The organism is Pseudarthrobacter sp. NPDC092424 (assembly GCF_044754925.1).
Lineage (GTDB): Bacteria > Actinomycetota > Actinomycetes > Actinomycetales > Micrococcaceae > Arthrobacter.
On sequence record NZ_JBIVQC010000011.1, the window covers coordinates 1 to 56,660 of the forward strand.

General features: G+C 67.0%; 48 protein-coding genes, 3 tRNA genes and 1 pseudogene (1 of these 52 running past the window's edge). 27 read left to right on the plus strand and 25 right to left on the minus strand.

The window, feature by feature from the left end:
• Positions 1-215 (plus strand): rhodanese-like domain-containing protein (locus ACIQCN_RS13770; protein WP_400611380.1); only part of this gene is annotated, 215 nt, incomplete at its 5' end.
• A 122-nt stretch (positions 216-337) separates the two neighbouring features.
• Positions 338-1,606, plus strand: a complete 1,269-nt coding sequence (locus ACIQCN_RS13775; protein ID WP_400611381.1) for an MFS transporter — start codon at positions 338-340, stop codon at positions 1,604-1,606.
• Positions 1,607-1,699: 93 nt separating this feature from the next.
• Here the strand turns inward: ACIQCN_RS13775 and ACIQCN_RS13780 are convergent.
• The 8 genes from ACIQCN_RS13780 to ACIQCN_RS13815 form a co-directional block, all read right to left on the minus strand.
• Positions 1,700-1,773: transfer RNA gene (locus ACIQCN_RS13780), tRNA-Met, on the minus strand.
• Positions 1,774-1,834: 61 nt separating this feature from the next.
• Positions 1,835-1,906, minus strand: a tRNA-Thr gene (locus ACIQCN_RS13785).
• A 299-nt stretch (positions 1,907-2,205) separates the two neighbouring features.
• A complete protein-coding gene (locus tag ACIQCN_RS13790; RefSeq protein WP_400611382.1) occupies positions 2,206-4,275 on the minus strand; it encodes a DEAD/DEAH box helicase in 2,070 nt (689 codons plus the stop codon).
• A 407-nt stretch (positions 4,276-4,682) separates the two neighbouring features.
• On the minus strand, positions 4,683-5,336 hold the full coding sequence (locus ACIQCN_RS13795; protein ID WP_400611383.1) for an MOSC domain-containing protein: 654 nt from the start codon (positions 5,334-5,336) through the stop codon (positions 4,683-4,685).
• Positions 5,337-5,376: 40 nt separating this feature from the next.
• Positions 5,377-6,147 carry an SDR family oxidoreductase gene (locus ACIQCN_RS13800; protein ID WP_400611384.1) on the minus strand — a complete coding sequence of 257 codons (771 nt, stop codon included), beginning with the start codon at positions 6,145-6,147 and terminating at the stop codon, positions 5,377-5,379.
• Between the two features lie 160 nt (positions 6,148-6,307).
• Positions 6,308-7,654 carry an MFS transporter gene (locus ACIQCN_RS13805; RefSeq protein ID WP_400611385.1) on the minus strand — a complete coding sequence of 449 codons (1,347 nt, stop codon included), beginning with the start codon at positions 7,652-7,654 and terminating at the stop codon, positions 6,308-6,310.
• 95 nt (positions 7,655-7,749) lie between these two features.
• Positions 7,750-8,913: a cystathionine gamma-synthase gene (locus ACIQCN_RS13810; RefSeq protein ID WP_400611386.1), complete on the minus strand. Its 1,164-nt coding sequence runs from the start codon at positions 8,911-8,913 to the stop codon at positions 7,750-7,752.
• A 26-nt stretch (positions 8,914-8,939) separates the two neighbouring features.
• On the minus strand, positions 8,940-10,325 hold the full coding sequence (locus tag ACIQCN_RS13815; RefSeq protein WP_400604503.1) for a cystathionine beta-synthase: 1,386 nt from the start codon (positions 10,323-10,325) through the stop codon (positions 8,940-8,942).
• Between the two features lie 89 nt (positions 10,326-10,414).
• Between ACIQCN_RS13815 and ACIQCN_RS13820 the strand changes: the two genes are divergently transcribed.
• Positions 10,415-11,383, plus strand: a complete 969-nt coding sequence (locus ACIQCN_RS13820; RefSeq protein WP_400604505.1) for a DNA-3-methyladenine glycosylase family protein — start codon at positions 10,415-10,417, stop codon at positions 11,381-11,383.
• Between the two features lie 3 nt (positions 11,384-11,386).
• On the opposite strand, the gene ACIQCN_RS13825 is transcribed toward ACIQCN_RS13820, so the two are convergent.
• Positions 11,387-13,078: an AMP-binding protein gene (locus ACIQCN_RS13825; RefSeq protein ID WP_400611387.1), complete on the minus strand. Its 1,692-nt coding sequence runs from the start codon at positions 13,076-13,078 to the stop codon at positions 11,387-11,389.
• A 49-nt stretch (positions 13,079-13,127) separates the two neighbouring features.
• Between ACIQCN_RS13825 and ACIQCN_RS13830 the strand changes: the two genes are divergently transcribed.
• The gene (locus ACIQCN_RS13830; protein ID WP_400604509.1) at positions 13,128-13,406 is read left to right on the plus strand and encodes a putative quinol monooxygenase; all 279 of its coding nucleotides are present in this window, start codon (positions 13,128-13,130) and stop codon (positions 13,404-13,406) included.
• A gap of 58 nt (positions 13,407-13,464) precedes the next feature.
• On the opposite strand, the gene trxA is transcribed toward ACIQCN_RS13830, so the two are convergent.
• On the minus strand, positions 13,465-13,890 hold the full coding sequence (gene trxA / locus ACIQCN_RS13835; RefSeq protein ID WP_400604511.1) for a thioredoxin: 426 nt from the start codon (positions 13,888-13,890) through the stop codon (positions 13,465-13,467).
• A gap of 144 nt (positions 13,891-14,034) precedes the next feature.
• On the opposite strand from trxA, the gene ACIQCN_RS13840 reads away from it, so the two are divergent.
• Together ACIQCN_RS13840 and ACIQCN_RS13845 are read left to right on the plus strand one after the other, a co-directional pair.
• Complete coding sequence (locus ACIQCN_RS13840) at positions 14,035-14,958, plus strand: ABC transporter ATP-binding protein (protein ID WP_400611388.1); 924 nt, start codon at positions 14,035-14,037, stop codon at positions 14,956-14,958.
• Complete coding sequence (locus tag ACIQCN_RS13845) at positions 14,955-15,755, plus strand: ABC transporter permease subunit (protein WP_400604515.1); 801 nt, start codon at positions 14,955-14,957, stop codon at positions 15,753-15,755. The genes ACIQCN_RS13840 and ACIQCN_RS13845 overlap by 4 nt, the downstream gene beginning before the upstream one ends.
• Before the next feature lie 17 nt (positions 15,756-15,772).
• On the opposite strand, the gene ACIQCN_RS13850 is transcribed toward ACIQCN_RS13845, so the two are convergent.
• Entirely contained in the window at positions 15,773-16,321 is a 549-nt protein-coding gene (locus ACIQCN_RS13850) for an acyl-CoA thioesterase (RefSeq protein WP_400604517.1), read from the minus strand.
• A 517-nt stretch (positions 16,322-16,838) separates the two neighbouring features.
• Between ACIQCN_RS13850 and ACIQCN_RS13855 the strand changes: the two genes are divergently transcribed.
• Positions 16,839-18,743: a N,N-dimethylformamidase beta subunit family domain-containing protein gene (locus ACIQCN_RS13855; RefSeq protein WP_400611389.1), complete on the plus strand. Its 1,905-nt coding sequence runs from the start codon at positions 16,839-16,841 to the stop codon at positions 18,741-18,743.
• Between the two features lie 369 nt (positions 18,744-19,112).
• Entirely contained in the window at positions 19,113-19,880 is a 768-nt protein-coding gene (locus tag ACIQCN_RS13860; protein ID WP_400611390.1) for a peptidoglycan-binding protein, read from the plus strand.
• 118 nt (positions 19,881-19,998) lie between these two features.
• On the opposite strand, the gene ACIQCN_RS13865 is transcribed toward ACIQCN_RS13860, so the two are convergent.
• Together ACIQCN_RS13865 and ACIQCN_RS13870 are read right to left on the minus strand one after the other, a co-directional pair.
• On the minus strand, positions 19,999-20,424 hold the full coding sequence (locus ACIQCN_RS13865; protein ID WP_400604520.1) for a CBS domain-containing protein: 426 nt from the start codon (positions 20,422-20,424) through the stop codon (positions 19,999-20,001).
• Between the two features lie 241 nt (positions 20,425-20,665).
• Positions 20,666-20,747, minus strand: a tRNA-Tyr gene (locus tag ACIQCN_RS13870).
• A 321-nt stretch (positions 20,748-21,068) separates the two neighbouring features.
• Here ACIQCN_RS13870 and ACIQCN_RS13875 point away from each other — a divergent pair.
• Positions 21,069-21,560, plus strand: a complete 492-nt coding sequence (locus tag ACIQCN_RS13875; protein WP_079596566.1) for a YajQ family cyclic di-GMP-binding protein — start codon at positions 21,069-21,071, stop codon at positions 21,558-21,560.
• On the opposite strand, the gene htpX is transcribed toward ACIQCN_RS13875, so the two are convergent.
• Both htpX and ACIQCN_RS13885 read right to left on the minus strand, forming a co-directional pair.
• Positions 21,557-22,426 (minus strand): zinc metalloprotease HtpX, encoded by an 870-nt coding sequence (gene htpX / locus ACIQCN_RS13880; RefSeq protein WP_400611391.1) that lies wholly within the window; start codon positions 22,424-22,426, stop codon positions 21,557-21,559. The two genes, ACIQCN_RS13875 and htpX, sit on opposite strands and share 4 nt — an antisense overlap.
• A 33-nt stretch (positions 22,427-22,459) precedes the next feature.
• A pseudogene (locus ACIQCN_RS13885) lies at positions 22,460-23,732 on the minus strand (MFS transporter).
• A gap of 90 nt (positions 23,733-23,822) precedes the next feature.
• Between ACIQCN_RS13885 and ACIQCN_RS13890 the strand changes: the two are divergent.
• The 15 genes from ACIQCN_RS13890 to ACIQCN_RS13960 all read left to right on the plus strand — a co-directional run bounded on the left by ACIQCN_RS13890 (position 23,823) and on the right by ACIQCN_RS13960 (position 40,618).
• On the plus strand, positions 23,823-24,308 hold the full coding sequence (locus ACIQCN_RS13890; protein ID WP_400611392.1) for a Fur family transcriptional regulator: 486 nt from the start codon (positions 23,823-23,825) through the stop codon (positions 24,306-24,308).
• Positions 24,309-24,315: 7 nt separating this feature from the next.
• Positions 24,316-25,797, plus strand: coding sequence for a catalase (locus tag ACIQCN_RS13895; RefSeq protein ID WP_400611393.1), 1,482 nt, complete (start codon positions 24,316-24,318; stop codon positions 25,795-25,797).
• A gap of 114 nt (positions 25,798-25,911) precedes the next feature.
• Entirely contained in the window at positions 25,912-26,547 is a 636-nt protein-coding gene (locus ACIQCN_RS13900) for a DUF2461 domain-containing protein (protein WP_400611394.1), read from the plus strand.
• Positions 26,548-26,578: 31 nt separating this feature from the next.
• Positions 26,579-27,859, plus strand: coding sequence for a polysaccharide pyruvyl transferase family protein (locus tag ACIQCN_RS13905; RefSeq protein ID WP_400611395.1), 1,281 nt, complete (start codon positions 26,579-26,581; stop codon positions 27,857-27,859).
• A gap of 5 nt (positions 27,860-27,864) precedes the next feature.
• Positions 27,865-29,913 carry a DUF6541 family protein gene (locus ACIQCN_RS13910; protein WP_400611396.1) on the plus strand — a complete coding sequence of 683 codons (2,049 nt, stop codon included), beginning with the start codon at positions 27,865-27,867 and terminating at the stop codon, positions 29,911-29,913.
• A gap of 176 nt (positions 29,914-30,089) precedes the next feature.
• On the plus strand, positions 30,090-31,133 hold the full coding sequence (locus tag ACIQCN_RS13915) for an Ldh family oxidoreductase (protein WP_400611397.1): 1,044 nt from the start codon (positions 30,090-30,092) through the stop codon (positions 31,131-31,133).
• A 72-nt stretch (positions 31,134-31,205) separates the two neighbouring features.
• A complete protein-coding gene (locus tag ACIQCN_RS13920) occupies positions 31,206-32,243 on the plus strand; it encodes a sialic acid TRAP transporter substrate-binding protein SiaP (protein WP_400604569.1) in 1,038 nt (345 codons plus the stop codon).
• Positions 32,240-32,851 (plus strand): TRAP transporter small permease, encoded by a 612-nt coding sequence (locus tag ACIQCN_RS13925; RefSeq protein ID WP_400604571.1) that lies wholly within the window; start codon positions 32,240-32,242, stop codon positions 32,849-32,851. Before ACIQCN_RS13920 ends, ACIQCN_RS13925 begins: the two co-directional genes overlap by 4 nt.
• Before the next feature lie 8 nt (positions 32,852-32,859).
• Positions 32,860-34,140 (plus strand): TRAP transporter large permease, encoded by a 1,281-nt coding sequence (locus ACIQCN_RS13930; protein WP_400604573.1) that lies wholly within the window; start codon positions 32,860-32,862, stop codon positions 34,138-34,140.
• A 39-nt stretch (positions 34,141-34,179) separates the two neighbouring features.
• Positions 34,180-35,484, plus strand: a complete 1,305-nt coding sequence (locus ACIQCN_RS13935) for an enolase C-terminal domain-like protein (RefSeq protein ID WP_400604575.1) — start codon at positions 34,180-34,182, stop codon at positions 35,482-35,484.
• A gap of 26 nt (positions 35,485-35,510) precedes the next feature.
• On the plus strand, positions 35,511-37,010 hold the full coding sequence (locus ACIQCN_RS13940) for an aldehyde dehydrogenase (NADP(+)) (RefSeq protein ID WP_400611398.1): 1,500 nt from the start codon (positions 35,511-35,513) through the stop codon (positions 37,008-37,010).
• Positions 37,007-38,209 (plus strand): fumarylacetoacetate hydrolase family protein, encoded by a 1,203-nt coding sequence (locus ACIQCN_RS13945; protein WP_400611399.1) that lies wholly within the window; start codon positions 37,007-37,009, stop codon positions 38,207-38,209. Before ACIQCN_RS13940 ends, ACIQCN_RS13945 begins: the two co-directional genes overlap by 4 nt.
• Complete coding sequence (locus tag ACIQCN_RS13950; RefSeq protein WP_400604581.1) at positions 38,209-38,922, plus strand: GntR family transcriptional regulator; 714 nt, start codon at positions 38,209-38,211, stop codon at positions 38,920-38,922. The genes ACIQCN_RS13945 and ACIQCN_RS13950 overlap by 1 nt, the downstream gene beginning before the upstream one ends.
• Before the next feature lie 30 nt (positions 38,923-38,952).
• On the plus strand, positions 38,953-39,705 hold the full coding sequence (locus ACIQCN_RS13955) for an SDR family NAD(P)-dependent oxidoreductase (RefSeq protein WP_400611400.1): 753 nt from the start codon (positions 38,953-38,955) through the stop codon (positions 39,703-39,705).
• A gap of 37 nt (positions 39,706-39,742) precedes the next feature.
• The gene (locus ACIQCN_RS13960) at positions 39,743-40,618 is read left to right on the plus strand and encodes a fumarylacetoacetate hydrolase family protein (RefSeq protein ID WP_400611401.1); all 876 of its coding nucleotides are present in this window, start codon (positions 39,743-39,745) and stop codon (positions 40,616-40,618) included.
• 31 nt (positions 40,619-40,649) lie between these two features.
• On the opposite strand, the gene ACIQCN_RS13965 is transcribed toward ACIQCN_RS13960, so the two are convergent.
• The 7 genes from ACIQCN_RS13965 to ACIQCN_RS13995 all read right to left on the minus strand — a co-directional run bounded on the left by ACIQCN_RS13965 (position 40,650) and on the right by ACIQCN_RS13995 (position 48,671).
• Complete coding sequence (locus ACIQCN_RS13965; protein WP_400611402.1) at positions 40,650-41,090, minus strand: DUF779 domain-containing protein; 441 nt, start codon at positions 41,088-41,090, stop codon at positions 40,650-40,652.
• 3 nt (positions 41,091-41,093) lie between these two features.
• The gene (locus ACIQCN_RS13970) at positions 41,094-42,617 is read right to left on the minus strand and encodes an aldehyde dehydrogenase family protein (RefSeq protein ID WP_400611403.1); all 1,524 of its coding nucleotides are present in this window, start codon (positions 42,615-42,617) and stop codon (positions 41,094-41,096) included.
• Between the two features lie 134 nt (positions 42,618-42,751).
• Complete coding sequence (locus ACIQCN_RS13975) at positions 42,752-44,092, minus strand: GAF domain-containing protein (protein ID WP_400611404.1); 1,341 nt, start codon at positions 44,090-44,092, stop codon at positions 42,752-42,754.
• Positions 44,093-44,252: 160 nt separating this feature from the next.
• Complete coding sequence (locus ACIQCN_RS13980) at positions 44,253-45,506, minus strand: glycosyltransferase (RefSeq protein ID WP_400611406.1); 1,254 nt, start codon at positions 45,504-45,506, stop codon at positions 44,253-44,255.
• Positions 45,506-46,117, minus strand: a complete 612-nt coding sequence (locus tag ACIQCN_RS13985) for a TetR/AcrR family transcriptional regulator (RefSeq protein ID WP_400604594.1) — start codon at positions 46,115-46,117, stop codon at positions 45,506-45,508. The genes ACIQCN_RS13980 and ACIQCN_RS13985 overlap by 1 nt, the downstream gene beginning before the upstream one ends.
• A gap of 46 nt (positions 46,118-46,163) precedes the next feature.
• Positions 46,164-47,606 carry an FAD-dependent oxidoreductase gene (locus tag ACIQCN_RS13990; RefSeq protein WP_400604595.1) on the minus strand — a complete coding sequence of 481 codons (1,443 nt, stop codon included), beginning with the start codon at positions 47,604-47,606 and terminating at the stop codon, positions 46,164-46,166.
• Between the two features lie 69 nt (positions 47,607-47,675).
• On the minus strand, positions 47,676-48,671 hold the full coding sequence (locus ACIQCN_RS13995; protein ID WP_400604597.1) for a DNA topoisomerase IB: 996 nt from the start codon (positions 48,669-48,671) through the stop codon (positions 47,676-47,678).
• A 105-nt stretch (positions 48,672-48,776) separates the two neighbouring features.
• On the opposite strand from ACIQCN_RS13995, the gene rarD reads away from it, so the two are divergent.
• Positions 48,777-49,820, plus strand: a complete 1,044-nt coding sequence (rarD, locus tag ACIQCN_RS14000; protein ID WP_400611408.1) for an EamA family transporter RarD — start codon at positions 48,777-48,779, stop codon at positions 49,818-49,820.
• Here rarD and gabT read toward each other — a convergent pair.
• Both gabT and ACIQCN_RS14010 read right to left on the minus strand, forming a co-directional pair.
• Positions 49,804-51,174, minus strand: a complete 1,371-nt coding sequence (gene gabT / locus ACIQCN_RS14005; protein WP_400604601.1) for a 4-aminobutyrate--2-oxoglutarate transaminase — start codon at positions 51,172-51,174, stop codon at positions 49,804-49,806. The two genes, rarD and gabT, sit on opposite strands and share 17 nt — an antisense overlap.
• A gap of 12 nt (positions 51,175-51,186) precedes the next feature.
• Positions 51,187-52,617, minus strand: a complete 1,431-nt coding sequence (locus tag ACIQCN_RS14010; protein ID WP_400604602.1) for an aminobutyraldehyde dehydrogenase — start codon at positions 52,615-52,617, stop codon at positions 51,187-51,189.
• A gap of 170 nt (positions 52,618-52,787) precedes the next feature.
• On the opposite strand from ACIQCN_RS14010, the gene ACIQCN_RS14015 reads away from it, so the two are divergent.
• Positions 52,788-54,275, plus strand: coding sequence for a PucR family transcriptional regulator (locus tag ACIQCN_RS14015; protein ID WP_400611410.1), 1,488 nt, complete (start codon positions 52,788-52,790; stop codon positions 54,273-54,275).
• Positions 54,276-54,282: 7 nt separating this feature from the next.
• On the opposite strand, the gene ACIQCN_RS14020 is transcribed toward ACIQCN_RS14015, so the two are convergent.
• Complete coding sequence (locus ACIQCN_RS14020; protein WP_400611412.1) at positions 54,283-55,860, minus strand: CHAD domain-containing protein; 1,578 nt, start codon at positions 55,858-55,860, stop codon at positions 54,283-54,285.
• Between the two features lie 113 nt (positions 55,861-55,973).
• Between ACIQCN_RS14020 and ACIQCN_RS14025 the strand changes: the two genes are divergently transcribed.
• Positions 55,974-56,660, plus strand: the 5' portion of a protein-coding gene (locus tag ACIQCN_RS14025; protein WP_400611414.1) for an MFS transporter. Its footprint extends 567 nt past the window's final position; 687 of the gene's 1,254 nt are visible here — the first part of the coding sequence; the start codon lies at positions 55,974-55,976; its stop codon lies off the right edge, out of view.

Here is a 56,660-nt window from a genome sequence, read left to right on the forward strand (position 1 = left end):
GGCATATCCCCGGCTCTGCCCAGCTAGGCGCCGGCCGCATCATGTGGCACCTGGACAAGCTCCCGGGCGAAGGGACCATCGTGACGTACTGCCAGTCCGGCGTCCGCAACTCCGTAGCGGCCAGCGCCCTGCGCCGGGCAGGATACGACGTGGTCGAGCTCGACGGCAGCTACGCCGCCTGGGAGGCCTGGCACAACAGCGTCCCTGCAGCCTAACCAGGCCCCACTACCCCTCCATCAGCCCGGGCAGGCCACTCCAGCCCGGGCTCCGGGCCGGGGCGCGTTCCTTCAACGCGCCCCGGCCACCCTTCTGCCACACCACCAGGACGGACAAAGCAATGCCGGGCAAAACACTATTCGACGCCTCCGGTTCAGCCGGCCCGGCGCTGGGTCTGCGCCAGAACCTGGCGCAGTTCATGCTGCTGGTGGCCGTCAACGCCCTGGTGGGCGGAACCCTGGGCCAGGAGCGCACGGTCCTGCCCCTGCTGGCCTCCCAGGAATTTCACCTGGACCTGTACACCGGCGCACTGACCTACATTCTGGCGTTCGGCCTCTCCAAGGCCGCGATGAACTACTTCGCCGGCACGCTTTCGGACAAATACGGCCGCAAACCGGTCCTCATCGCCGGCTGGCTGGCGGCTGTACCGGTCCCGCTCATGCTCATCTTCGGCCCGTCCTGGGCCTGGATCGTGGCGGCCAACATACTGTTGGGCATCAGCCAAGGCCTTACCTGGTCCACCGCCGTCATTATGAAAATGGACCTCGTGGGCCCGAGACAGCGCGGCCTGGCCATGGGGTTCAACGAGGCGGCGGGCTACCTGGGCGTGGCTGTCACAGCACTGGCCACCGGCTACCTGGCCACCTCCTTCGGACTCCGTCCGGCCCCTTTCCTGCTCGGAGCCGCCTACATCGCCCTGGGCCTGGGATTGACGGTTCTTGCCGTCAGGGAAACCCGACACCACGCCAAGGCCGAGGCCGCCCAGCATGCCGCTGTCCACAGCAGCGCCCACGCAGGACTCACCACTGGCCAGGTGTTCACCCTCACCAGCTTCAAAGACCGCTCCCTCTCCGCCGCAAGCCAGGCCGGCCTGGTGAACAACCTCAATGACGGGCTGGCCTGGGGCCTCTTCCCCGTCCTTTTCGCCAGCGCCGGGCTGAGCCTTGGCCAGGTCGGCATCCTGGCCGCCGCCTACCCCGCTGCCTGGGGCGCCGCCCAACTGGTCACTGGCGCCGCCTCGGACCGGTGGGGCCGCAAATGGTTCATCACGGCCGGCATGCTGGTCCAGGCCGCAGGCCTGGTCATCACCGCCTCAGCCCACAGCTTCGCGCCCTGGCTCGCCGCTGCCATCGTCCTGGGACTCGGCACGGCCATGGTCTACCCAACCCTGCTGGCCGCCATCGGGGACGTTGCCCACCCTGCCTGGCGGGCGCGGTCCGTGGGAGTCTATCGATTGTGGCGCGACGGCGGATTCGCCGTCGGTGCGCTTCTGTCCGGCATCCTCGCCGACCTCTATGGCATTCCCACCGCCACCGCCGCCATTGCCGCGCTCACCGCAGCCTCCGGCGTCGTCGTAGCCGTCCGCATGCGCGGCGACGACCACGCGTAGGGCCCAAACGGCAACGGAAACGCTCTGCACGTGGGACCTGCCCATCCAACGGAAAAGCCCCCGGAATCTCTGAGATTCCGGGGGCTTTATATGTAGCGGTGGGGAGGCTCGATCTCCCGACCTCACGATTATGAGTCGTGCGCTCTAACCAACTGAGCTACACCGCCACGAATGAGAAAAACCTGTGTCAAGCCGGTCAAAACCGCCTTGACACAGGCCCTCATTCAGAGCCCCCCACCGGAATCGATCCGGTGACCTCGTTCTTACCAAGAACGCGCTCTACCACTGAGCTAGGGGGGCAACGAGTAAATACTCTACCGGAAGATTTTCCCACCAACAAATCGGCGGTCCGGGCAGTTCCGGGGCCGTGCGGCGTGCGTACCCGGAGCGTCCCGGAGCCCCGTTCTTCCGCGGAATTCCGGGGATCCACGGACCACTATGTCCCTGGCCTCCGACGTCGGAAAAGCACCGCCGGGGCTGCCCCGCCACCGCGGCCGGGAACGAATGTGGCAAGACCCACATCATGGACATTAAATGCCGATGGGCCGGCTCGAAAGCCGGCCCATCGCCGTTGTCAATCAGTAACCTTCGCGGAAGGCCTACCACTTGCCCTTGCGGTTGAAGTCGCGGTGGCCGCTGTCATTGCCGCGGGGCTTGCGGGAGCCGTCACCGTGCCCGCCGAAGCGGGAGTCGCCGGAACGCTCGCTGTACGAACGTCCACCGCGGTCGGCAGAGGACCGCTCGCCGTCGTTCTTGCGGAACTCGCGCTTGAAGCCGCCGCTGCCCTTGAAGTTGCCGCCACGGTCGCCGCCACGGCTGCCCTGGTAGCTGGGGCGGTCGCCGGAGGGACGGCGGCCGTTGTCCAGCTCGAGGTGGATCAGCTCGCCGCCGATCCGGGTGCGGGACAGGGCGCGCAGCTGCTCGGCGCTCAGGTCCGCGGGCAGCTCCACCAGGGAGTGGTCCGAACGGATGTCGATGCCGCCGATCTGCGAGGACGAGATGCCGCCCTCGTTGGCGATGGCGCCCACGATGGAGCCGGGCATGACGCGCTGGCGGCGGCCCACGGCGATCCGGTAGGTGGCGTTGCCCTCGGTGAGCTGGCGGGTCGGGCCCCGGGAGCCGAAGCCGTCCTTGGACCGTTCGCGCTTCTGGAACTCGGGAGCTGCCGGCAGTTCCTTGACCAGGAGCGGCTGGCCGCCCTGGGCCATCACAGCAAGGGCCGCAGCGATTTCGGCTGCCGGCACCTTGTGCTCTTCCTCGTAGGAGGCGATCAGGTCACGGAACATGGAGACGTCCTCGGAGGCGAGGGTCTCGGTGATGCGCTCGGCGAACTTGCCCAGGCGCAGCGTGTTCACGGTCTCGGCGGTGGGCAGGTGCATCTGCTCAACCGGCTGGCGGGTGGCCTTCTCGATGGCGCGCAGCAGGTACTTCTCACGCGGCGTCATGAAGAGGATCGCATCACCGTTGCGGCCGGCGCGGCCCGTGCGGCCGATGCGGTGCACGTAGGACTCAGTGTCGTGCGGGATGTCGTAGTTGACCACGTGGCTGATGCGTTCCACGTCCAGGCCGCGGGCGGCGACGTCGGTGGCCACCAGAATGTCGATGCGGCCTTCCTTCAGCGCGTCAACCGTGCGTTCACGCTGCTGCTGCGGGATGTCGCCGTTGATGGCGGCAGCCTGGAAACCGCGGGACTTCAGCTTGTCAGCCAGGTCCTCGGTGGCCATCTTGGTGCGCACGAAGGCGATGACGCCGTCGAACTCTTCCACCTCGAGGATGCGGGTCAGCGCGTCCAGCTTGTGCGGACCCATGACCTGCAGGTAGCGCTGGCGGATGTTGGTGCCCGTGGAGGTCTTGGTCTTGACCGAGATCTCTGCGGGATCGTTCAGGTACTGCTTGGACATGCGGCGGATCTGGCTGGGCATGGTTGCCGAGAACAGCGCCACCTGGCGGTCCGACGGGGTCTGCTGGAAGATCTGCTCCACGTCTTCGGCGAAGCCCATCCGCAGCATTTCGTCGGCCTCGTCCAGCACCAGGTACTGGAGTTCGGACAGGTCCAGGGAACCCTTGGAGATGTGGTCGATCACGCGGCCGGGGGTACCGACGACGACCTGGGCACCGCGGCGCAGGCCGGCCAGCTGGGGGCCGTAGGCGGACCCGCCGTAGACGGGGAGGACGGTGAAGTCGTCGATGTGCTTGGCGTAGGAGGTGAAGGCCTCTGCAACCTGGAGCGCCAGCTCACGGGTCGGGGCGAGGACCAGGGCCTGCGTCTTGCGGGACGGGCCGTTGAGGTCGTGCAGTTCGGCCAGGCGGGACAGTGCCGGCACTGCGAATGCTGCAGTCTTGCCGGTACCGGTCTGCGCCAGGCCCACGACGTCGCGGCCTTCGAGCAGCAGCGGGATGGTGGCTGCCTGGATGGGGGACGGCTTTTCGTAGCCGACATCCTGCAGCGCGGCGAGGACGCGGCCGTCAATGCCGAGGTCGGCGAACTTGACGGTGTTGTCCTCGGCGTCCGCCTCGGGGCGGGCGGCCGGAGTTTCAGCGGCCGTCGTTTCAGCGACCGGTGTTTCGGCAGCGGGAGCTGCGGGGGCTTCGGCGGCGACCGCGGAAGCTGCTGCGGCGTCGTTCACGGTGGTGTCGGCGTCGTAATTTTCGTTCTGATTTTCGGGCATAGGGAAAGATTCCTCATCCATAGGGGGCCAGGCGGCACTACCCGAGGTGAGCGGAGCCGCAGTACGTGTGCCGTGGGTGCCGGGCAAACATTGACCGGCCGGTCACAGAAGTCCGGCGCTTTCGCAATCCCGTGGCAGGACTTCGCGCTGCATCTCTTGGCTGCTATCCCAGCAGTCTGTACAGCGTTTTCTTTAGCCGGCTCTCCCTATGAAAATGCCCGCATCGCTTGCGCGGGCCCCAACACTTGCCAGTCCTGCCTCAAAAATTGGGCAGGAATAAGGGATTTCCGGAGTGGGGGATGTTTCAAGTGTAGGACACCGGTGCGCCCTTCCGGAAATTCAGCGGACGACGGCGGCGGTGAGCTTGCGCACATGGCCGGCCGGGCGACGGCGGGCTTCGCCGGGTGTCACCTGCCGAAGCGGCGGAGAACGGCGTCAAACTTGGCGTGGTACTCGTCCTGGAGGCGGATCTCGCCGTCGGCCTCGGCATCGCGCAGGGCGTCGACAAGATCCGGTGTGGGCTCGCTGAACCACTGCCCCACGGTGATGCCGTGGCGGGGAACGAAGGTGCGGTGGATGTGGTCTCCGGCCTGGATGGCGCCGGTGTGGACGACCCGCAGGTAGGTGCCCACGCGGCCTTCTTCGGTGAAGCGCTTGACCCACTGCGGCTGGTCCATGCGCCGCTGGAACGTGGCGCATGGGACGCGCGGTGAGGTAACTTCCAGCTCGACGTCCAGCCCGATCTTCCAGCGCTCCCCGATCACCGCGCCGGTGGCGTCGATGCCGGCCACGCGAAGGTTCTCGCCGAAGATGCCCGGCGGCAGTTCACGGCCCAGCTCCTGCGCCCAGAAGTCGGCGTCCGCCTGGGAGTAGGCGTACACCGCCTGGTCCTCACCGCCGTGGTTGAACCTGTCCGCCTGGATGTCGCCGCGCAGCCCCAGTCTATGGACTTTGACCTGTCCGTCCGCGGGTCGCTTGTCAATAGCCGTGACCCCTACCCCGCCGGCGTCTTCGAGGAGCTGGTGGACGCGGCACACGGCAAGGACGGAGGCGGTTTCCATGGCACCAGTGTAGGGCTCGGGCCCGCAGCACCGGTCCTGCTCAGGCCGAGAACCCGCCATCGGCCTTGATCAGCTGGCCCGACACCCAGCGCCCGGCCGGCGAGAGCAGGAACGCCACCGTGGCGGCGACATCCGCCGGCGTGCCCAGGCGTCCGGTCGGCTGGCGTTCGGCGAGCGCATCCCTCAGTTCCGGGGTCATCCAGCCCGTGTCGACCGGCCCTGGGTTCAGCGCGTTGGCCGAGATGCCCTGCGGTCCCAGCTCCCGCGCTGCGGCAATGACGATCCGGTCCAGTGCCCCCTTCGAGGCCCCATACGGAAGGTTGAACGCTGTGTGGTCACTGGTCAGCGCAACGATGGCGCCGCCGTCGTCCGTTGCCTGCCGCGCGAACGCTGCGATCAGCTGCCAGCTGGCGCGGGTATTGACAGCGAAGTGGCGCTCAAACGATTCGAGTGTGGTGTCCAGGATGCCCGAATCGACCGATTCCGCGTGGCTGAGCACCAGGCCCCGCAGCGGACCGGCCAGCTCTACCGCGTCCGCCACCAGCTTCTCCGCCGCGGCGGGATCCGCCAGGTCCGCGGGCAACAGGTGGACGCGGGCGCCGATGACTTCCAGCTCGGCAATCAGGCGTACGACGTCGTCCGGCTGGCTTCCCCACGGCATGCGGGCATCGTAGGGGTGCCAGTACGCCAGGGCCAGGTCCCAGCCGTCCGCGGCCAGGTGCCGGGCAATTCCGGCGCCGATGCCGGCCAGCCGCCCAGCCCCCGTAACGAGCGCAACCGGACGGGCAGGTACTTCGACGGGAGGTTCCATGGCACCAGCGTAACGGCGCGGCCGGCGGCAGTCCGCGAGACGGGCCCACGCCCGCAGGGCTCCCTGGCAGAGCTTGCGAGGCGAGGGAGCGGCTGGGGAGCAGTCCGCAGCAATGTTTCCCGCCGGGACTGCTGCGAAATGCCATCTCGATGGCGGGCGCTTACGCCGTAGGGGCAGGGAGGGATTCCCGGGGCTTGCTGTCCTTGCGGATGGTGGCACTGACCACGGCGGCCACGGTGCACATCGCCGCGGCACCCAGCCAGGCATAGGTGTAGTGCCCGGTGGAGTCCCGGATGGCGCCTGCCGCCAGGGCAGCTGCCGCGGCCCCCAGCTGGTGCGCGGCGAACACCCAGCCGAACACCACACTGCCGTCCGCGCCGAAGGTCTCCCGGCAGATCGCGGCCGTGGGCGGCACGGTGGCCACCCAGTCCAGGCCATAAATCACCACGAACACGATCATGCTGGGCTGGACCTCCGTGCTGAGCAGCATTGGCAGCACCAGCAGGCCGATCCCGCGGAACTGGTAGTAAACCGCCAGCAGGATGCGCGGGTTGAAGCGGTCGGTCAGCCAGCCGGACGCGATGGTTCCCAGGATGTCGAAAATTCCGACGACGGCCAGCAGTCCCGCCGCGGTGGTTTCGGGCATCCCGTGGTCATGGGCACTCGGGATGAAGTGGGTGCCGATCAGCCCGTTGGTGGTGGCGCCGCAGATCGCGAACCCGGCCGCCAGCGCCCAGAACGTCCGCACCCGGCTTGCCCGGCGCAGCACCTGAAGGGCACGGACCGCCGCGTTGCCGCTGTCCCCGGGGTGCCGCGCCGGAGGGACTGGAGCGGCGCCGGACGGGTCCGCCCCGTAAGGCAGCACACCTGCGTCCTGCGGGGAGTTCTTCAGGAACTTCAACACCAGCGGAACCACTGCCAGGGCGCCCGCAGCGATCAGCAGGGAAGCCTGCCGCCAGCCCGGGTCCTGGGCAAGCATGGCGATAAACGGCAGGAAGACCAACTGCCCGGCCGCACTGCCCGCGGTGAGCATGCCAATTACCAGCCCCCTGCTCTTCACGAACCACGTATTGGCGATGGTCGCGGCGAACACCAGCGCCATGGACCCCGTCCCCAGGCCGATCAGCAGGCCCCACGTCAGCAGGATCTGCCAGGACTGGTTCACCAGGACAGTGAGCGCGCTGCCCATGCCGATCAGCACCAGCGCAGTGGCGGTAACCGCCCTGATTCCGAAGCGCTCCATCAACGCCGCGGCAAACGGGGCGGTGAGGCCGAACAGCACCAGGTTGATGCTCACTGCGGCGGACAGCACCGTGGTGGACCAGCCGAACTCCTCCCGTAGTGGAACCATGAGCACGCCGGGGGCAGCACGGAAGCCGGCAGCACCCACCAGGGCAAGGAACGCCACCGCCGCCACCACCCAGGCCGGGTGGAGGCGGCGGCGCGGACCGGGCTGCGGAGACACCTGGTTGCCGGCCTGTTCCGTTGCACCAGGCATTGTGCTCATGCGGCTGCTATCTTTCGTCGTTCCGCGAGATGGCACTTCGCGGCAGTGTTGGGGGTCAACATTGCCGTTAAATGCCATCTCGCGGGGCGGGAGGGCTAGGGGATGGAGCGGAACGCCTGTTCGAGGTCCGAGATCAGGTCCTCCACGTCCTCGATGCCGCAGGAGAGCCGGAGCAGGTTGACCGGGACGGCCAGCTCGGTGCCCTTCACGGACGCGTGGGTCATCTCGGACGGGTAGTTCATCAGCGACTCGATGCCACCAAGGGATTCGGCCAGCGTGAACACGGACGTGTTTTCCGCAACTGCCCGCGCCGCCGCCTCGCCGCCCTTGAACTGCACGGACACCATGCCGCCGAACTTCTTCATCTGCTGCTTCGCCAGTTCATGGCCCGGGTGCGAGGGCAGGCCCGGGTACAGCACAGCCTCCACCTCGGGACGCTCCAGCAGCCACTCGGCCACCGCCTGGCCGTTCTCGCTGTGCCGGTCCATCCGCACGCCCAGGGTCTTCAGGCCGCGGGTGGTCAGAAAGGCATCCATCGGACCGGATACGGCGCCGACGGCGAACTGCACGAAGCCGATCTTCTCCGCCAGCTCCGCGTCCTTGACCACCACGGCGCCGCCGACGACGTCGGAGTGCCCGCCGATGTACTTCGTCGTGGAGTGGACCACGACGTCGGCACCCAGGGCAAGCGGGTTCTGCAAGTAGGGGGACGCGAAGGTGTTGTCCACGACAAGGAGGGCCCCGGCGTCGTGCGCTACCTTGGCGAGCGCAGCGATATCGGTGATCTTCATCAGCGGGTTGGAGGGGGTCTCCACCCAGACAATGCGGGTCTGCTGCGCGGCCACCGCCTTGGCCACGGCATCCAGGTCCGCCATGTCCACCGGGGTGTTCCCGATGCCCCACTCCCCCAGCACGCGGCTGATCAGCCGGTACGTGCCGCCGTACGCGTCATTGCCCAGCACGATGTGGTCCCCCGGGCGGGTGAGCGCGCGGATCAGGGCGTCCTCCGCGGCCAGGCCGGAGCTGAAGCTGAAGGCGTCGGTGCCCAGCTCCAGAGCAGCCAGCTGCTCCTGCAGGGCGTCACGGGTGGGGTTGCCCCCGCGGCCGTACTCGTACCCGTCGCGGAGCCCGCCGATGCCGTCCTGGGCATACGTGGAGCTGAAGTGCAGCGGCGGGACCACCGCGCCGGTGCGCGGTTCGAAAGCCTGGCCGGCGTGCACGGCCCTGGTATTGAAGCCGTGGTTCTCAGAGGCAGTCATAATGCTCCTTTTCGGGTTGGCGCGGATCAGTTGCTGAGGTAGGCCAGGAGGTCGTGGCGGGTGATGATTCCCACCGGCGCCCCCACGAACGTCACCATCAGGGTGTCCACATCTGAGAGCATTTCGCGGGCCGCCGAGATGGTCTCCAGCGACCCGATCACGGGCAGCTTGGGGCCCATGTGCTCGGAAATCTTGTCCGTCAGCTTCGCCTCGCCGCGGAAGAGCTTGGCCGTGAGGGACCGCTCATCCACGGCGCCCAGGACCTCACCCATCACCACGGGCGGTTCCTGCGAGAGGACCGGGATGTGGCTGACGCCGAATTCGTTCATGATGTTGATGACATCGCGGACGGACTCGTTGGGGTGGATGTGCACCAGGTCCGGCAGTTCGCCGTTCTTGGACTTGATCACCTCGCCGACGGACGTTTCCTCGCCGCCGGAGAGGAAGCCGTAGGAGCGCATCCACTGGTCGTTGAAGATTTTCGCCAGGTAGCCGCGGCCGGAGTCGGGCAGGATCACGACGACGACAGCCTCCTCGGGCAGATCCTTTGCCGCCTCGAGCGCAGCCACCACCGCCATGCCGGAGGAGCCGCCCACCAGCAGCCCTTCCTCGCGGGCCAGCCGGCGCGTCATGGCGAACGAGTCGCCGTCGTTGACCGCGATCACCCGGTCCGGGACGGACTTGTCGTAGTTGCCCGGCCACATGTCCTCGCCGACGCCCTCGACGAAGTAGGGACGGCCGGTGCCGCCGGAGTAGACCGAACCTTCGGGGTCCGCGCCGATGATCTTGACCACGCCGCCGTCGGACTCCGGACGGTCCGCCGACACCTCCTTGAGGTAGCGGCCCGTGCCCGTGATGGTGCCGCCGGTGCCGGCGCCGATCACGCAGTGGGTGACCTTGCCGTCGGTGTCGCGCCAGATCTCCGGACCGGTGGTCTCGTAATGGCTGCCGGGCGCCGCGGGGTTGGAGAACTGGTCCGGCTTATACGCGCCGGGGGTCTCCCGAACCAGCCGGTCAGAGACTCCGTAATAGCTCTGCGGGCTGTCCGGCGGGACGGACGTGGGGGTCACAACGACCTCCGCGCCGTACGCCTGGAGCACCGCGCGCTTATCCTCGCCCACCTTGTCCGGGACCACGAAGATGCACTTGTAGCCCTTCTGCTGGGCCACGAGCGCCAGGCCAACACCGGTGTTGCCCGAGGTGGGTTCGATAATGGTCCCGCCCGGCTGGAGCTTGCCGTCGCGCTCGGCGTCCTCGATCATCTTCACCGCGATGCGGTCCTTGATGGATCCGCCTGGGTTCACGTACTCAAGTTTGACCAGGACAGTGGCTTTAATGCCGTCCGTGACGTGGTTCAGCTTGATGAGCGGGGTATTGCCAATGAGGTCCAAAACGGACTGGGCGTACTTCATGGATACTAAGCTACCGCTTCCGGTTTGCCGCTGCCCGCCGCCGGCCTGCGGCGCGGCCGATGTCGGGGCGGCGTGGGACGATGGGAGGCATGACCATCGCAGCAGCACCCGCCCGGCTCGCCGCCGCGGCGGACGCTTCGCTGCGCTGGCATTCGGGCGGCGAGTTCGATCTCCTCCGCACTATCGGCCCCCTCCTCCGCGGTGCCAGCGACCCCTCCTTCAGCGTGCAGGAAGGCGCGGCTTGGAACGCGTTTACGACGCCGGACGGCCCGGTGACGCTGCGCCTCGCCCCGGCGAACGCCGGCGCGGTTGATGCCCAGGCGTGGGGCCCGGGTTCGGAAGCGGCGGTGGCCGCCGTGCCCCGGCTCCTGGGTTCCGGGGACGACTGGTCTGCCTTCGACGAACCCGTCTTCCATGCCACGCTTCCCCGGATGGTGCGCGAGGCCAGGCGGCAGAGCCGTGCCTTGCGGCTTCCCGCCAGCGGGCGCATGGTGGACCAGCTGGTGCCGATCATCCTGGAGCAGAAGGTCACGGTCATCGAGGCACGGCGGGCCTACCGGTACCTGGTGCACAAATTCGGATCACCACCGCCCGGCGCCCCCCTTGCTCCCGCCGGACTCAAGCTGCCGCCCACCCCGGCGCAATGGCTCCAGGTCCCCAGCTGGGAGTGGCACCGGGCCGGCGTAGGACCCCAGCGTTCAGCCACCGTGATGCGGGCGCTGCGGTCCGCCCCCGCGCTTGAACGCCTGGCAGCGCTGCCCGCGGCGGAGGCAGCTGCCAAGCTGCAGACCATCCCCGGCATCGGCATCTGGACCGCGGCGGAGGTGGTGCAGCGCACGCACGGCTGCCCCGACTCGATCTCCGTGGGCGACTACCACCTGGCCGCCTATGTGGGTGCTGCGCTGACCGGCCGCCGCACGGACGACGCCGGCATGCTCCGGCTGCTGGAGCCCTGGACCGGCCACCGCCAGCGCGTGGTGCGGATGATCCAGGCCAGCGGCTTCCGCAAGCCCACGTTCGGCCCGCGGATGACTATCCAGGACCACCGCCGCCACTGACAGTCAGAGGCGGAGGCGGGCCACGGCTTCCTCACGCATCTCCACCTTGCGCACCTTGCCGGACACCGTCATGGGGAAGCTTTCGCGGACCTCCACGTAACGGGGAATCTTGTAATGCGCCAGCTTCCCGCGGCAGAACTCTGCCAGCGCGTGCGCGTCCAAGGTTTCAGCACCGGGCTTGAGGATGACGCAGGCCATCAGTTCTTCCCCGTACTTGGCGTCCGGCACCCCGATCACCTGCACGTCCTGGATGTCCGGGTGGGCGTAGAGGAACTCCTCGATCTCGCGCGGGTAGATGTTCTCGCCGCCGCGGATCACCATGTCCTTCATCCGGCCCTCGATCACCAGGTACCCGTCATCATCCATGCGGGCCAGGTCCCCGGTGTGCATCCAGCCGTCGGCGTCAATGGCCTCCGCAGTCTTCTCCGGCTGGTTCCAGTACCCCGCCATCACGGCGTAGCCGCGCGTGCACAGCTCGCCGATCTGCCCACGTTCCAGGACCCCGCCCGACGCCGGGTCCACAATTTGCGACTCAAGCTGAGGCATGGTCCGGCCCACCGTTTCCGTGCGCTGCCGGAGCGTGTCCCCCTGCCGGGTCATGGTGGAGACCGGAGAGGTCTCGGTCATGCCGTAGCAGATGGCCACATCCTTCATGTGCATATCCGAGATGACCCGTTTCATCACCTCCACCGGGCACGGCGAACCGGCCATGACGCCGGTACGCAGCGTGGAAATATCGTAGGAAGCGAAGTCCTCCAGCGCCAGTTCGGCGATGAACATTGTGGGGACCCCGTACAGGGACGTCCCGCCGAAGTCCTGCACCGCCTCCAGGGCTGCGGCGGGTGAGAATCCGCGCCCGGGGATGATGGTGGCAGCACCGTGGCTCAGCGCGTTCAGGTTGCCGATCACCATGCCGAAGCAGTGGTAGAACGGCACCGGGATTACCACGCGGTCGTTCTCCGTGTAGCCCAGCAGCTCCCCGATGGCGTAGCCGTTGTTCAGGATGTTGTGGTGCGTCAGCGTGGCGCCCTTGGGGAAACCGGTGGTTCCGGAGGTGTACTGCAGGTTGATCGGGTCGTGCGGGTCAAGGTCCGCCATGCGCTCCTTCAGCACGGAATGCCCGACGGCGTCAGCCCGCCGAAGCAGCTCGGCGTACGTCAGCTCTGCCTCGCTGAGGGGGACGCCGGCGTCGTAGGCCTCCCCGCCGGGCCCTTCCCCGCCCGGCGCCGGCAGGAAGACGAGCTCGCGCAGCTCCGGGCAGGTGGTGAGCGCGCCACGGGCCATGCCCACGTAGTCGCTGTTGCGGTCCGTGGGCGCGGCGACCAGCATCCGCATGCCGTTCTGCTTGACCACGAACTCAAGCTCGTGGCTTCGGTAGGCCGGGTTGACGTTGACCAGGATGGCGCCCACCTTGGCGGTGGCGTACTGCAGGAGGGTCCATTCGGCGCAGTTGGGGCTCCAGATGCCCACGCGCTCCCCCTTGGCAACGCCCAACGCGAGCAGGGCGCGCGCCAGGCGGTCGACGTCGTCGTTCATCTTGGTGTAGCTCCATCGCCGGGCATCCGCACCCGGGACCGGGGCCGCCTCGATCAGCGCGTCATGCAGCGGGAACTGTGCTGCGATCCGTTCAAAGTTGTGGCCGATGGTCTCTTCAAGCAGGGGGACGTCGGTGTCGCCGGCTGTGTAAGCACGCATGAAGGCACGCTACCGCACCTGGCCGGCGCCGGCCGGTATTCTGAAACGCATGAGTGCACCCATCGACCTGCAGGCAACGTTCATCCCCAATGAAGGCGAATTCTTCCGCGTGAAGCTCGCGCTGGAAATCGCCATTGACGAAGTGGTGAACGAACCCGGCTGCATCCGCTACGAACTGACGGAAGCCACCGAGAAGAAGCTGGTCCTGACCGAACAGTGGGCCTCGGAGGAAGACCTGGAGAAGCACTCCAAGGGCATCGCGGTGCAGGACCTGAACGAATCCCTGAGCGCGCTGCTGGCCGAGCCCGTGAAGGTGGAGCGGATCTAACACTTAACAGCGAAGCGGGACCCGTCCGGACGGGTCCCGCTTCGCTGTTTAAGAGGACTTAGAGGTCGGGGATCTGGGAACCGTCCTGGGGGCCGGCCGGCTTGCTGGCGGCGGCCGCGGCCTCTTCGCGCTGGCGGGCCACGTGGGCATGGACTTCCTCCATGTCCAGGGCCTTCACCGCATCCACAACCTGTTCCAGTTGCTGGGCGTTCAGCGCACCGGGCTGGGAGAATACCAGCACCTTTTCACGGAACGCCATCAGGGTGGGGATGGAGGAAATGCCGGCCTCGGCGGCGAGCTGCTGCTCAGCCTCCGTGTCCACCTTGGCGAACACTACGTCCGGGTGCTTCTCGGAAACTGCGGAGTACGTGGGTCCGAACTGCTTGCAGGGACCGCACCATTCCGCCCAGAAATCCACCAGGACAATGTCGTTTCCTTCAATGGTCGATGCGAACTGTTCACCAGTGATGTCGAGGGTAGCCATGTATCTACGCTACGCGGAACGGATCCAGAACCGGGCGGTGTTCGCTCCCCGCGTCATCGGGAATAAGGGCCGTTCGGCCGTATACAGCACGCCTTCCGGCGCTTAGCCTAAGGGCAGGCGAGGCGTACATCATCAGGAGGGCTTATGACGGCCGCGATTTCGGCCCGGTCGCTGACCAAGAGCTTTGGCCGGCGCGAAGTTCTGCACGGCGTCGATTTCACTGTCGAGCCCGGCTCGGTGTTTGGCGTCATTGGCCCTAACGGCGCCGGTAAAACCACCACCATGCGCTGTCTGCTGGACATCATCCGGCCCAGCGGCGGCGAAGTGCGCGTCCTTGGCACCGACCCGCGGGCGGGGGGCCCGGAACTGCGCCGTCGCATCGGCTACCTGCCGGGCGAACTGTTTCTGGAAGGGCGGGTCACGGGCCGGAAGCTCCTCAGCCACTACCAGGCCATCAGCGGACCAGTTCCGCAGGGCCGGATCAACGAGCTCGCCGAACGCCTGGGGCTGGACCTCGACAGCCACACGCGCAAACTGTCCAAAGGCAACAAGCAGAAACTCGGTTTGGTCCAGGCGTTCATGCACGAACCCGAGCTGCTGGTTTTGGACGAGCCCACCAGCGGACTGGACCCCTTGATGCAGCAGGAGTTCCATGCGATGGTCCGTGAAGCCCGGCACCGCGGACAGACCATTTTTCTCAGCTCGCACGTCCTGAGCGAGGTGCAGCAGACCGCGGACACGGTGGCGATCCTGCGGGACGGGCGCATCATCGCCGTCGAATCCGTCAGCGGCCTGCGCGAGGGTGCCCAGCGGCGGGTCCGGTTCACGGCGCACGGAATTTCAGCGGACGACGCCGTTGCGCTGCTCACTGAGGTGCCCGGTGCCGGAAACGTCGAGGTGCTTGAGTCCGACGGCTCGGTGACGCTTTCGGCGTCCCTCTCCGGCCCCATCCAGCCGCTGGTCCGAATGCTGGGCTGGCTGGAGCTCGCGGACCTGGTGCTGGAGGAACCGGACCTGGAGGACGCCGTCCTGAAGATGTACTCGGTTCCGCAGGAGGACGGACGATGAAGACCGCGCTCCCGCTGTTTCGCCGCTCCTTCGTTGACTCCTGGCGTTCCACCCTGGCGTGGGCCGCCGGGCTGGCGGGCGCGTGCTTCCTGTACCTTCCGCTGTACCCGTCCATCGGCGGCAGCGCGCAGATGCAGGGCATGATCGACGCCCTCCCGGCGGAGATGACCAAGGCGCTGAACTACGACCAGATCGCCACTGGCCCCGGCTATACGCAGGCCACGCTGTACGGGTTGTTGGGATTCTTGCTGATGACCATCGCCTCCGTCGCGTGGGGTGCGTCGGCAGTGGGCGGCGACGAAGAGTCGGGGCAGCTGGAGCTGACCCTGGCCCACGGAGTGCGGCGGGTGCAGGTGGTGCTGGAGCGGGCGCTGGCCCTTGCTTTGCGGGTCGTGCTGCTTGCTGCCTGGGTGTTCCTGCTGGTGTCATTCCTCAACGGCCCCTCGCAGCTGGGGATCAAACTGGAGAACCTGTTCGGCGCGGCTGTCCTGTTCGCCGGGCTGGCGCTCCTGAGCGGTACCGCAGCCCTCTGTGCCGGGGCAGTGACCGGGCGCCGGACCGCCGGCATGGCAGCCGGGGCGGCGGTGGGTGTGCTCGGGTACGTGTTCAACGCCGTCGGCCGCCAGAGCGAGGACGTGGAGTGGCTGCTGAACCTGAGCCCTTACCACTGGGCTTACGGAAACTCGCCTGTGTCCAACGGCGCGGACTGGGCTGCCGCGGGCTGGCTGTATGCACTTTCCGCAGCGCTCGTGGTGCTGGCGGCCGCCGCACTCGAACAGCGTGATGTGGGGGCCTGACCCGTTCAGGACGGGCGTCAGGCGTTCCAGGCGTGCGGGGCGGGCGTCCGGGCACCGGGAAGCCCGTTGGCAATCCGCCACTCGTGGATCCACTCGGGCAGCACCAGGTCGGCCGGCGGCTGCCCGAACTCTTCCAGGATCTCATCCTGGCTCACCGGCCGCCCCCTGCCGACCAGCCGGGTGGCAATGTACGCGCGCGCGTAAATTTCGCCGTCGGACACCATGCGCTGCTCGAAGTAGACAGCTTTGGCGTCCAGCCCGATGATGCGCGTCTCTATGGTGTAACGCTGCCATAGCTGGAGGGACTTCCGGAACGCGATGGTCTCCCCCGCCGCGACCGGAGACCAGCCCCGCCGGCGCATGCGCTTCCAGACGCCGCTGCGGACCATGAGGTCGAACCGGCCAAGGTCCATCAGCGAGAAATACATGCCGTTGTTGACGTGTACGGCGATATCCACATCGGTGGGCAGGACGCGCATCGGCAGCGACGACGTGTCCCAGATGGTGAGCGGAGTCCGCCGGGCAGAGCGGAAAAGCATCAGGATGGTTCGCAGAATCAGGTGCATGCCGCCTATGTTACCCGCTGGTAACAAGAGTCGACGGCGGGCGCGGGCAGTCCGCCCGCCAGGCAAGTAGCCCGGTTCCCCAGGCGAGTACACCCGTGCACGAGTTCCGGCGAATCTCCCTGATTTCCGGGTACAGCGTACTCGTGCCGGGCGCGGGGTCCGTTCCTAGACTCGGGATTCCTAGGACCACGCAGGGCGGGCCTCCCGGGTTGGCTGCCGGGATCCGCCCCCGTTCAAGCCTCCGCACCTTGGTCTAGCGGAGTCTTCCGGCTCCAGGGCACCGGCGTGATACCGGGGCCACCGGAGCTCCCTGATCATCCCGTCCTACACCGGTCGCCGCTTCATCCATTTGCGATGCTGCGTGCCCCCGGCCGGAAGACCGTAGCTGGAACGGCCTACCCATGAACCCGCAACAAGACAGTCTCAACGCCCCTGCCCCCCTGATTTCCCGCAGCACGCGGCCGCGCGCCGCCGCACACGGCCGCGCCGTAGACGTTCGCCAGGCGGGGGAACTGAAATGAAGTGGAAGACCTTCCTCGCATCCCTGGTGGTCGTGTTGGGAACCGGCGTCACCCCGGCGCAGGCCGGTGCGGGCAACGTCCCGGTCCCGGCCGGCGTCTCCGTGACACCCAATGTCTCAGTCACGGCGTCCAACCCCACGGCATACGCCACCACCACGCTCGCGTACCGGGCGACGATCACCAGCGCAGGAACCCTGACCGCCGTCCAGTTCGCCGTCCCGCCGGGCAGCGGTGGAAAGGTGACCTCGGTTAACGGCACCCTCAGCACCTACGCGCCCGGTTATCTGCGGTGGACGCCGACCAGGCCCATCCCGGTCAGCGTCGGGTCGAGGCTGTCGATCCCGGTCTACAACCTTCGGCTGCCAAAAGCGGCGACCTATCGCCTGGGCATGAACGCGGTGGAGAGGACCCGCTACCTTACGGCCGGGTACGGGTCGCTGACCGTCAACCCGGTGCCCCCGGCACCGATGGAAGCACTGCCGGCCAAGCCATGGCCCGAACCGGGCCCGGGATGCCCTTCTGTTTGGGCTCCGATCGCCCGGGAGAACGCACTGGCCGGAACCAGCGCATGGGCGATCACGGCGCAGTCGACGTCGATGAGCATGTGGGCGGACAAGCAGAGTGCCGCCTGCGGTGAGAGCGTCGGGCTGCACATCCAATCCTCGCGCCCGGTGACAGTGACAGCGTACCGGATGGGCTTCTACGCGGGCCTGGGTGGGCGGAAGGTATGGACCTCCGAAATCATCCCCGCCAGCAGCCAGCCGGGCCCCGCCGTGCTCGATAACAACGTCTCGGCATCGTCGTGGACCGAAACCCTGAGCGTCCCGATTACGACGGAGTTCCGTCCGGGAGTCTACCTTCTGCGCGCGGAAGACGCGGCCGGCGAAGCGACATACGCCCCGCTGACGGTGAGGGACGACACCCCGGTCCGTCACGACCTGCTGATCCAGCAGGCGACCTCGACATGGCAGGCGTACAACAGGTGGGGTGGGTACTCGTTCTATACCTCCAACGCGGGGAGTTCGACGCTGTCCTATGACCGGCCCTACGACGAGGGCTTTGGAGCCGGGCAGTATCTCGGGCTGGAGCGTGGTTTGACCTACTGGGCCGAGTCCAAGGGGATCGACGTCACCTACTGGACCGACGAGGACATGGATACCTATGGGGTCCAGCTTCCGCAGCGAACCAGTGCGCTCTGGCTGCCCGCCCACGATGAGTACTACTCCTACCCGATGAGGGCCGCCCTGGTTCAGGCAATGAACGCCGGCGTGCATGTCGCGAACCTCGGGGCGAACACCGTTTACCGTGAAATCGACTACTCCGACGACCACCGGACATGGTCCATCGACAGGTCGGCCTTGGACGCTTCGACCCGCTGGCGCTACCGCGGCGAGGGCTGGCACGAGCAGACGCTCCTTGGCGCGCAGTACGGCTGTGCACCGCGTGGAGCGCTGACCACGAACTCGTCGTGGCTGTGGGCCGGTGTCCCTGCCGGCACGGTGCTCGACGGTTTCGTCAACGGCGAGAACGATTACGTCCAGGCCGGTATCTTCACTCCTCCGGGGCAGCAGGTGCTATCCACCACCCCGGCCCGGTGCTACAAGAACGGCACGCTGCAGCGCGTGGACGTGGTCAGCCATGTCCGGGCCTCAGGCGCCAGGGTGATCAATGGCTCGACATTCACCTACGGGTGCTTCGTGGTGCAGCAGTGCCCGAGCCAGTGGCTGAACTCGACGGACAGGCCCCTGGTGGTAACGGACGCTCAGGCGGCGGCGGTGTCCAAAGCGCTGGGCAACATCGCGGCGTGGCAGGGCATCGAAGCAACGGTCTCCCTCGATATCGCCGTCGCGGAGCCGAAGGACAACCTGACGTCCACACGCATAGAGACGAACGAGAAGTGACAGCGGTTTCGAGTCGCTGCCGCGGCCGAGCCGAGTGGTCCGCGTGCTCACATGAGTACGCGCCCAAGGCGGATGACTGCACCGGCGGGAAATTCGCGTACCTCCTACTCGTGCCGCCCCTCCGGGGCCGTTCCTAGACTCGGAACTCCTAGGACCACGCAAGGGCGGGCCTCCCGGGTTGGCTGCCGGGATCCGCCCCCGTTCAAGCTTCCGTATTTTCTGGGTATGCGGTCGCTTCCGGCGTAGGTGGCCCGGCGTGATGCCGGGGCCACCTACGCACCGTGATCAACTGTCCGACTCCAGGGTGCCGGATATCCGCCCTCGATGCGGCGTGCCCCGTCCGGAGGACCGTAGCTGGACGGCCTGCCCATGAACCCGCAACAGGATCCCTTCAACACCCTTCCCTTCCATGACTTCACCACCGACGCACCACGCAGCTGGCCCGCTCGGGGCCCGGTCCCGGGTTTCAGGTTCAACGCCGGAATGGCCGGAGCCGCCCTTGCCGCAGCGATAACCATCGGGGCCCTGAGCCTGAGCACCCATCCTGGCGCGCCGGACGCAGTTCCCGGCGCTGAAACGGCCACGGCGGGCACGACGACGGCCGGTGCGGCTGCGTCCGGAGGCCCTGCTATGGCGGACTACACAGCCCGGCAGACCGCGGTGGCACCGGCGCCCGCTAAGGCTCCCGCCGCCGTCGTACCTCCTCCGGCTCCAGCGGTTGCTGGGGCTCCCGATCCGGCCCCCGCCCCTGTACCCGCGTCTGCCCCTGCTCCACCGCCCCCGGCCCCTGCACCGGCGCCCGCGCCCGCAGTGCGGACCATCTATGTCGCAGGGTCCGGCGGGCAAGAGCTGATCGACGCGTGCATCGGGCCCATCCACTTCACTCCAAACGACGGCTACTCGCTGTTCATCACGGAGCACGACTTCTGCGGCGGGTGGGCACGCTTTTCCGGCATCGCGGTAGGTGAAACGGTGAGCCTGCCGGGGTACGGGACGTATACGGTAACGGGCCGTGGCCAGGTTCCCAATCCCGGGACCACCAACGACGTGGTGGCCGTGTTCGGCAGCTTCCCGCGGGCCATCCTGCAGACCTGCATTCCCGGGACGAGCCAGATGCTGCTGATTGCGCTGAACTGAATGTAGCCGGGCTGGCTGCATTAACAGGTTGTCCGCGGGTCCGGTCCTGTGAAAGGACCCGATCCGCGGACAGGCCAGGCGTTACTTTGGCATCTGCTGCCTCAGCGGGCGTTTTGCTCTAGGCGGGATGGCGCTCTGAAATGTGTTCCACCAACTCGCCAACCCGCTGTTCGGTGTAGTTCCGGGCAATGTCGCCCTGGCTGATGATGCCCACCAGTTTGTGGTCGGCAATGACCGGCAGCCGCCTGATCTGGTGCCTTTCCATCAGCTCAATCGCGGCGTCCACATTGGCATCGGCGTCAATCCAGTGCGGCCGGCCGGTTGCGAGGTCGCGTGCCAGCATGTCGGCCGGATTGCGGCCGGTGGCAACGCACTTGAGGACGATGTCCCGGTCGGTGATCATGCCCGTCAGCTTGCCGTCGTCACCGCAGATGGGCAACGATCCGCAATCCAGGTCCATCATCATCCGGGCAGCGTCCACGAGGGACTGGCTTTCCTTGATACAGCGCGCGTCAGTGGTCATAAACTCACGCACAGCACTCATTGGGTCCTCCTTCATCGATGGAAGTATCGACGCAGGGCATCGGGGCACATGCGCCGATGCTGCCAGCCTACGCCGGTGCGCCGGGCAGTGTCGACGGCTGGTTTTCCACCCGGCCGGGCCCCGTCAGAGGCTTGTCCGCGGACCCGAAACGAGAAGGTTCCGGTCCGCGAACAAGCTTAGGAACCACGAACTCCGTGCAAAGAAAAACACCCCGGTTCGAAAACCGGGGTGTTCATTTTTGTGGCAGATGAGGGATTCGAACCCCCGTAGGCGTTGCCAGCTGATTTACAGTCAGCCCCCTTTGGCCGCTCGGGTAATCTGCCGAACTTCAAAAGAAGATCACCCCCGGCTGCAGTCTGCAGAGCGTCTGTTTCCAGGCCGTTCCGCTTCCGGTAACCGCGGGCAAGACAACTTTACAGAACTTCCGCCGAAGAATCGAATCGGACTCCCCGACAGCACGGAAGCCGCGGAACTGCGCGGAATTCATGGCGGATCAGGCGCGGCTCCGTCCCCGTTTCCGCTGAGAGGGAACTGTGAAGTCCGGAACCCTAGGGAACGGGTATCCGTATTAGGCTTGACGGCAGTGATCCCCGGCCCCGTCCGCGCACAGGGCCCAACCCCGGCACCACCGCAAAAGGAGAGTCATGGCAGGCGAGTCAACGTTCGACGTCGTAAGCAAAGTGGATAAGCAGGAAGTGGCCAACGCCCTGAACCAGGCGCAGAAGGAACTGGCCCAGCGGTACGACTTCAAGGGCGTCGGCGCTGAAGTGGACTTCAGCGGCGAAAAGATCCTCATGAAGGCCAACTCCGAAGAACGCGTCCTTGCCGTGCTGGACGTCCTCCAGTCAAAGCTGATCCGGCGGGGCATCTCGCTCAAGTCGCTGGACACCGGCGAGCCGTACGCCTCCGGCAAGGAGTTCCGCCTGGAAGCCTCCATCAAGGAAGGCATCGCCCAGGACCTGGCCAAGAAGATCAACAAGCTCATCAGGGACGAGGCCCCCAAATCGGTCAAGTCCCAGATCCAGGGCGATGAACTGCGCGTCACATCCAAATCCCGCGACGACCTCCAGGCCACCATGGCACTGCTGAAGGACTTTGAAGAAGCGGACCTGCAGTTCGTGAACTTCCGCAGCTAAACCAGCGGCCTGCCGGCCATCCGCTCAAGCCGGGCAATCCGGTCCCGCATGGGCGGATGGGTGGCGAAAAGCTTGGTCATCGCCCCGCCGCGGAACGGGTTGGCGATCATCAGGTGCGAGGCGTTCACCAGCCGCTGGTCCTGCGGCAGCGGCGCAATGGTGACGCCGCGCTCGATCTTGGCGAGGGCTGAGGCCAGCGCCAAAGGGTCGCCGGTAAGCTGCGCACCGTCCTCGTCGGCGTCGTACTCCCTGGTGCGGGAGATAGCCAGCTGGATCAGCGAGGCCGCGAACGGTGCCAGGAGCGCCATGGCAATCATGGCCAGCGGATTGGCGCCCCTCCGGTCCCCGCCTCCGAAGAAGAGGAGCATCTGGCCCACAGACGTGATCACGCCTGCGACGGCGGCCGCCACGGACGAGGTGAGGATGTCCCGGTTGTAGACGTGCATGAGTTCGTGGCCCAGGACTCCGCGGAGTTCGCGCGCGTCGAGCAGCTGGAGGATTCCCTCGGTGCAGCAGACCGCCGCGTTCTTCGGACTGCGGCCGGTGGCGAAGGCGTTGGGGTTCATGGTGGGCGAGAGGTAGATGCGCGGCATGGGCTGGTTGGCGCGGACGGAGAGCTCACTGACGATCTGGTGCAGCTGCGGGGCCTGGGCCTCGGTCACGGGATAGGCCTGCATGGAGCGGATGGCGATCTTGTCGCTGTTCCAGTAACCGTAGGCGGTGGTGGCCACCCCGACCAGGGCCATGATCCAGATGGGCGTTGAGCTACGGGTATTCAGCCCGATCAACCCGCCCAGTCCCAGCAGCACCGCCCATAGAACGCCGAAGAGCGCCACGGTCTTGAGTCCGTTGTAGTGCTTGTGCATTTCCACTCCCGTCTGCCACGCGAACAGTTGCCGCTAGGGGGCCGGGTGGCGGGCGTCGTACGCGGTGAAGCCCGGCTGCAGCCTGGCCGCCAGCCACGCAACGCCGATGCACAGCGCGCCGCCGAGCAGCAGCACCCAGCCCTCACTCAAAATCTTAGTCGCGCCGCCGGCCAGCAGGTCCCCCACCCGCGGCCCGCCGGCCACCACCACAATGAAGACACCCTGCAGCCGGCCGCGGAGGTGGTCAGGGGTTGCTGACTGCAGAATGGTGTTCCGGAACACGGCACTGATGGAATCGGCGATGCCTGCCAGGATGCAACAGAGCGTCGCCGGGACCAGCCAGGCCGTAACCGCACCATCCGGGGAACGTCCGGCCAGCAGCACCACCAGGCCAAAACCGCCAATGGACGCGCCCCAGCCCATGACCGAGACCACCACTGCGGTTCCTTGCCTGCGGATGCCGCCCAGCGGCCCGGAGAACAGCCCGGCCAGGAACGCGCCGACAGCTGTAGCCGCAAGGAGGATGCCCACGGTGGCCTCCCCGCCGCCGATCATTACCGCCCCGATCGCGGGAATCAGCGCCCGGGGCTGGGCGAGGATCATGGCGATGAGGTCGATGATGAACGTCATCCGCACGTTCGGCCGGGTGCCCAGGAAACGGAAGCCTTCGACCACGGACCGGATCCCTGCCTTGCTCCGCGTCCCGTCCGGCGGCAGGGGAGGCAGCCGGAACACCGCCCAGAGGACAAACGCGAAGCTGGCGAAGTCCCAAGGTATAGGTCCAGGCGAAGCCCACCCAGGCAACGAGGAGCCCCGCCAGCAGCGGGCCGGCGGTCATGGACAGGCCCATGGACAGCATGTTCAGGGCGTTGGCGGCCGGGAGCAGTTCGCGCCGGACCAGGCTGGGAATGATGGCGCTCCGGGCGGGCTGGTTGATGGCCTGGGCTCCGCTCTGCAGTGCCACCAACGCATAAAGGATCCACACGTTTCCCAGCGACAGCCAAGCCTGCAGCGCAATGAGCCCGGTGGTTAACCAGAGGACCGCAGTGGCAGCGAGCGCCACGCTCCGGCGGTCGTGCGAGTCCGCGATCGAGCCGCCCATCAGCCCGCCGAACACCAGCGGCACCAGCGCGAAAATGCCCAGAAGTCCCACATAGAAACTGTCCTGGGTCAGCCGGTACACCTCCAGGCTGACGGCCACCAGGGTGAGCTGGCTTCCGACGGCGGACACCGCGGATCCGAGCCACAGCCGGCGGAACGCCGGGCTCTCCCTGAGCGGCGTCACATCGGCCAGAAGTCTTCCCACCCTGACACCCTAATAGGCAAAACGCGGGGGAATCGGCAGCTTAGCCAACCCTTATTGTGAAGTACTCATAATAAGTGCTTGAATGGTCCCATGACGGAACTCCTGGACGGCCACGACTCATGGGCTGCCGCCCTGCGTGCCCACGGCCGGAGGGTGACCAAGCAGCGCCTCGCCGTGCTGGCCGCCGTCGAACGCCATCCGCATTCCCCGGCAGAAAGCATCCTGGCCGCCGCCCGCGCCGAGCTCCCGGAGCTGACGGCGCAGTCCGTCTACGTGGTACTGGGAGACCTCACCGACCTGCACATGCTGCGCCGGTTCGAGCCGCCCCACTCCCCCGCGCTGTATGAAACACGCGTAGGCGACAACCACCACCACGCCGTCTGCGTCAGCTGCGGCCGCGTGGAGGACGTCGACTGCGCCGTCGGGCACGCCCCCTGCCTCACCCCGCACTGGAACCCGGATGCCAAGCCGATGACCATCCAGATCGCGGACGTTCTGTACCAGGGCATCTGCCAGGAATGCCAGCAGGCCCAACAGCTTCCTCCCCACAATCCCTCGCAAGAATCAGAGAAATAGGAGAACAATGACTGCCGTTTCCACAACCCAGTCGGGTGCCCCCGTCACATCCGACGCGCACTCCAGGTCCGTCGGCGCCGACGGCGCCATCATTCTGACCGACCACTACCTGGTGGAAAAGCTGGCCCAGTTCAACCGCGAGCGCGTCCCGGAGCGCGTAGTGCACGCCAAGGGCGGCGGCGCATTCGGTACGTTCAAGGCCACCGAGGACGTCTCCGCATACACTAAGGCTGCCTTCCTGCAGCCCGGCGTCGAGACCGAAATGCTGATCCGCTTCTCCTCCGTCGCCGGCGAGAACGGTTCCCCGGACACCTGGCGCGACCCCCGCGGTTTCGCCGTAAAGTTCTACACGTCCGAGGGCAACTACGACCTCGTGGGCAACAACACCCCCGTCTTCTTCATCCGCGACGGCATCAAGTTCCCGGACTTCATCCACTCCCAGAAGCGCCTGCCGGGCACGCACCTGCGCGACGCCGACATGCAGTGGGACTTCTGGACCCTCTCCCCCGAGTCCGCCCACCAGGTCACCTGGCTCATGGGCGACCGCGGCCTGCCGGCTTCCTGGCGCGAGATGCAGGGCTACGGCTCGCACACCTACCAGTGGATCAATGCCGCCGGCGAGCGGTTCTGGGTCAAGTACCACTTCAGGTCCAACCAGGGTGTGAACTCCATGACCTCCGAGCAGGCCGAGGCACTGGCCGGCTCCGACGCCGACTTCTACATCCGCGACCTTTCCGAGAACATCGAAGCCGGCAACTTCCCCTCCTGGGACCTGCACGTCCAGGTCATGCCGTACGAGGACGCCAAGACCTACCGCTTCAACCCGTTCGACCTGACCAAGGTGTGGCCGCATGGCGACTACCCGCTGATCAAGGTGGGCACCATGGAGCTGAACCGCAACCCGGAGAACTACTTCGCGCAGATTGAGCAGGCCACCTTCGCGCCGTCGAACTTCGTGCCCGGCATCGCCGCTTCCCCGGACAAGATGCTGCAGGCACGCATCTTCTCTTACGCGGACGCGCACCGCTACCGCGTGGGCACCAACCACGCCCAGATCCCGGTGAACCAGCCCAAGAACCAGGTCAACAACTACAGCCAGGACGGCGCCGGGCGCTACCACTTCAACGCCCCCTCTGTTCCGGTGTACGCACCGAACTCCGTGGGCGGGCCTGCTGCGGTCGAGCCGCAGAACCCCGCCGGCGGCTGGGAGAACGACGGCGAACTGACCCTCGCTGCCCACTCCCTCCACGCCGAGGACAGCGACTTCGTCCAGGCCGGCACGCTGTACCGCGAGGTTTACGACGACGCCGCCAAGGCCCGCTTCCTGGACACCATTACCGGTGCCGTGGGCGGCGTAAAGAGCCCGGGCATCAAGGAACGCGCCATCCAGTACTGGACCAACGTCGACGCCGAACTCGGCGCCAAGCTGCGCGCGAACCTGGGTGCCGCTCAGCTGTCCGAGGCTGAGGCAGCCAACAAGATCGGCTAGATCCCTCACTCGAGACTCTCCGCCCCGCTACGGTTTCCGTGGCGGGGCGGAGTGTTTTCCACATACGACGGCGGCGCCATGGCGTCCGGGGCAGGCCTTCCTTAGTCTCGGTACATGACTGATTTCCAGGGGATCCCTGCCGAAGCCTTCAGCTTTTATGCCGAACTGGAGGAAAACAACAACCGGCAGTGGTGGCTGGAGCACAAGGACAACTACACCGGCCTTGTCCGGGATCCCGTCACGGCTCTCCTGGCGCAACTGACGCCCCGGTTCGGTCCCGGCAAGCTCTTCCGGCCCAACCGGGACATCAGGTTTGCCGAGGACAAATCACCCTATAAGACAGCGCAGGGCGCCTTCGCTTCCACCCTGGAAGGCGTGGGGTACTACCTTCGGATCAGCGCGGACGGGCTGCTGGTAGGGGGCGGGTATCATTCCCACACCCCTGCCCAACTGGCCCGCTACCGCAATTCCGTGGATGCGTCCGGGACAGGGGAAGCCTTGCGGCACATCGTTGACGGTGTTGCGGCGGCGGGGTTTACCCTGAACGGCGAGAGACTCAAGACCGTGCCGCGCGGCTTTGACCGGGACCACCCCCGCTCGGAACTTCTGAAGCATAAGACGCTGTCTGCGGGCCTGGAACTGGGCAAACCGGACTGGCTGGCCACGCCTGCGGCAGCGCAGGAGATTTCGGCACGCTGGGAACAGCTGCGCCCGCTGGTCGACTGGGTGGGCAGATATGCGGCGCCGTGACGGGCCGCCGGGGAACGATATAGTCGACTGCATGCAGCCGGGCCCCATTTATCTGATCGGCCCTTCGGGCAATCCCAACTTCGGTGATGAATTCATTGCCGCCGCGTGGCTGAAATACCTGGCCAAAGTCCGTCCGGGCACCGACGTCTGGCTCGACTGCCCCCAGCCAGGGCTGGCGCAGGTCCTGTTCGAAGGGATGCACCCCCGGCTGCGCGTCACGAACACCCTTTGGCGGCTGGTGCACGGGACCTCAGAGCTTGCACCCGATGCCGCGGCAGAGACGATCCGCGCCCGCGTGACCGGTTTGGGCTCGCCCCTCTATGACCTCGGACTGCTCAAGCTGCGCGAAGCCGAAACGCTCCACCTCATCGGCGGCGGCTTCGTCAACGGCACCTGGCCGGCCCACGCCGGACTGGTGGTAGCCATGCAGGCCGTACACGAGGTCACCGGCGCACGCCTGGTGGCCACCGGCCAGGGCCTGATGCCCGCGCTTTCCGAGCCTCCGGTGGAGTCCCTCTTCCAGGGCTTCACCCATGCCGCATCCCGGGACGAGGCCGGGGCACTCGCCTATGGCATCCCGCACGAACTCGATGACGCCTTCCTGGGCGTCACCGCTGAAATAGGCCGTGCTCCGGCGGAGCCGGGACTGTATGTCTGCATCCAAAGCGACACCGTCGACGCTGACCGGTTCGACAAAGCTGTGGAACTTGCCCGTTCAGCGGTGCAGGAAGCAGCCGCCCGGGGAACCACCGCCTATTACCTCGAAGCCATTCCCGGCGCCGACCGGCTCGCGTACGAGTCGCTGGCGGACCTGATTCCGGAAGAGCGGTTCATCCCGTTTGTCCGGATCTGGAGCGAGGGCCTGCCGTTGTCGGCCGAGCAGACCTGGGTAACCAGCCGGTTCCACTTCCACCTGCTGGCAGCAGCGGCGGGTGCCGGCGGCACGGCCGTGGGCATGAAGAAGGGCTACTACGACGTCAAGCACGAATCGGTGGCCGCCCTGGGCAGTGGGTGGGCCCTTGCTTTCGAAGAGCCCGCAGGCGGGGACGGACACGGCAGTGAACGCCCCGCGACACCGGAACAGCCCAATCTGCTGCATCGGAACCTTCAGGCACTGGTGGACCGGAAGCTCGCGGAAGCCCGCAGCATCTATCCGCCGCTGCCCCGCACTGAACTGCTCCTGCACCGCGCAGCGGCAGCGCGGCGCTTCGTGGCGGCGCGGGCTTCCGATGCCCTCGCTGCCCTCCCGGCCGGACTGACCAGGTCAGGGGGAGCTTCCCGGAAGCCGTCAGCTCCGTCCCGGAGCGCCTAACCCACATGCTTGATTGGCTTCCTGGGCTGGCCCCGTCGGTCCCGACCGTCATGCTGCTCACCGCGGTCTTCTTCGTCCCCGGCCTGCTGGTCCTCCTGCCGTTCAAACCCGGCTGGCCGGCCGCCGTCGCGGTAGCTCCCGCGGTGAGCCTGGCCGTCCTCTCGGCGGGCACCTTCGTGGCCGCCGGAACGGGCCTCCCCTGGAACCTCCCGACTGCCGCGCTCCTGACTGTCCCGGCAGCGGGCGGCGCCTGGCTTGCGGGCCGCCGGCTCCCGTTCAGGACCCCGCTGGTACCCGGCGTTTCCCTACCGCGCGGGCGTGGACTGCGCGCCCGTCCCATATCGCTTGCTGTCTGGGCAGGAGTGGCCTTCGCCGCAGCGGTGACGTCCGTGGCCCTGCTCCGCGGGATAGGCAGCCCCGGCACCGCATCGCAGGGATGGGATCCGGTGTTCCACCTGAACGTGCTCCGCTGGATCCAGGAATCGGGCGCGGCCACTCCCTGGAGCGTCGCGCCGTTGTTCGGCGCCGGCCGGCCCACCTATTACCCGGCCGGGTGGCACAGCGCGGTAGCCCTGGTGCCGGGCAGCGTGGCGGAAACGGCCAATCTGTCCTCGGTGGTCATCGGCGGGCTGGCCTGGCCAATTGGCCTGGCGTTCCTGGCGATGGCCGTCCTCCCCCGCCACCGCGCCGCATGGGCCCTGGCCCCCGTCATCGGTGCGTCATTCGTGAGCTTTCCCTTCTCCCAACTGGTCCGCAGCGGCCAGTGGCCCAACGGGCTGGGCACTGCCCTGGTGCCGGCCGCGCTGGCGGTGGCGGTCCTCCTGCTGCGGGAGCTCTCCACCCCGAAGGAGGGCGCAGTCCGGGACCGGCTCCTGCTCACTTCAGTCCTCCTGGCGGCCATGGCAGGCTGCGCGGCCGCGCATCCGAGCACCCTGTTCGCGCTGGCAGCCGCGGCCTTGCCGTTCATGGTGGCCGCCGCCGTCCCGATGCTGGTCCGCGGCATCAGGCACCGCCCGCTGCGGACGGCGGCCACCGCCGTCGTGCTCGCCGCCCTGGCTGCCGCCGCAGTGGCGGCCGTGACAAACTCCAGGATCCTGGCGGGCGTCATGGCCTATCCGAGGCCTGTCCGTGCGGAGATCCCGGACTCCTTGTACCTGGCGTTTTTCGATCTGCCAAGGTTCCCCCGCTTGTCGCCGCCGGCACCTGACGATTTCAATCTGGCCATCGGGATCCTGGTGATCGCTGGCGCGATGCTGGCCCTCGCCGTCAGGGAAGCACGTCCACTGGCCGCTGCGTGGCTGGTGTTCGCAGGCCTCTACGTGCTGGCCGCCGGACCGGAAAACAGCCTCCGCTGGCTGACAGGCTTCTGGTACAAGGACACCCAGCGGATCGCTCCGTTCATCGCCATGGCCGGCAGTCTCCTGGCTGCGCTGGCGCTTGCCGTTCTGGTGCCGGCGTCCCTCCGCCCGCTGCTCCGGCGGTTGCCCGAAAGAAGCGGCCGACGGCAGGTGCCCGCCGGTGCGGTTGCCCTCACCGCGGCGCTGGCCGCCGCCGGTTGGGGCCTCTATGCCTCTTCGGGGAACTTCAGGTCCGTGGAGCGGGTCGCGGTCACCGCGCAAAACTATGAGGCTTCCAGCCGGCCAGGCCACGGGATCCTGTCCAGCGGCGAACAGGCCTTCATTGAGCGCGCGGGTGCCATGCTGCCGCCGGATGCGGTGGTGGTGGGAGACCCGTTCAACGGGGAAACCTACTTTTATGCCCTGACCGGCAGGCGCGTGGTCTACACGCAGCTTGGGTCGGCGTCGTCCGGAAGCGCAGCAAAGGAACTGCTCCGGACCAGATTCAACAAGTTGGCCACCGACCCCGCCGTATGTGAGGCTTTGCGGACGCTGGGTGCCACCCACTTCTACCAGGACGCCCCGGGCCGGTCGCACGGCAGTGCAAGCCTGAAGCAATGGCCGGGTTTCTACAATGTGCCGATTGGCCAAGGGATCGAGGAGGCCCTTTCCGACGGGAAGCGCATCCTCTACAGAATCACGGCCTGCTCCCCGTAGAGCGTGCTTCCGGGCCAGCCCGACGACTCGACTGCATGTCGAGCCGCCCGGTCCACACCACCCCAGCCAACCGGCTTTTTCACCCCACTGGACGGACCCCCTGCTCCGGGGCTTGTGATGCGGCCCACTTCTGTATAGGATTCTGGTAATTCCTATATTTCGAAGGGTCTCCAACGTTGCAAACCCACCAGACGTATTTGGTCACTGACCTGGTCCACCTCGCGGCCACGGTACTTCAGGCCCGCGGCGTCCCCGCTGAAGACGCTGAACTGACGGCCCACTCGCTGGTCCAGGCAGACCAGCGAGGCATCTTCTCGCACGGACTGCTGCGCCTTCCGCTGTACGCCGAGGCGCTGCGTCTCGGCGGCATTAACGCCACCCCGGCGATGACCTTCTCCTCCACCCGGAGCGCCGTGGCCATGCTCGACGCCGACGGTGCGCTCGGCCAGGTCGCGATGCAGGCCGCGGTTCGCAGGGTCATCGAAGCGGGCAGCGAACACGGCATAGCCGCCGTTGCAGTCGCCAACAGCAGCCACTACGGAGCGGGCGCCTACTGGAGCGACCAGCTCGCCGAGGCAGGATTCCTTTCCTTCATCACGTCCTCCACCGGACCGGTGGTGGCACCGCACGGCGGCCTGGAGAAAGTGCTTGGAACAAACCCGCTCACTCTCGGCGCGCCAAGCGCCGACGGGTGGCCCCTGATTGCCGACCTCGCCACAAGCAATGGCGCCTACGGCAAGGTCATTGCTGCCCGGAACGAGGGCAAACCCCTACCCGAGGGCTGGGCTGTGGATTCTGAGGGAAACCCCACCACCGATCCCGCAGCGGCGGCGGCCGGGTCCATGATTCCCTTCGGCAGCCACAAAGGTTCGGCTGTCTCGGTGCTCCTTGAGGCCTTCGCCTCGTCGCTCACCGACGCAACATTCGCATACGAAACCATCGACATTTGGTCCAATCCCGCGTCCCGGATGAACAACGGGCACCTCGTTGTCGGAATCGACGCCGCTGCCTTCGCGGGCCGGGCCCACACCGCGGCCCGGGTTGCGGATCTTCAGCAGCGCGTCCGGCATTCGGGACCGGCCGGCCGCACGGTGCACGCGCCGGGGGACCCGGAACGCACACGTGAGACCGAAGCCGCGACCTCCGTACGGCTACCCGCCTCCACAGCAGACCAGCTTCGTCTGCTCGCACATGAACTCTCCCTCCCTACGCTCAACTGAACACATCAGCAGTCCAACTCAACCGATCACATCGACCCTCCGCACAACACGTATCCCTAAGGAACTCAAACAATGAAGCTTGAAAACTCCACCCCTGCCCGCCGTCGTCGTACGGGTGCCGCCCTGGGCCTCGCTGCGAGCGCCGCCATGCTTCTGTCAGCCTGCAGCGTCGGCGCCCCTGTTGACCGTGACAAGGTGGCGCAGGTAGATGCCGATGCCAAGACCCTGCGCCTTGCCCATGTGTACGACGCCGGCCACCCGGTTGAGAAGTGCGGCGTCACCACGCTGAAGAAGGAACTGGAAGGCAGCGGACTTCAGATCCAAAGCTTCCCCGCCGCTCAGCTTGGCAACGAGTCGGAATCCCTGGAGCAGGTTTCTTCCGGTGCCCTTGACATGGCGGTGGCGGGCCCTTCCTTCCTCGGCGTTTGGGAAAAGGACGCAGCGGTACTGGACGGCGCCTACCTGTTCGAGGATGTGGACCACTTCGCCAAGACAGTCGAGGGCGACACCATGAAGGGCGTTTTCGACAAGCTGTACGAGAGCTCGGACATCAAGGTGCTCTCCAGCTGGTACTACGGCACCCGCCACGTCACCGCCAACAAGGAAATCAAGGGCTCCCAGGACTTCGCCGGGCTGAAGATCCGCACCCCCAACGCACCGCTGTACCTGGAGAACATCAAGGCCATGGGCGGTACCGCCACCCCGATGGCCCTGGACGAGGTCTACCTGGCCCTCCAGCAGGGGGCCATCGACGCGCAGGAGAACCCCATTCCTACCATTTCCACCGCCAAGTTCAACGAGGTTCAGGACTACATCAACCTCACGGGCCACATGATCCAAGGCGTCATGATCACGACCGGCCGCTCAATCTACGAGGGCCTCACTGACGAAGAGCGCAGCGCCCTTGAAGCCGCGATGGGGCCGGCTGCCGATGCCACCCGCGAATGCATCGAGGAACAGGAACAGAGCATCCTGAAGGAGTGGAAGTCCGGCGACGGCATCAAGGTCAATGAGGATGTTGACCGCGCATCCCTCGCAGCTGCAGCCGAGAAAGCCATGCTCAAGCAGTCCTGGGGCGAGCTGTACCGGGAAATCAAGGACGCCCGATGATTTCAAGCAGTGCGCGGTCGGAGGCCCTGAAGGAGAACAACATCGCCACCGGCCCCCGCGTCCCGCAGGAACCGGATGAGCCGGACTTCGCGGAACAGCGCAGCCGGCTCTACCGGGGGCTGGTCAATGTGGAGCGTGCAGCTTCCTGCACGCTCCTGGTGGCCACGCTCGCCCTGATCGTGCTGCAGGTGGTCAGCCGCTACGTCTTCAATGCGCCCTTTAGCTGGACAGAGGAGCTCGCCCGGTTCGCGCTGCTGTGGTTCACGTTCGTCTCCGCCGGCTTCGTCATGGCCCGCCGCATCCATATCGCGGTGGACCTGCTGGCCAGCAGGCTGGGACGGACCGGGACGATCGTCCTGGACACGTTCGCTCTAACGGCGGTGATGGCAACCGCAGGCGTGATGGCGGTTACCGGCGCAGAATTCGCCGCCGACGCCAACCGGCTCCTGGCTCCGGCCACCAGCGTGCCGATGAGTGTCGTCTACAGCGCAGCGGTCACCGGATTCGCACTCATTTTCCTCCACGCTGCGCTGCACATCTACCTCAACATCCGCCACCCCGAGGTCGTCCCCGACGCCATGGAAAACCTCGAGCGGGAAGCGGTCTAAGGACTCCCATGACTCTCCTCATCATGCTTATTGCGCTGCTGGTGCTGCTGGCCTTGCGCGTTCCCGTCTCATTTGCCCTGCTAATCCCGTCGGTGTCCTATGTCATCATGGATCCGACGGCGCGGATCGGGACGGCGGTGCAGCAGACGGTCTCCGGTGTGGACACCTTCGCCATCCTCGCCGTGCCGATGTTCATCCTCCTGGGCAACTTGGCCAATGTCTCCGGCGTTACGGACAAGCTCTACGACGCCGCAGTGGCTGCCATCGGGCATCTCCGCGGCAGCCTCGGATACGTCAACGTTGCCACCAGCTTCGGGTTCTCGTGGATGAGCGGAGCGGCGATCGCCGATGCCGCAGCCATGGGCCGGGTGCAGGTGCCGGCGATGGTGGAGCGCGGTTACAAGCGCGAGTTCGCCCTAGGTGTCACCGGCGCCTCCAGCCTCATCGCCCCAATGATCCCGCCCAGCATTCCTGCGGTCATCTACGCTGTCACCGCGGGGGTATCCGTGGGCGCCCTGTTCATGGCCGGCATTGTGCCCGCTTTGGTGCTGGTCGCGTCTCTGTGCTTTACGGTCTGGCTGCTCATGCGCAAACGCGAGGATCTGCGGCTGCCGAGGTCCGGCTGGAAGCTGCGGGGGAAGACTACGCTGGCGGCCCTGCCCGCGATGGGGTCTGCCGTCGTCATTCTCGGCGGGATCCTCAGCGGCGTCTTCACGCCCACGGAAGCGAGCGGGATCGGCGTCATCTACATCTTCGTCCTGGCCCTGGCCTACCGGACGCTGACCTGGCGCAAAATCTACCGGACGCTGCTCACGACGGTGGAAACCTCCGGATCAGTTCTGCTGATCGTGGCCGCCGCCGCCCTCTTCGGCTGGGTTTTGGCCCGCGAACAAGCGCCCCAGGTGGCCGCCAACCTGATCCTGGACATCACCAACCAGCCGATCGTGTTCCTGATACTCGTCAACATCCTGCTTCTGATTGTCGGGTGCGTCCTGGAGCCGACCGCGGCCATCCTGATCCTGGTACCCGTGCTGCTGCCGGTGGCCGAGACCTTTGGCATTGATCCCATCCACCTCGGAATCATGGTTATCTTCAACCTCTTGATCGGGCTGATCACTCCACCGGTAGGCCTGGTGCTCTTCGTGCTTTCAAGCGTGACCCGGGCGCCGGTACCGACAGTTATCAAGGGCATCCTCCCCTTCTTCGCCCCGATGGTCCTCACCCTCCTGGTCATCACCTTCGTCCCCGCGCTTACCGTCGGGCTGCCCACACTGCTGGGCTTCCTGTAATCCTGACTGCCCGAACCAAACAGAACCAAGGAACTTTCCATGTCACGCATCACTTCAGTACGCACCACCGACGTGCGCTTCCCCACCTCCCTGGACCTTTCCGGCTCCGACGCCGTGAACGTGGACCCGGACTACTCCGCCGCCTACGTTGAAATAGCAACGGATGACGGCGAACGCGGCTACGGCCTGGTTTTCACCTGCGGTCGGGGTAATGAGCTCGTCACCGCGGCGATGGACAGCTACGGTGAACTGTTGGTCGGACGTGACATCGATGAGCTCGTCAACAACCTTGGAGACGCCTCCCGGCGGCTGGTCCACGATTCACAGATGCGCTGGCTCGGCCCGGAGAAGGGTGTGTCGCACATGGCCTGTGGCGGTCTTGTCAACGCCCTGTGGGACGTCCGGGCACGCCGCGAGAACAAGCCATTGTGGCTGCTGCTGAGTGAGATGCCGGTCGAGGAACTGGTCAGCGCCGTCGACTTCACACACATTGGCAATGCCCTCACGCCCCAGGACGCAACCGACATTCTTCAGCGCGGACAGGCCGGAAAGCACGAACGCATTGCGGAACTCCAGCAGCACGGCTACCCGGCCTACACCACCACGCCCGGCTGGCTTGGCTACAGCGACGAGAAGCTGGTCCGCCTCTCGAAGGAAGCAGTCGCTGACGGTTTCGGGATGATCAAACTCAAGGTAGCAGGCAGCATCGAGGACGACCGCCGTCGTCTTTCGTTGGCACGCGACGCAGTAGGCCCCAACGTCCGCATTGCCATCGACGCCAACCAGCGCTGGGAAGAGCAGGAGGCCATTGACTGGGTCAACCAGCTGCAGGACTTCAACCCGTACTGGATCGAGGAGCCCACCAGCACCGATGACATCCTGGCCCACGCAGCCATCCGCAAGGCCGTCCGCCCCATCAAGGTGGCGACGGGCGAAGCCGTGCAGAGCCGGATCATCTTCAAGCAACTGCTGCAGGCGGGCGCCATTGACATCATGCAGATCGATTCCACACGGGTTGCCGGTGTCAACGAGAACATCGCCAACCTGCTACTGGCGGCGAAATTCAACACGCCGGTTTGCCCGCATGCCGGCGGGGTGGGCCTATGCGAACTGGTCCAGCATTTCTCCTTCTTTGACTACGCAGCCGTCAGCGGCACCATGGAGGACAGGGTCATTGAATTCGTCGACCATCTCCACGAACACTTCATTGAGCCAGTGACCGTCACCGGTGGGCGCTATCAGGCACCTAAACTTCCCGGCGTCGGTGCAGAGATGCTCGACGAGTCCGCGGCGCGGTGGACATTTCCCACCGGTGCCGGCTGGCAGGAACTGAACGCACGCTGAGCTGGCTGAATGCCGAAAGGACTCCCATGACCGCATCCACACTGACCATCGCCACCACAGCCGAGGAACTCGACCAGACAGCCCAGGCGGCGCATCGCGCCTTTCTGGAGATTGCCGCTGAAACCCCGTCCACGCGGGCGGCGCGCCTGAAGGCCATCGCCTCGGCCCTCCGGGACAACGCAGATGAACTGGTCGCACTGGGCCAGGCGGAGACGCACCTGGGTGAGGCCCGTCTGCAGGGCGAGCTCAAGCGTTCCGCCTTCCAGCTGGACCTGTTCGCCGAGGAGGTTCTCGCCGGCGTGCCGCTCGACGCCACGGTGGACCATGCCGACCCCAACTGGGGCATGGGGCCACGCCCGGACATTCGTCGCGTCAACGTACCCCTCGGCGTCGTCGGCGTCTTCGGTGCTTCAAACTTCCCCTTTGCCTTCAGCGTGATGGGGGGAGATTCGGCATCCGCACTCGCCGCCGGATGCGCCGTCCTGCACAAGATCCACAGCGGGCATCGGCAGCTCGCGCTGCGGACGGCGGAAGTGGTGCTCGAAGCTCTTAGGGGGATCGGTGCGCCGGAGGGCCTCTTCGCGGTTGTCGACGGCCGTGCCGCAGCGGAAGCGCTGGTTGACCATCCATTGGTGAAGGCCGTTGGTTTCACCGGGTCCACTGCCGGAGGCCGCGCACTGTTCAACCGCGCCTGCGCCCGACCGGAACCGATACCGTTCTATGGGGAGCTCGGAAGCATCAACCCCGTATTCGTGCTGCCGTCCGCATGGCAAAACCGTGCAGTGGAAATTCTCACCGGGTACGCCGCTTCCTTCACCATGGGCATGGGGCAGTTCTGCACCAAGCCCGGCCTGCTGTTCGTGCCCGATACCCTCGCCGAAGAGAACCTGCGCGCCGCGCTCGAACCCGCACTGGCCAAGGCGCCACTGGCCGAACTGCTCACACCCGGCCTGCGCGAGTCCTTCGTCCGGGCCAGGGATGAGGTATCCGCGCTCGCCGGTGTCAGGACTCTGGTGCCCGGCTCCGACGACGAGGTGCCTGCCCCCACTGTCCTCCTCGTCGATGCCGGCGCCGTCACCCGCAACCCGGAGGTGCTGCACCGGGAAATGTTCGGGCCGGCCACAGTCGTGATTCGCTACCGTCATGCTGCCGAGCTCCCTGAACTGGCGGCCCTCCTGGAAGGCCAGCTGACCGCGACCATCCATGCCGATGCCGCTGACGATGCCTCCGGCCTCCTCGATGTCGTCACCGGTATTGCCGGCAGGGTGTTGTGGAACGGCTGGCCGACCGGGGTGACCGTGTCCTACGCCCAGCAGCACGGCGGACCCTACCCGGCCACCACGTCACGGACCACCTCCGTGGGAACGGCCGCCATCAGTCGGTTCACCCGGCCGGTCGCCTACCAGGATGTGCCCGATGCCGCGCTGCCACCGGCCCTCCAGGAGTCGAACCCATGGAGTATCGTGCGCCGGGTGGATGGACGCTTTGAGGTAATTCGAACCGGCCACAGGGAGGTTGGACAGTGAATCTTTCCAGCAGCACGCTGCTGCCCGAGGATGCCACCGCTGCGCTTTTGATTGGACGCCTCTGGGATCCGGCGACGGCGGGGCCGCGGCCGGTCATGGTGGACGGCGATAGCCTTGTGGACCTGTTTGGGTATGCCGGGACTGTTTCGGAACTGCTTAACGGTGAACAGCCGGCGGTGCTGTTGGAAATGGCACGCAGTTCCGATGCCCGTCGCTGGAGCCTTGCTGACGTCATTCGAGGAATGTCGGGTAGCACGGGAAACAACGAAGTACCCCATCTGTTGGCCCCCATCGACCTCCAGGCCGTGAAGGCTTGCGGCGTTACCTTCGTCGACAGCATGGTTGAGCGGGTGATCGAGGAACGCTGCGGGGGCGACTTCACCCTCGCCGACCAGATGCGCGCGCAGGTGCTTGACGCCCTTGGCGGCAACCTTGCCGGCCTGCGACCGGGATCTCCCGAAGCTGCGCGCGTCAAGGAGGTCCTTGTCCGCGAGGGGTTCTGGTCCCAGTACCTGGAAGTCGGCATCGGCCCCGACCCCGAGGTATTCACCAAGGCACCGGTGCTTTCCGCGGTGGGCGCCGGGGCGCGCATTGGCATTCCGTCCTTTTCGTCATGGAACAATCCGGAACCGGAACTGGTGCTCGTGGTGGACAACCAGGGCCGGATCCGCGGGTGCACCCTGGGCAATGACGTGAATCTCCGCGACGTCGAGGGCCGCAGCGCGTTGCTGCTCGGCATGGCGAAAGACAACAATGGCTCAGCTGCCATTGGGCCCTTCGTCAGGCTCTTCAACGATTCCTACACGCTCGACGACGCCCGGCAGGAGACCATCCAGCTCACGGTGCGCGGCAGGGACGGCTACACGTTGAATGGAACCAACAGCGTGAAGCGCCTGAGCCGTCCCTTCGAGGAACTCGTCGGTGCAGCCTATGGGCGCCATCACCAGTATCCGGACGGCTTTGCGTTGTTCACGGGCACGCTGTTCGCGCCGAACGAGGATCGGGATGCTGCCGGGATGGGCTTCACGCACAAGTTTGATGATGTCGTCGAAATCAGTAGTCCCCGATTGGGTACACTGACCAACATGGTGGCGCCCACGGAGGACCTTGAGCCCTGGTCATTCGGGATCGGCCACCTGCTGGAGTACCTCCTGGCACATTCGCGCCGTAACGAACTCAGCGGCAGGGCGGGTGCGTGATGAGTGAGCGCGCCGCCCGCGAGTTCGACACCCGCGGGCGTTCCGGTGTCGACGTTTACGCGATCCTCCGTGCGAAGATCCTGGACCTTCAACTGCCCCCGGACGGGAAGGTCAATATAGACGCCCTGGCCAGGGAGATGGGCGTCTCGCAGACACCCATCAGGGAGGCGCTCAGCCAGCTCGAGGGTGACCGGCTGATCGTCAAGACGCCCGGAAAGGGATACCGCACCACGGCACTGCTGGACACCGTCGAACTTCGGGAGCTCTTCGAGTTCCGCCTCCTCGTCGAACCGTGGGCAGCACGCGCCGCCGCGGTGAACCGGCTCATCAATCCGGCGCGTACTCTCCAAGCCTGGCTTGACGAATTTGAAACCGGTACCGCGCAGGACGACAGTGTGCGGCACCGGTTGATTACGCACGACACCGCGTTCCATGACCGCATCCTCTCGGCAAGCAGCAACGAGTTCGCGCTGCACGCCTACCGGGCAACCCACTGCCACCTCCACCTGTTCCGTCTGCATCCCGCTGACTATCAGGGAACCACCACCGTTGAGGAGCACCGCGCGATTGTGGACGCGATCGCAGCGTGTGACCCGGACGCGGCTGAGGAAGCCATGTACCGGCATCTGGTTGGCGCTTATCACCGCTTCGCGGAGGCCTTCGATCAAGACAGCCCGGGTCTGCGCACGCCGTCCCCGGCCAAACTTTGCTGATCTCTCCCGGAATTTACAAGGATGCTAACGATGGACTCTTTTACGGGCGTACGTGCCCTGATAACCGGCGGCGCCTCTGGAATTGGCGCTGCGGTCACCGCAGCACTGACCGCACGCGGCGCACGCGCAGCGGTGCTGGACCTGCGCCCCGAGGGCCTGCCCGACGGCGTTGCAGGGTTCACCTGCGATGTCGGCGACCGGGCCTCAGTTGACGATGCCGTGGCAGCCGCAGCCGCGCACCTGGGCGGGATCGACGTCCTTGTCAACAACGCCGGCGTCGGTGCTGCGGGAAGCGTGGACGACAATGACGACGACGAGTGGCTCCGCGTGCTGAATATCAACGTAGTGGGCATCGCCCGGGTGTCCCGCGCCGCGCTGCCCTACCTGCGCCGGTCCGACCGCGCCGCCATCGTCAACACAGGGTCGGTTGCCGCAACTCACGGGCTGCCCCAGAGGGCCCTTTACTCGGCGAGCAAGGGAGCAGTCACTGCGCTCACCCGGGCCATGGCGGCTGACCACCTCCGGGAAGGCATCCGCGTGAACTGCGTAAACCCGGGCACCGCCGACACCCCTTGGGTGGCAAGGCTGCTGGACGCGGCCGAGGACCCGGCAGCGGAGCGGACCGCGCTTGAGGCACGGCAGCCGCACGGTCGCCTTGTATCAGCCGCGGAGGTCGCTGCGTCCGTGCTGTTCCTGGCCGACCCGGCCAACGGGTCGACGTCCGGCACGTCCCTGTCCGTCGACGGCGGAATGCACAGCCTGCTGCTTCGGCCCGCCCCCTAAGCGCCCTGAAGCACACAACGAATTAAGGAGAGTTCAGATGGAACTAATGCGACTGGGCGAGCCCGGCCAGGAAATACCCGTGGTGCGCCAGGACGGCATCACCTACGACCTTCGCAGCATTACTGCCGACGTCACCGGCGCATTCCTCGGTGCCGGTGGCATCAGCCGCATCCGCGAGGCGCTGGGCGCCGGCGGACTGCCGGAACTTGCCGGGGCCGAATCGATGCGGGTGGGCCCGCCGGTGGCCGGCATCGGCGCCGTCGTTTGCGTGGGCCAGAATTATGCGGCGCACGCCGCCGAAACCGGCGACCAACCCCCGAAAGCGCCGATCATCTTCTTCAAGCACCCCAATACGGTAGTAGGCCCCAATGACGATGTGGTCATACCGCCAGGAGCGCAGAAGGTGGACTGGGAGGTTGAGCTCGCAGTCGTCATCGGCAAGCGCGTATCCTACCTGGCCAGCGCTGAGGAGGCGCGGGAATGTATCGCCGGGTTCACGGTCAGCAATGACGTCTCCGAGCGGGATTACCAGATTGCGCATTCGGGCGGTCAGTGGTCCAAGGGAAAGTGCGCGCCCACCTTCAACCCGCTGGGGCCAGCGCTCATTCCGGCGGACGAGGTCGCCGATCCACAGGCGCTCCGCCTTTACTCAAAGGTCAACGGCGAGGACCGGCAAGACTCGACGACGGCCGACATGGTGTTCAGCGTCAGCGAGATTCTCCGGGACCTGTCCCAATATATGGCGCTCGATCCCGGAGACGTGGTCAATACCGGCACCCCGCAGGGAGTTGCCCTCTCGGGCCGGTTCCCATACCTCACAAACGGGGACACGATGACGATAGGCATCGAGGGCCTGGGTGAGCAGCAGCAGCGGGTGGTTGCCTTCCAAAGCGTCTCTGCGCCGGCAGTTTGAGGGCCAGCCATCATGCCCGCCCGCCTGTCCGTCAGACCGGCCAGTCCATGAGCGTGGAGCGGATGAGGAACCGTTTACCTTCCGGCGCCTCCACGGAAAACCCGCTCCCCCGGCCGGTGACCACGTCGACGGTCAGGTGGGTGTGGCTCCAGTAGGCGAACTGTTCCCGCGACATCCAGAACTCCAGCGGCTGGGCCGCTTCGGCGCCCTGGCGCGCGCCGGCGTCGTGCGTTCCACCCTCGGCGAGGTCGAACCTGCCCAGCAGGACATCCGAATCCCCGGTGAGGAACTCACCGGCCGGGTAGCACATCGGGGCGGAGCCGTCGCAGCAGCCGCCTGACTGGTGGAACATGAGCGGTCCGTGCTGCAGCCACAGTTTCCGGAGCAGGTCCGCGGCGGCCGCCGTGAGCGCCACCCGGGAGAAATCCTCCCCGGGGAGCGTCACGGCGGCGTCCAACACTGTGTTTTCCACGGCCTAGAAGAAGCCCAGCTTGTTTTCGTTGTAGCTGACCAGCAGGTTCTTGGTCTGCTGGTAGTGGTCCAGCATCATGGCGTGGTTCTCGCGCCCGATGCCCGAGGATTTGTAGCCGCCGAACGCGGCCCCCGCCGGGTAGGCGTGGTAGTTGTTGACCCAGACGCGGCCGGCCTGGATTTCGCGGCCGGCGCGGTAGGCCACGTTGCCGTTCCGGGACCAGACGCCGGCGCCCAGGCCGTAGAGGGTGTCGTTGGCCAGGCCCATGGCGTCGGCGTAGTCACTGAACTTCGTCACGGCCACCACCGGGCCAAAGATCTCCTCCTGGAAGATGCGCATCCTGTTGTGGCCTTCGAACACGGTGGGCTGGACGTAGAAGCCGCCGGCCAGGTCGCCGGGCAGTTCTGCGCGGGCTCCGCCGGTGAGGACCTTGGCGCCTTCCTGCTTTCCGATGTCGATGTAGGAGAGGATCTTCTCCAGCTGGTCGTTGGAGGCCTGGGCACCCACCTGCGTGTCCGTGTCCAGCGGATTGCCCTGCACCATCTTTTCCACCCGGGCCACGGCGTCGGCCATGAAGGAGTCGTAGATGTCCTCCTGGACCAGTGCACGGGACGGGCAGGTGCATACCTCGCCCTGGTTGAAGGCGAACAGCGCGAAGCCTTCCTGGGCCTTGTCGTAGAAGGCGTCGTTCTCCTGCGCAACGTCGTTGAAGAAGATGTTGGGGCTCTTGCCGCCCAGTTCGAGGGTGACGGGGATCAGGTTGTTGGAGGCATACTGGCTGATCAGCCGGCCGGTGGTGGTCTCACCGGTGAAGGCGATCTTGCGGATACGGGAGCTGGAGGCCAGCGGTTTGCCCGCCTCGACGCCGAACCCGTTGACCACGTTGACCACGCCTGCGGGCAGGAGTTCGCCGATGAGTTCCATCAGCACCAGGATGGACGACGGCGTCTGCTCGGCGGGCTTGAGCACCACCGCGTTGCCGGCGGCGAGCGCGGGTGCCAGCTTCCACACGGCCATCAGGATGGGGAAGTTCCACGGGATGATCTGGCCCACCACGCCGAGCGGTTCGTGGAAGTGGTAGGCGGTGGTGTCGTCGTCGAGCTGCGAGAGCCGGCCTTCCTGGGCGCGGACGGCGGACGCGAAATAGCGGAAGTGGTCTACCGCCAGCGGGATGTCGGCGTTGAGGGTTTCACGGATCGGCTTGCCGTTATCCCATGATTCCGCGACGGCCAGCATCTCCAGGTTTTCCTCGATGCGGTCGGCGATCCTGTTCAGGATCGCGGCACGCTCAGCCACGGAGGTCCTGCCCCAGGACGGTGCAACCTTGTGGGCGGCGTCAAGGGCGAGTTCGATGTCCTCGGCGGTCCCGCGGGCCACCTCGCAAAAGGCCTTGCCCGTAACGGGAGTGATGTTCTCGAAGTACTGGCCCTTGACGGGAGCCACCCATTCGCCGCCGATCCAGTTTTCGTAGCGGTCCTTGAACGTGACCTTCGAACCTTCGGTACCGGGCTGGGCGTAAACAGTCATTGCGAGCTCCTTTGCTGTGCAGTGGGGGCGGCCGGACACTGCCGCTGCCGTTGGCGTCAGCGTAGGAGAACAAAGGTTGCAGCAAGGTTGCAACGGTGGGATCCAGGTCACACCGGGCGACGGCGGCTGGCCCGTTAGGCGCGCAGCTCGGCTTCCAGCCGCTCGAGGTCCGCGACGACGGCGGCCCGGCGGGGTGAGCGCGGCGGCAGGAGCTTCAGGGCGGCCAGCCGGACACCGGCGTCGTTCCTTGCCTCCGGCAGCTCCGCGTACTTGAGGAGCGACTCGGCGCTGCCGTCGGTGAGGACGGCTTCGCGGAGCAGCCCGGACACCTTCTCCCGCAGCTCCACGATTCCGGGCGCTTCAGACCTGGGCAGCACCGCCCCGCGGTAGATCTCGAGCGCGATCCGGTGCGCCCCGCGCTGCAGGCAGTTGAGGACCTGGCCGCTGTCCGGCACCAGGTCCACGGCCAGCCGGTAGGGCCTTGATCCGGGAACGGCCGCGGGACTGAGTTGCTGCAGGACTTTGCGGAGCCGGACCATTTCGGCCCGCAGCGTCATGGTGGAGCCGTCCCCCGGGTATAGCAGGAGGCTGAGTTCCCCGGCGCTCAGCCCGTCCGGGCGGGCACTGAGCAGGGCCAGGATCTCGCTGTGCCGCGCCGACAGCACCACGGTTTTGCCTTCAATGCTCAGCAGCGCCTGGTCCCGGCCCAGCAGCTGCAGGCTGTTGCGGTAGAGGCTTCCTTCTTTGGCATCGGCACCGGGACGGGCAGCGGAAGCCGCCTGCCGCCGTCGTACGGGTTTGCGGGCCAGTTCAGCGGCCAGCTCAAGCCGCTCTACGCGCAGCTGCGCCTGGGCGGCCGCCACCGTGGCCTCCACCAGCGACAACGTATGGGGCGCCACAGCGCTGTCCGTTCCCGTGATATCCACAACGCCCAGGACGGCGCCCGAGTCCGGGTCGTGAAACGGGACGGCGGTGCAGCTCCACGCGTGCACGGAACGCTGGTAGTGCTCGGCGCCGGAAATCTGGATACCGCGGCCCAGTGCCAGGGCGGTTCCGGGAGCGCTGGTTCCGACGGTGGCCTCGGACCAGTCGGCGCCGGGGACGAACATCATGCCTTCGGCACGGCGCTGCATGGCCGGGTCGCCTTCCACCCAGAGCAGGCGGCCCACTTCGTCCCCCACCGCCACCAGCAGCCCGCTGTCATGGCTGGGCTGGACCAGGAGCCTGTGAATGACGGGCATGATGCTGGCCAGCGGATGCTGCCGGCGGTATTGCTCGAGTTCGGCCAGGTCCAGGGCGAGCGGGGCTCCAGGGCTGTCCGGATCCGCCTTGAACCCGGCCGACCGCTGCCACGATTCCCGGATCAGCGTCCTGATCCCGGGCAGTTCTTCGGCGCCCGGGAACGCCTGCCCGCGAGTGAGTTGCTCATGGCCGGCCAGGGCGCTGTGCTGCTGGCGCGTGATCAGGTTCGTCATCGAACTCCCGGGGTGCAGGCACGGCGACGCTGCGCCGGCCCGGCAATTGTAACCCGCGCCACACCGAAGCAAGACCGGACGCGATTGCGTCGTTTTTGGCGCCGGAAGCTCCGGTTGTCCGCGGAATGGCGCGGTTGCGACTGCGTAAGGGATCCAAAAGTTACGCACTTCGGGCGGGACTGAGCAGCTCCTCAAGTGCGTCGGCACCGGCGCGGGCACCTCCGGCTGCTTCGAAGCCCGCAGCCACCCGCCGGGCACCCTCAGTCTTCGTGAGAGCCGCCCGGACTGCGGTGCGCAGCTTCTCCGGGGTGAGGTTTTTGCGCTTGAGCCGCACTCCGGCGTCGGCCGCTACTACCCTCGCCGCCACCTCGTGCTGGTCCCGGCCGTACGGAACCACAACCACTGGCACCCCCTTGGCCAGCGCCTTCTGGGTGGCGCCCATCCCGCCGTGGGTGACGGCGACGGCGGCATGATCCAGCACCGGCCCGTGGGACAGGAAGCGCTCAAGCCGGGCGTTGGGCGGCACTTCGCGCGGCCAACGCGCTTCCGCCACACCAGCCGGAAGCGTGGCGACGACGGTGAACGGCTCGTGCGCCAGAGCCGCCAGGGACATCCGCACCAGGTCCTCGTCGGCTTGGTACTCGGAAGAAGTGGTCACCAGGACGGCGGGATTCGGCAGGGCATCCAGCCAGGCGGGAGGCTCTGCCGGCGGTTCCCAACCCAGCGCCCCGATCATCCGCACGTCCGGACCCCAATCCGGGTGCGGATACTCGAACGGTTCAGCAGTGGTCACCAGCAGCAGCGGGGCGGTTCGGAAGAAGTCATCTACGCCTCGGACCGGCCGAAGCACGCCACCGGAGAGGTCAGCGCGCATGCTGTTGATGCCCGGTAACATGATTTTTTCGACGGCGCCGGTCACCAGCGGCCGCACCAGGGCATCCCGGATCCGGCCCAAAGGGCCAGGCATGGGATCGAGTCCGGGACCGAACGGCGGGGTTCCGCCGGACCGCAGCGGCGGGGTGTAGGGACTGAAGGCGGCCCACGGAATTCCACTGCCCTCGGCCACGGTACGTGCACCCCAGGCGTTGATGTCCACCAGCAGCAGGTCGGGGCGGGTCCCGGCGATCGCGTTGCGAAGGTCTGGTCCGTCCAGGCGGGCGCGGGCGATGAAGGTGTCGGTGCTCAGGGCGAGGTTGGCCTTGATGGACGTCGCGGTATAGTCGCGGTGCACCACGTCCAGGAGCCGGGCATCTATGGGCGCTGCGTCCAGGCCCCCGCGGCGCAGTTCCGGCACGTGCGCCGGCAGGGTGCGGACATGGACATCGTGACCGCGCGCTTTCAGTTCCAGCAGCAGCGGAACCATCGGGAAGAGATGCCCGATGGCGGGTGACGTGTAGGCAAGAACGGTGGACATCAGTGCCTCCGGATGAAGGGCCCCAGCATTTCGAGCAGTGAGGTGGCCACCTGGTCGCGGCTGAGCCCAGCGTCGAGGCGGAGCAGCTTCCAGGTGTAGACGTCGCAGAGGGCGACGAACTGGGCAAGGCGGCGGTGGCGCGCCGCCTTGTCCGCAAACAGGCTCTCTGACAGGTAGGGCTCGAAGACCCGCTCGCACCACTGCCAGTGGAATTGGCGGCCGGCGGCCGTAATCTCGGCCATGACCGGGGATGTGCCCTCCTCCGCCAGCATCTTCAGCGCCAGCGCGCCCGTGGTTTCATAGTGCTCCAGCAGGTTCCCGACGGCGGCCCGGACGTCGCCGGGCCGCGCTGCGTTGCGCTGGCCGGCCACCCTCGCCGCGGCGGCGTCCGCGGTGGCGTGGATGAGTCCCATCCGGTCGCCGAAGCGGCGGATGACGGTCTGGACGGTGACTCCGGCCCGGGCGGCCACGGCATTCAAGGTGACGTCCGCGAGCGGGCCTTCGAGGAACAGGTCCTCGGTGGCCTGGAGGATCCGGCGGCCGGTTTCCGCAGCGGCTGCCGCGCGCTTGGGGGAATCGTAGGGCCGGGTGTGCGTCCCGTCCATATTCATGTTAACTATGTTAACTTGAATTGCGGTCTATGGGTAGAGGGTTGGCTTAGGGGCGGGAGATGCGGATCATTTCCTCCCGCGGGACCACCTTGATGCGTTCGCGGACCACGGGTTCGGCACCGTCGGCCGCGCGGTCCGCAGTCCAGGCCGCACCCAGTGCTGCTTCGTGGGCGTCGAGCCTGTTCCAGCCCTCCCACGTCGTGTACTTGATGCCGCGTTCCTCAAGCAGGTCGATGATGGCCTGCGGGTCCGGATTGCTGGCCGGCGGCAGCGTCAGCCGGTCCTCCAGCAGGAAGCCGATGGTCTCCAGCGCATCGCCCTTGGTATGGCCGATCAGGCCCACCGGACCGCGCTTGATCCATCCGGTGGTGTAGATCCCCGGAACGGGGTTGCCCTCGGCGTCCAGGACACGGCCGCCCTCGTTGGGGATGACCCCGCGCCTGGCGTCGTACTCCAGCTCGTCGAGCGCGGAGCCGTGGTAGCCGATGGCCCGGTAAACGGCCTGGACCGGGTACTCGACGTACTCTCCCGTGCCCTTCGCGTTACCGGTGCCGTCCAGCTGCATGCGCTCGAACTTGATGCCGCCCACCTTGCCCGTGCCGCCGTCGGGCAGGATTTCCACCGGACTGTGCAGGAAGTGCAGGTGCAGGCGGCGCGAGGACGGGTTCTCCGACTCGGCGTGCTCCTCCACCAGCCAGTTGGTGAGCGTGTTCACCATGGTCTTGGTCTGGTTATTGCTCCGGATGGCCTCGTCGGAGGCTTCGTCGAACTCGAAATCCTCCGGGTACAGCACGATGTCCACGTCGTTCATGTGGCTCAGTTCGCGCAGCTCCAGGGGCGTGAACTTCACCTGGGCAGGGCCGCGGCGGCCGAACACGTGCACGTCCGTGACCGGCGAGGACTTCAGCCCCTGGTAGACGTTGTCCGGGATCTCGGTGCTGAGCAGTTCCTCCGGGTGCTTGACCAGCATGCGGGCCACGTCCAGCGCCACGTTGCCGTTCCCGATGACCGCAATTTCGCGCGCCTCCAGCGGCCACTCGCGGGGAACGTCCGGGTGTCCGTCATACCAGGAAACAAAGTCGGCTCCGCCGAAGCTCCCGGCCAGCTCGATGCCCGGAATGTTCAGGTCCGCGTCCTTGATGGCGCCGGTGGAGAAGATCACGGCGTCATAGAAGGCGCGGAAGTCGTGCAGCGTCAGGTCGCGGCCGTAGGTCACGTTGCCAAGGAAACGGATATCGCCCCGGTCCAGCACCTTGTGCAGCGCGTTGACGATTCCCTTGATACGCGGATGGTCCGGGGCCACGCCGTAGCGGATCAGCCCGTACGGTGCGGGATAGGCCTCGAACAGGTCGATGCTGACCTCGAAATCGCCGTCCTTCACGCCTGCGGATTTGGTGAGGATGTCCGCAGCATAGACCCCGGCCGGTCCGGCGCCCACGATGGCGACGCGGAGGGGACGGGTGGAGGCGGTTTCGCTGTGGTTGGACACCGGGAGCCCTTCTAACGATGAGGATGCGCCGGACCTTGGCGCACCGGCTTCCATTCTAGATTGAGACGCTTATGAGGCCCGCAGCGGGACCACGCTGCCTTCCCGGTACAGCAGGGCCCGCAGTTCGGCCTCGCCGGAGTCGGCGCGGCGGGGGTCAATGGTTTCGCCGTCGTTGTAGTGGTCCACCACCCTGGGGTCCACATAGCTTTTCCGCGCGATCGACGGCGTGTTCCCCAGCACCGCCGCGGCCTCCTGCATCGCCTGGCTGACCGCGCGCTTGCGCTGCGCGACCGTTCGGCGGACGCCGGTCCGCGCCAGGCTCACCGCGGCCGCTACCGTCCCGCGCAGGGTCCGGAAGTCCTTGGCGGTGAAGTCGGAGCCGGTCCGCTCCTTGACGTAGGCGTTGATCTCCGCACTGGTGACCGGCCGCCACTGCCGGCCCTCCTTGTACGCGAGGAGCCGGGCGTTGGGCCCCCGGCGCTTGAGCGACCGCACCAGGGCGGCAAGGTCGGCGTCGTCAATCTCCGACTCCCAAAACTTGCCGCTCTTCGCCGGGAACCGCAGCATGACACGGTCCTTGCGCACCCGGGCGTGCGCGCACAGCAGGGTGGCCAGGCCGCGGCTGCCGTTCTCGTTGGTGTACCGCTCGGAACCCACCCGCAGGGAGCCGCTGTCCAGCATCCGGAACGCCCCGGCCAGGACGCGCTCCCGGGAGAAACCTTCGCTGCGCAGGTCCATGGTCACCTTCCGGCGCGCGGCAGGCAACGACTCCGCGAGCTGGAGGGACCGGTCGAACTTGGCCCGGTCCTTCCGCTCCCGCCATTCCGGGTGGTAGATGTACTGGCGGCGCCCCACCGCGTCCAGCCCCGTGGCCTGGATGTGCCCGTTGTCGAACGGGGAAATCCACACGTCCGTCCAGGCCGGCGGAATGCCGATGCTTTCGAGCCTGTCGCGGACGGGTCCTGGCGGCAGGGTGGAGCCGTCCAGGTCGCGGTAGCTGAACCCCGTCCCGGCTGCCACCCGGCGGTATCCGCGCCCGTTGGCGTTGCTGCGCCGGAGCCTCATGGCGCGGGCGGGAGCGGGGCTGCGTGTGTCATGAAAGCAAGCCTACTGATCAGTGGGGGTTTCGCCCGCATGGCGTGCTGGAATACCGGCCCTGGTGGTGATGTTATGGGTTGCGTGCCTACACCCGATGGAGTAACTCCAGCCAGCGCCGCTGCCACTGCGGCGGCCCCACGCTCTGCGGCCCCCCAGGCGCCCGGCGCCACGCCGCCAGGCCCCAAGGCCGTGGACAAGGAGACGACGGCGGGAATTCTCTTCGGCGTCGGCGCTTACGGGCTGTGGGGGCTGCTGCCGCTGTACTTCTTCGCACTGATGCCGGCAGGCGCCGTCGAAATCGTGGCCAACCGGGTGGTGTGGTCGCTGGTGTTCTGCGCCCTGCTGATTACCGCCACCCGGGCGTGGCCGGCGCTTGCCGCGGCCTTCCGCGACCGGAAGTTGTTCGGTTCCCTGGCCCTGGCTGCTGCATTGATCGCCGCCAACTGGCTCACCTACACCTACGGCGTCACCACCGGCCAGGCCGTCGAAGCGGCGCTGGGCTACTTCATCAACCCGCTGGTATCCGTGCTGCTGGGCGTGTTCGTGCTTAAGGAAAGGCTGCGCCCGCTGCAGTGGGCCGCCGTCGGGACCGGTTTCGTGGCGGTGGGCGTGCTCACCTACTCCTACGGAAAGCTCCCATGGATTGCCCTGACGCTGGCGGTGACCTTCGGCCTGTACGGCTTCGTGAAGAAGCGCGTGGGTCCCAGGGTGGACGCGGTGACCAGCCTCAGCGTGGAAACCATGGTGCTGGCGCCGTTCGCGGCGGCCACCATGGCAGTCCTCGCCATGAACGGAACGGCCACCCTGACCACGCAGGGCACCGGGCACTTCTGGCTGTTGGTGGCCTCCGGCGTGATCACGGCGGTCCCGCTGCTGTTCTTCGGCGCGGCTGCCCGCCGGCTGCCCATGACCACCATCGGGCTGCTGCAGTACATGGCGCCGCTGCTGCAGTTCGTGGTGGCCCTGCTGGTCTTCCGCGAAGCCATGCCGCTGGAGCGCTGGATCGGCTTCGGCGTGGTGTGGCTGGCGTTGCTCCTGCTCACGCTGGACATGCTGCGCGCCGCCCGGAAGAACTCGGCGGCGCGCAGGGCAGCGGCTGTTACGCGTGGGCCTTGATGGCAGCTGCCAGGACGTCCAGCCCGTCGTTGAGCAGTTCGTCGGTGATGACCAGCGGCGGGAGCAGGCGGATCACGTTGCCGTAGGTGCCGCAGGTGAGGATGATGACACCCTCCTTGAGGCAGGCTGCGGCCACGGCCTTGGTCAGCTCCGGGTTGGGTTCCTTCGAGCCCGCCTGCACCAGCTCGATGGCCAGCATGGCACCGCGGCCGCGGACATCGCCGATGACGCCGGTTCCGGCCCCGGCCAGTTCCGCCTGCAGTTCGCGGAGGCGGCCGGTGGCCAGGGCTTCGATGTGGCGGGCGCGCCCGGCAAGGTCGTACTCCTCCATGGTGCCGATTGACGCCAGCGCCGCGGCGCACGCCACCGGGTTGCCGCCGTAGGTGCCGCCCAGGCCGCCGGGGTGGACTGCATCCAGCAGCTCTGCGCGGCCGGTGATGGCTGAGAGCGGCATGCCGCCGGCGATGCCCTTGGCCAGGGTCATGATGTCCGGGACAACACCTTCGTGGTTCACGGCAAACCATTCGCCGGTGCGGCAGAACCCGGACTGGACCTCGTCGGCGATGAAGACGATGCCCTTCTCCTTGGCCCACGCAGCCAGCGCCGGGAGGAAGCCTTCGGCCGGGACGATGAAGCCGCCCTCACCCTGGATGGGTTCGATGATGATCGCGGCCACGGACTCACCGCCAATTTGCTTCTCGATCATGGTGATGGCCCGCTGCGCGGCCTCGGCACCCGTGATCGCGGGGTTTTCCTCGCGGTACGGGTAGCTCATGGGCATCCGGTAGACCTCGGGAGCGAACGGGCCGAAGTTGGTCTTGTACGGCATGGCCTTCGCGGTGAGGGCCATGGTCAGGTTGGTGCGGCCGTGGTAGGCGTGGTCGAAAGCGACGACGGCGTCCCGCCCGGTGGCCAGGCGGGCCACCTTGACGGCGTTCTCCACAGCTTCGGCACCTGAGTTGAAGAGGACAGTGCGCTTCTCGTGGTCGCCGGGGGTGAGGCGGTTCAGCTGCTCGGCCACGGCGACGTAGCCTTCGTAGGGGGTCACCATGAAGCAGGTGTGGGTGAAGTGCTCCACGGCTTCCTTGACGGCGCCCACGACAGCGGGATCCGACGCGCCCACGCTGGTGACCGCGATGCCCGAGCCGAGGTCGATGAAGGAGTTGCCGTCCACGTCATGGATGATGCCGCCGTCGGCATCCGCCACGTAGACGGGAACGCCGGACGCGACGCCGGCGGCGACTACGGCTTTGCGCCGTTCTGCCAGTGCCACGGACTTGGGACCCGGAAAGTCGGCGTGCACGCGGCGCTTCTGCTCCAGGCGGAAGGTGATGTCTGATGCGGTGGTGGTCATCGGGTTACTTTCTTAAGAATCGAGGGCGGACATGACGTGCTTGATGCGCGTGTAGTCCTCCACGCCGTACATGGAGAGGTCTTTGCCGTAGCCGGACTGCTTGAATCCGCCGTGGGGCATTTCGGCGGTGAGCAGGATGTGGGTGTTGATCCACACGGCGCCGAAGTCCAGGTCACGGCTCAGGCGCATGGCCGTTCCGTGGTTGGTGGTCCAGACGCTGGAGGCCAGTGCGTAGTCAACGTCGTTGGCCAGCTCCACGGCTTCTTCCTCGGTGCTGAACTTCTGGACTGTGATCACCGGCCCGAAGGTTTCGTGCTGGACCACGTCGTCCGTCTGGCGGGCACCGGTGATGATGGTGGGCTCGAAGAAGTAGCCCTTCTCCCCCGCCTGGTGGCCACCGATTTCAATCCGGCAATTCTCCGGCAGGTTGGCCACCACGGAGCGGACGGCATTGAAGTGGTTAACGTTGTTCAGCGGACCGAAGTAGTTTTCCGAGTCATCCTGCGAGCCAGTGCGCAGGGTCCTGGTGTGCTCCACCATGGCTGCCACGACGTCGTCGTGCACTGATTCCTCCACCAGCACCCTGGTGATGGCCGTGCAGTCCTGGCCGGCGTTGAAGAACGCGAACTCGGCGATGGCGGCGGCGCTTTTCTTGATGTCCGCGTCCTTGAAAACGATGGCCGGCGCCTTGCCCCCCAGCTCCAGGTGGGCCCGCTTGAGGCCCTTCGCGGCGCCTGAGGCCACGGCGATGCCGGCGCGGACCGAACCGGTAATGGACACCAGGCCGGGCACCTTGTGCTCCACCATCAGTGAGCCGGTCCGGCCCGTTCCCAGGACAACGTTCAGCACGCCGGCAGGGAAGATCTCCCCGGCGAGGCGGGCCAGGACCAGGGTTGACTCGGGAGTGGTGTCGGAGGGCTTGAGGACCACCGTGTTGCCGGCCGCAAGTGCGGGGCCGATCTTCCAGATGGCCATCAGGAACGGGTAGTTCCACGGCGCCACCTGGGCCACCACGCCGATGGGTTCGCGGCGGACATAGGACGTGTGTCCCTGGAAGTACTCCCCGGCGGACTTGCCTTCCAGGATGCGTGCGGCGCCGGCGAAGAACCGGAGCTGGTCCGCGCCGGCGGCCACTTCCTCGGACGCGATCAGCGAACGGACCTGGCCGGTGTTGCGGTGCTGGGCTTCCACGAGTTCGTCACTGTTGGCCTCGATGGCGTCCGCGAGCTTGAGCAGCATGAGCTGACGCTGTCCCGGCGTGACGTGCTTCCAGGACTTGAAGGCGTCCTTGGCGGCAGCCATCGCTGCATCGACGTCTGCCTCCACCGAAACCGGCGAGTGGGCCACCACTTCACCGTTGGTGGGGTTCACGATGTCCAGCAGCTCAGTGCCTGCCGGCGTCACGAATTCGCCGTTGATGAAGTTCTGCAAGGTTTGGACCACGGTGTACAACCTCTTTCTTTGTGGCTACCGGCAGCCGCGCGGGTGGGCGGGAGCTGATGGCTGGATCTGCCTTGAGCCTATGCCAGCACCCCGTGGCAGGGAATAGCCACCTGCACACCGTTGCCCGCCATCTTTAGTGCGGTTGACCAGCACCCGACTATCCTTGGTCCATGGCTATTTCCCTTGCCGCCCTGCTGGGTGTCGGTTCCCTGAAACTGTCCAAGGCGGGGCTGGCCGAAACCACCTGGCACCAGGACATCAACTGGGTGGCGGTGACCGAACTGGAGGACCCGCAGCGGTTCCTGAACGGCGGCGAACTGGTGCTCACCACGGGCCTGCGGCTCCGCTCCGCCCCCGACCAGCGCCGCTTCGTTCGCCAGGTGCAGCGCGCCGGCGCCGTAGGCATCGGGTTCGGCGTGGGGCTCTCGCACGAATCAGTGCCCCCGGCGCTGCTGGCCGAGGCCAACCGGTGGGGCCTGCCGGTGGTCGAGGTTCCGTACGAGACCCCGTTCATCGCCATCGGCAAGCTGGTGGCGGACGCCCAGTCCGCGGACCACTACGCCAAGCTGGAGCGCCTGATCGCCGGGCACCAGGTGCTGGCCCGCGCGCTCCTGACCGGGGGCGGGCTTGGTGAACTGCTGAAGCAGCTGGGCAGCATGCTGCGCACGGGCATCGCGCTGACCCAGTTCACCGCCGAGCTCTACAACAGCACCGGCGAAACGCCGTCCACCGGGACCTGGTCCTCCTATCCCGTGCCCACCGGCCGCCGTGACGCGTGCACCCTGTGGGTCCGGCAGCCGTTCGAGGACACCGGAATCATCGGCTACGCCCAGAACCTGATCAGCGTGGAGCTGAACAACATGGTCCAGCAGCGGCAGGCCCAGCGCGCCCTGTGCGGGCAGGTGCTGGACGACGTCATCAACGGCGCCCTGGAAACCAGCGAAGCCCAGCGCCGCCTCGCCGGCGTTGGCATCAACAGCACCCGCAAGAATGTGGTGCTGCTGGCCGTGTCCGCGGCCCACCACAAGGCTTTGGCGAGCACCTCGGTGCCGCGCGACCTCGGGGAGGCGGTGGCCGCCGTCGTCAACAAGGACCTGGTACTGGTGATCAATGACGACGGCGGGTCGGCACCCTCGCTGGCGCGCCGGCTCAGCGACCACCTCGCCGAGGCGGGGATCCACGCGACGATCGGGATCGGCGGCGCCTACACGAAGCCCAACGGCCTGCGCTGGAGCTACTACGAAGCCCGGGACGCCGCCAGCCACGGCCTCCCGGTCAACGAACCGGAACGGCTGAGCCTGACCTCCCTGCTGTTGGCCAGCGAGGACGTGCCGCTGGCGGACATGGCGCGGGAATCGCTCACGCCGCTGCGGAACTTTGATGCCACCCACGGTTCCGAGCTGATGGCCACGCTGGAAAGCTACCTGAACAACAACGGCTCGGTGGCCGCCGTGGCGGAGGAGCTGACGCTGCACCGGAACACCGTCCGCTACCGCCTGGCACAGATCACCGAGCTCACCGGATACGACCCCTCCGTCACCGCGGACCGCGTCCAGCTTTGGCTGGCCCTGGCCGTTGCCCGGCTCGCCTCCCGCCCCGGCAACTCCGCCGCGACCGCACCAACGCGCGGTCACATCCCGCTCAACAAACGGCCCTGAGGCGGTGTTATGTGACCCCGCGCTGCAGGAGGCGGCGCGATTTTTTCCGGGCCTTCCGGTATTTCTTCTCCGCCGCGGCCATCAGTTCGATCTCCCTCGCGTGCAGGGTGGCATAGGGACCGTCGCTGCCCATCCGTGCCACGAGGTCACGGGCGATGACGGCGTCATGGAAATCGCCCAGGACCTTCTGCTGCCGGTGCGCGGCCTTGGCCACCTTTCGGGCCCTGCGCCGCACTGGTTCCGCCGACTCCGCCACGTGCCGCAGCCGCTTCGCATCCTTGCGCACCCGGTGCAGCGCCTGCTCGTAGTCGCCCTCTCCCAGGGTTCCGGAGGCCTTCTTCTGCGCTCGGCGCAGGCGTCTCGCGGCCTTCGCCACAGCCCGGGCGGACACCTTTCGGCCGCGCCGGATCCCCTTCGAGGCGGCCCCCATCCGCAGCGGCGGAGCATCCCGGAAATCCTCGAGCGCGGCAAGCAGGCGGAAGTAGCGCCCTGATTCCAGCGCGAGCAGCAGGCGGCGGTATCCGGCGTCGTACTGCTCTGCGCCGTGGCGGCCCAGCCGCTCCCGGGCCGCGGCCGAGTCCTTCCCCGGCGGCAGTTCCGCGGCGTGCCCGTCAAGCCGTTCCCGGAGGACCTCTGCATCGCGCGGCCCGCCCAGCATGCCGCCCAGCCACTTGAGTTCACCCGCGAGCCGGCGCAGGGGCGCCCTCGCGTACAACTTCCGGTACGCGGCCAGCGCCGAGCGGAGCCGCCGCACCGCCGACCTCATGTTGTGCACGGCTTCGGGTTCCTCCAGCCGGACGGCCGGGTCATTGGCCAGCAGCTCGTCCAGGTGCGTTGCAAAGTAAAGGCCGACGACGGCCGCGGCCGGCGCTTCCTTCCCCGCCGCGAGTTCCGGGGCCCTTTGGCCGTTGGTGCTTTCGGCGCGGCCCGGGCCGGTTTCCGCAAGCACTTCGAGCGCCCTGGCAAGTTTCGACGCGTGCGGGGCGGGGGTGGCGCCGGCGGCTGCCAGCAGTTCGGCCGCCGGGCCCAACAGCTCCGGTCCGCCATGCACCAGTTCGAATTCCCACTCACGCCACCGGTACGCTCCGGCTCCGGCGGGCAGGAGGCTGGCGGAGACCCTGTCGTCGGCCAGGTCCGCCAAGTGTGTGCCGTCCGGGCCGTAAAGGGCGTGCGTGGTCCGTTCCGTTTCCAGCCGAACCGTGGGGGCGAGGTCAGCCCCCCGCAGGTACACGTGCAGGTGTGCCAGCAACGGGTCAGGCACGACGTCGGGCCTGCCCAAGGGCGCGTGCAGTTCCCGGCGACGCCGGATCTCCGGTGCTCCCGGTTCCGCACCTCCGCCAACCCCTTCCGGTTTTTCGGGCGCAAGCTTCAGGTGCCAGCCCTCGTCCGCCCCGCCCGTGCGCCGCCGCAGGCTGATCCCACGGCCGGCCAACGTACGTCCCGGAGTGTCGAAATACACCGCGGTGAGTCTGTCCACCCGTGGGGGCGCAACGCGCCCAGCCCCGGGCAGATCCGCGAGGCGGGGCACCCGGGCCTCGGGGCCGGCGTCGTACTTCAGCTCCACTTCCATGCCCTGGACGTTCATCTGCTGTCCTCCCGCGTGGTGTGTTTTCCGCAGTCTATTTCGCCCGCCGCCCCACCGGGAGAGATTCCCCACAAAACCCTAGACGTCAAACGTCTAACGTTTATCCTTGAACGATGCCCACACCGCCTTCGCATTCCGTGCTTCCGGCCGCCCCCGCGCCCGCCGCCCCCAACGCTCCGGAAGAGGCGCGCAAGGCGCGTTCGGCCGTCGCCTTCGGGGTCATTGCGCTGGTACTCATCGGACTGAACCTGCGTGCCGGGATTACCGGGGCGTCCGCGCTCCTGCACGACCTGCAGGCGGTCCTCGGCTACGGGACGCTGGTGGCTGCGGTCATCCCATCCATCCCCACGCTGTGCTTTTCGCTCGCGGGGGCGGGGACGTCATGGCTGACGGGCAGGCTGGGCGTGGAGAACGCCATCCTGGTCTCACTGGCCATGCTGGCCGGCGGGCTGTTGCTGCGCGGGATCCCCGCCACCGGCATGCTGGTGGCAGGCAGCGTGGCGGGCATGTCCGGGCTGGCCGTCTGCAATGTGGCCATGCCGTCCTTCATCCGCGAACATTTTGCGCACCGCACGTCCCTGATGACCGCCCTCTACACGGTGACGATGACCACCGGAGCCACGGTGGCCTCCGTCGCGGTGGTTCCGCTGGCGCAGGCGCTGGGCTCGCCGTCGGCCGCCGTGGGCGCCATCGGAATCACCGCCGTCGCAGCGTTCCTCGGCTTCCTTCCCGTAGCCCTGCACGCGCACCGCAACAGCACGCGCACCACCGCCGCGCCCATCTCGCCGTGGCCGCTCCTG

Bases quoted from the DNA above. Each gene is read 5' to 3' on its own strand.
- ACIQCN_RS13860 (WP_400611390.1), top strand. From the start codon at position 19,113: ATGAACCCGCAACAGGATCCCTTCAACACCCTTCCCTTCCATGACTTC.
- ACIQCN_RS13925 (WP_400604571.1), top strand. From the start codon at position 32,240: ATGATTTCAAGCAGTGCGCGGTCGGAGGCCCTGAAGGAGAACAACATC.
- ACIQCN_RS13810 (WP_400611386.1), bottom strand. From the start codon at position 8,913: ATGACTGCCTCTGAGAACCACGGCTTCAATACCAGGGCCGTGCACGCC.
- ACIQCN_RS13910 (WP_400611396.1), top strand. From the start codon at position 27,865: ATGCTTGATTGGCTTCCTGGGCTGGCCCCGTCGGTCCCGACCGTCATG.
- ACIQCN_RS13790 (WP_400611382.1), bottom strand. From the start codon at position 4,275: ATGCCCGAAAATCAGAACGAAAATTACGACGCCGACACCACCGTGAAC.
- ACIQCN_RS13815 (WP_400604503.1), bottom strand. From the start codon at position 10,325: ATGAAGTACGCCCAGTCCGTTTTGGACCTCATTGGCAATACCCCGCTC.
- ACIQCN_RS13950 (WP_400604581.1), top strand. From the start codon at position 38,209: ATGAGTGAGCGCGCCGCCCGCGAGTTCGACACCCGCGGGCGTTCCGGT.
- ACIQCN_RS13890 (WP_400611392.1), top strand. From the start codon at position 23,823: ATGACGGAACTCCTGGACGGCCACGACTCATGGGCTGCCGCCCTGCGT.
- ACIQCN_RS13775 (WP_400611381.1), top strand. From the start codon at position 338: ATGCCGGGCAAAACACTATTCGACGCCTCCGGTTCAGCCGGCCCGGCG.
- ACIQCN_RS13930 (WP_400604573.1), top strand. From the start codon at position 32,860: ATGACTCTCCTCATCATGCTTATTGCGCTGCTGGTGCTGCTGGCCTTG.
- htpX (WP_400611391.1), bottom strand. From the start codon at position 22,426: ATGCACAAGCACTACAACGGACTCAAGACCGTGGCGCTCTTCGGCGTT.
- ACIQCN_RS13845 (WP_400604515.1), top strand. From the start codon at position 14,955: ATGAAGACCGCGCTCCCGCTGTTTCGCCGCTCCTTCGTTGACTCCTGG.
- ACIQCN_RS13895 (WP_400611393.1), top strand. From the start codon at position 24,316: ATGACTGCCGTTTCCACAACCCAGTCGGGTGCCCCCGTCACATCCGAC.
- ACIQCN_RS13980 (WP_400611406.1), bottom strand. From the start codon at position 45,506: ATGTCCACCGTTCTTGCCTACACGTCACCCGCCATCGGGCATCTCTTC.
- ACIQCN_RS13855 (WP_400611389.1), top strand. From the start codon at position 16,839: ATGAAGTGGAAGACCTTCCTCGCATCCCTGGTGGTCGTGTTGGGAACC.
- ACIQCN_RS13905 (WP_400611395.1), top strand. From the start codon at position 26,579: ATGCAGCCGGGCCCCATTTATCTGATCGGCCCTTCGGGCAATCCCAAC.
- ACIQCN_RS13820 (WP_400604505.1), top strand. From the start codon at position 10,415: ATGACCATCGCAGCAGCACCCGCCCGGCTCGCCGCCGCGGCGGACGCT.
- ACIQCN_RS13920 (WP_400604569.1), top strand. From the start codon at position 31,206: ATGAAGCTTGAAAACTCCACCCCTGCCCGCCGTCGTCGTACGGGTGCC.
- ACIQCN_RS13975 (WP_400611404.1), bottom strand. From the start codon at position 44,092: ATGACGAACCTGATCACGCGCCAGCAGCACAGCGCCCTGGCCGGCCAT.
- ACIQCN_RS13935 (WP_400604575.1), top strand. From the start codon at position 34,180: ATGTCACGCATCACTTCAGTACGCACCACCGACGTGCGCTTCCCCACC.
- gabT (WP_400604601.1), bottom strand. From the start codon at position 51,174: ATGACCACCACCGCATCAGACATCACCTTCCGCCTGGAGCAGAAGCGC.
- ACIQCN_RS13830 (WP_400604509.1), top strand. From the start codon at position 13,128: ATGAGTGCACCCATCGACCTGCAGGCAACGTTCATCCCCAATGAAGGC.
- ACIQCN_RS13825 (WP_400611387.1), bottom strand. From the start codon at position 13,078: ATGCGTGCTTACACAGCCGGCGACACCGACGTCCCCCTGCTTGAAGAG.
- ACIQCN_RS13995 (WP_400604597.1), bottom strand. From the start codon at position 48,671: ATGAGGCTCCGGCGCAGCAACGCCAACGGGCGCGGATACCGCCGGGTG.
- ACIQCN_RS13865 (WP_400604520.1), bottom strand. From the start codon at position 20,424: ATGAGTGCTGTGCGTGAGTTTATGACCACTGACGCGCGCTGTATCAAG.
- ACIQCN_RS13805 (WP_400611385.1), bottom strand. From the start codon at position 7,654: ATGAGCACAATGCCTGGTGCAACGGAACAGGCCGGCAACCAGGTGTCT.
- ACIQCN_RS13875 (WP_079596566.1), top strand. From the start codon at position 21,069: ATGGCAGGCGAGTCAACGTTCGACGTCGTAAGCAAAGTGGATAAGCAG.
- ACIQCN_RS13940 (WP_400611398.1), top strand. From the start codon at position 35,511: ATGACCGCATCCACACTGACCATCGCCACCACAGCCGAGGAACTCGAC.
- ACIQCN_RS13840 (WP_400611388.1), top strand. From the start codon at position 14,035: ATGACGGCCGCGATTTCGGCCCGGTCGCTGACCAAGAGCTTTGGCCGG.
- ACIQCN_RS13955 (WP_400611400.1), top strand. From the start codon at position 38,953: ATGGACTCTTTTACGGGCGTACGTGCCCTGATAACCGGCGGCGCCTCT.
- ACIQCN_RS14020 (WP_400611412.1), bottom strand. From the start codon at position 55,860: ATGAACGTCCAGGGCATGGAAGTGGAGCTGAAGTACGACGCCGGCCCC.
- ACIQCN_RS14015 (WP_400611410.1), top strand. From the start codon at position 52,788: ATGGCTATTTCCCTTGCCGCCCTGCTGGGTGTCGGTTCCCTGAAACTG.
- trxA (WP_400604511.1), bottom strand. From the start codon at position 13,890: ATGGCTACCCTCGACATCACTGGTGAACAGTTCGCATCGACCATTGAA.
- ACIQCN_RS13795 (WP_400611383.1), bottom strand. From the start codon at position 5,336: ATGGAAACCGCCTCCGTCCTTGCCGTGTGCCGCGTCCACCAGCTCCTC.
- ACIQCN_RS13800 (WP_400611384.1), bottom strand. From the start codon at position 6,147: ATGGAACCTCCCGTCGAAGTACCTGCCCGTCCGGTTGCGCTCGTTACG.
- ACIQCN_RS13850 (WP_400604517.1), bottom strand. From the start codon at position 16,321: ATGCACCTGATTCTGCGAACCATCCTGATGCTTTTCCGCTCTGCCCGG.
- ACIQCN_RS13960 (WP_400611401.1), top strand. From the start codon at position 39,743: ATGGAACTAATGCGACTGGGCGAGCCCGGCCAGGAAATACCCGTGGTG.
- ACIQCN_RS13985 (WP_400604594.1), bottom strand. From the start codon at position 46,117: ATGAATATGGACGGGACGCACACCCGGCCCTACGATTCCCCCAAGCGC.
- ACIQCN_RS13900 (WP_400611394.1), top strand. From the start codon at position 25,912: ATGACTGATTTCCAGGGGATCCCTGCCGAAGCCTTCAGCTTTTATGCC.
- ACIQCN_RS13970 (WP_400611403.1), bottom strand. From the start codon at position 42,617: ATGACTGTTTACGCCCAGCCCGGTACCGAAGGTTCGAAGGTCACGTTC.
- rarD (WP_400611408.1), top strand. From the start codon at position 48,777: ATGGGTTGCGTGCCTACACCCGATGGAGTAACTCCAGCCAGCGCCGCT.